At 63.0% G+C, this 55,592-nt stretch carries 57 protein-coding genes and 1 pseudogene (1 of these 58 running past the window's edge); 40 read left to right on the top strand and 18 right to left on the bottom strand.

What is annotated here, in order from left to right:
- A protein-coding gene (locus HWW83_RS12460) for an AraC family transcriptional regulator (RefSeq protein WP_176589334.1) crosses the window boundary here: on the bottom strand, window positions 1-191 show its start. 631 nt of this gene lie to the left of the window's left edge; only the first 191 of its 822 coding nucleotides appear in the window; it begins with the start codon at window positions 189-191; the stop codon falls past the left edge of the window.
- A gap of 120 nt (window positions 192-311) precedes the next feature.
- Here HWW83_RS12460 and HWW83_RS12455 point away from each other — a divergent pair, with 120 nt between their 5' ends.
- From HWW83_RS12455 to idi, 5 genes and pseudogenes are all read left to right on the top strand, one after another.
- Entirely contained in the window at window positions 312-689 is a 378-nt protein-coding gene (locus tag HWW83_RS12455; RefSeq protein ID WP_069100371.1) for a hypothetical protein, read from the top strand.
- 10 nt (window positions 690-699) lie between these two features.
- Complete coding sequence (locus HWW83_RS12450) at window positions 700-1,575, top strand: helix-turn-helix domain-containing protein (RefSeq protein ID WP_047025153.1); 876 nt, start codon at window positions 700-702, stop codon at window positions 1,573-1,575.
- A gap of 233 nt (window positions 1,576-1,808) precedes the next feature.
- A pseudogene (locus HWW83_RS12445) lies at window positions 1,809-2,726 on the top strand (L,D-transpeptidase family protein); the annotation flags it as partial.
- Window positions 2,727-2,868: 142 nt separating this feature from the next.
- Window positions 2,869-3,096: a non-oxidative hydroxyarylic acid decarboxylases subunit D gene (locus tag HWW83_RS12440; protein WP_096242776.1), complete on the top strand. Its 228-nt coding sequence runs from the start codon at window positions 2,869-2,871 to the stop codon at window positions 3,094-3,096.
- A 41-nt stretch (window positions 3,097-3,137) separates the two neighbouring features.
- Window positions 3,138-3,713: an isopentenyl-diphosphate Delta-isomerase gene (idi, locus tag HWW83_RS12435; RefSeq protein WP_069100389.1), complete on the top strand. Its 576-nt coding sequence runs from the start codon at window positions 3,138-3,140 to the stop codon at window positions 3,711-3,713.
- 55 nt (window positions 3,714-3,768) lie between these two features.
- On the opposite strand, the gene HWW83_RS12430 is transcribed toward idi, so the two are convergent.
- Window positions 3,769-4,071 carry a DUF5862 family protein gene (locus tag HWW83_RS12430; protein ID WP_004933246.1) on the bottom strand — a complete coding sequence of 101 codons (303 nt, stop codon included), beginning with the start codon at window positions 4,069-4,071 and terminating at the stop codon, window positions 3,769-3,771.
- Between the two features lie 542 nt (window positions 4,072-4,613).
- On the opposite strand from HWW83_RS12430, the gene HWW83_RS12425 reads away from it, so the two are divergent.
- Genes HWW83_RS12425 through HWW83_RS12405 form a run of 5 tightly spaced genes read left to right on the top strand, consistent with a single transcriptional unit; the run spans window position 4,614 to window position 9,992 of the window.
- A complete protein-coding gene (locus HWW83_RS12425; protein ID WP_021504179.1) occupies window positions 4,614-5,021 on the top strand; it encodes an ExbD/TolR family protein in 408 nt (135 codons plus the stop codon).
- Between the two features lies 1 nt (window position 5,022).
- Window positions 5,023-5,769: an energy transducer TonB gene (locus HWW83_RS12420; RefSeq protein ID WP_046688175.1), complete on the top strand. Its 747-nt coding sequence runs from the start codon at window positions 5,023-5,025 to the stop codon at window positions 5,767-5,769.
- A gap of 39 nt (window positions 5,770-5,808) precedes the next feature.
- Window positions 5,809-8,052 carry a TonB-dependent receptor family protein gene (locus HWW83_RS12415; protein ID WP_047572799.1) on the top strand — a complete coding sequence of 748 codons (2,244 nt, stop codon included), beginning with the start codon at window positions 5,809-5,811 and terminating at the stop codon, window positions 8,050-8,052.
- Between the two features lie 46 nt (window positions 8,053-8,098).
- Window positions 8,099-8,749 carry a MotA/TolQ/ExbB proton channel family protein gene (locus tag HWW83_RS12410; RefSeq protein ID WP_060659997.1) on the top strand — a complete coding sequence of 217 codons (651 nt, stop codon included), beginning with the start codon at window positions 8,099-8,101 and terminating at the stop codon, window positions 8,747-8,749.
- Window positions 8,742-9,992, top strand: a complete 1,251-nt coding sequence (locus tag HWW83_RS12405) for a phospholipase D-like domain-containing protein (RefSeq protein WP_160203942.1) — start codon at window positions 8,742-8,744, stop codon at window positions 9,990-9,992. The genes HWW83_RS12410 and HWW83_RS12405 overlap by 8 nt, the downstream gene beginning before the upstream one ends.
- A 34-nt stretch (window positions 9,993-10,026) precedes the next feature.
- Here the strand turns inward: HWW83_RS12405 and HWW83_RS12400 are convergent, their stop codons facing one another.
- The 4 genes from HWW83_RS12400 to aptA all read right to left on the bottom strand — a co-directional run bounded on the left by HWW83_RS12400 (window position 10,027) and on the right by aptA (window position 15,500).
- Window positions 10,027-11,136: a DmpA family aminopeptidase gene (locus HWW83_RS12400; protein ID WP_176589333.1), complete on the bottom strand. Its 1,110-nt coding sequence runs from the start codon at window positions 11,134-11,136 to the stop codon at window positions 10,027-10,029.
- A gap of 2 nt (window positions 11,137-11,138) precedes the next feature.
- Complete coding sequence (locus tag HWW83_RS12395) at window positions 11,139-12,515, bottom strand: APC family permease (protein ID WP_033641746.1); 1,377 nt, start codon at window positions 12,513-12,515, stop codon at window positions 11,139-11,141.
- Window positions 12,516-12,640: 125 nt separating this feature from the next.
- Window positions 12,641-14,149, bottom strand: coding sequence for a CoA-acylating methylmalonate-semialdehyde dehydrogenase (locus HWW83_RS12390; protein ID WP_042783620.1), 1,509 nt, complete (start codon window positions 14,147-14,149; stop codon window positions 12,641-12,643).
- Window positions 14,150-14,159: 10 nt separating this feature from the next.
- Window positions 14,160-15,500, bottom strand: coding sequence for an omega-aminotransferase AptA (aptA, locus tag HWW83_RS12385; RefSeq protein ID WP_033641748.1), 1,341 nt, complete (start codon window positions 15,498-15,500; stop codon window positions 14,160-14,162).
- A gap of 135 nt (window positions 15,501-15,635) precedes the next feature.
- Between aptA and HWW83_RS12380 the strand changes: the two genes are divergently transcribed.
- Window positions 15,636-16,565, top strand: a complete 930-nt coding sequence (locus HWW83_RS12380) for a LysR family transcriptional regulator (protein WP_033651382.1) — start codon at window positions 15,636-15,638, stop codon at window positions 16,563-16,565.
- A 135-nt stretch (window positions 16,566-16,700) separates the two neighbouring features.
- On the opposite strand, the gene HWW83_RS12375 is transcribed toward HWW83_RS12380, so the two are convergent.
- Window positions 16,701-17,828 carry an iron-containing alcohol dehydrogenase gene (locus tag HWW83_RS12375; protein ID WP_176589332.1) on the bottom strand — a complete coding sequence of 376 codons (1,128 nt, stop codon included), beginning with the start codon at window positions 17,826-17,828 and terminating at the stop codon, window positions 16,701-16,703.
- Window positions 17,829-18,057: 229 nt separating this feature from the next.
- On the opposite strand from HWW83_RS12375, the gene HWW83_RS12370 reads away from it, so the two are divergent.
- The 3 genes from HWW83_RS12370 (at window position 18,058) to HWW83_RS12360 (ending at window position 20,603) form a co-directional block, all read left to right on the top strand.
- Window positions 18,058-18,816, top strand: coding sequence for a helix-turn-helix transcriptional regulator (locus HWW83_RS12370; protein ID WP_046898053.1), 759 nt, complete (start codon window positions 18,058-18,060; stop codon window positions 18,814-18,816).
- Window positions 18,817-18,917: 101 nt separating this feature from the next.
- Window positions 18,918-20,219, top strand: a complete 1,302-nt coding sequence (locus HWW83_RS12365) for an NAD(P)/FAD-dependent oxidoreductase (protein WP_033636959.1) — start codon at window positions 18,918-18,920, stop codon at window positions 20,217-20,219.
- An 18-nt stretch (window positions 20,220-20,237) separates the two neighbouring features.
- Window positions 20,238-20,603 carry a cupin domain-containing protein gene (locus HWW83_RS12360; protein ID WP_015376517.1) on the top strand — a complete coding sequence of 122 codons (366 nt, stop codon included), beginning with the start codon at window positions 20,238-20,240 and terminating at the stop codon, window positions 20,601-20,603.
- 39 nt (window positions 20,604-20,642) lie between these two features.
- Here HWW83_RS12360 and HWW83_RS12355 read toward each other — a convergent pair whose 3' ends face one another.
- The 5 genes from HWW83_RS12355 to HWW83_RS12335 all read right to left on the bottom strand — a co-directional run bounded on the left by HWW83_RS12355 (window position 20,643) and on the right by HWW83_RS12335 (window position 25,146).
- Window positions 20,643-21,449, bottom strand: coding sequence for an alpha/beta hydrolase (locus HWW83_RS12355; RefSeq protein ID WP_176589331.1), 807 nt, complete (start codon window positions 21,447-21,449; stop codon window positions 20,643-20,645).
- A 96-nt stretch (window positions 21,450-21,545) separates the two neighbouring features.
- Window positions 21,546-22,658: a class II histone deacetylase gene (locus HWW83_RS12350; RefSeq protein WP_167324818.1), complete on the bottom strand. Its 1,113-nt coding sequence runs from the start codon at window positions 22,656-22,658 to the stop codon at window positions 21,546-21,548.
- Entirely contained in the window at window positions 22,655-23,842 is a 1,188-nt protein-coding gene (locus HWW83_RS12345) for an MFS transporter (protein WP_176589330.1), read from the bottom strand. Before HWW83_RS12345 ends, HWW83_RS12350 begins: the two co-directional genes overlap by 4 nt.
- Before the next feature lie 139 nt (window positions 23,843-23,981).
- Entirely contained in the window at window positions 23,982-24,629 is a 648-nt protein-coding gene (locus tag HWW83_RS12340) for a helix-turn-helix transcriptional regulator (protein ID WP_049294794.1), read from the bottom strand.
- Window positions 24,630-24,948: 319 nt separating this feature from the next.
- Complete coding sequence (locus tag HWW83_RS12335) at window positions 24,949-25,146, bottom strand: hypothetical protein (RefSeq protein ID WP_094142318.1); 198 nt, start codon at window positions 25,144-25,146, stop codon at window positions 24,949-24,951.
- A gap of 96 nt (window positions 25,147-25,242) precedes the next feature.
- On the opposite strand from HWW83_RS12335, the gene HWW83_RS12330 reads away from it, so the two are divergent.
- Genes HWW83_RS12330 through HWW83_RS12310 form a run of 5 tightly spaced genes read left to right on the top strand, consistent with a single transcriptional unit; the run spans window position 25,243 to window position 29,680 of the window.
- The gene (locus tag HWW83_RS12330; protein WP_176589329.1) at window positions 25,243-26,736 is read left to right on the top strand and encodes an APC family permease; all 1,494 of its coding nucleotides are present in this window, start codon (window positions 25,243-25,245) and stop codon (window positions 26,734-26,736) included.
- A complete protein-coding gene (locus HWW83_RS12325) occupies window positions 26,711-27,301 on the top strand; it encodes a DUF3156 family protein (RefSeq protein WP_099785655.1) in 591 nt (196 codons plus the stop codon). The genes HWW83_RS12330 and HWW83_RS12325 overlap by 26 nt, the downstream gene beginning before the upstream one ends.
- On the top strand, window positions 27,294-28,076 hold the full coding sequence (locus HWW83_RS12320; RefSeq protein WP_176589328.1) for an SDR family NAD(P)-dependent oxidoreductase: 783 nt from the start codon (window positions 27,294-27,296) through the stop codon (window positions 28,074-28,076). The genes HWW83_RS12325 and HWW83_RS12320 overlap by 8 nt, the downstream gene beginning before the upstream one ends.
- Before the next feature lie 10 nt (window positions 28,077-28,086).
- Window positions 28,087-28,884 carry a molybdenum cofactor biosynthesis F family protein gene (locus tag HWW83_RS12315; protein ID WP_089186820.1) on the top strand — a complete coding sequence of 266 codons (798 nt, stop codon included), beginning with the start codon at window positions 28,087-28,089 and terminating at the stop codon, window positions 28,882-28,884.
- A 4-nt stretch (window positions 28,885-28,888) separates the two neighbouring features.
- Window positions 28,889-29,680 (top strand): SDR family oxidoreductase, encoded by a 792-nt coding sequence (locus HWW83_RS12310; RefSeq protein WP_176589327.1) that lies wholly within the window; start codon window positions 28,889-28,891, stop codon window positions 29,678-29,680.
- 56 nt (window positions 29,681-29,736) lie between these two features.
- Here the strand turns inward: HWW83_RS12310 and hpaR are convergent, their stop codons facing one another.
- Window positions 29,737-30,189 (bottom strand): homoprotocatechuate degradation operon regulator HpaR, encoded by a 453-nt coding sequence (hpaR, locus tag HWW83_RS12305; protein WP_004933183.1) that lies wholly within the window; start codon window positions 30,187-30,189, stop codon window positions 29,737-29,739.
- Between the two features lie 328 nt (window positions 30,190-30,517).
- On the opposite strand from hpaR, the gene HWW83_RS12300 reads away from it, so the two are divergent.
- The 11 genes from HWW83_RS12300 (at window position 30,518) to hpaC (ending at window position 41,177) form a co-directional block, all read left to right on the top strand.
- Complete coding sequence (locus HWW83_RS12300) at window positions 30,518-31,150, top strand: fumarylacetoacetate hydrolase family protein (RefSeq protein ID WP_047572761.1); 633 nt, start codon at window positions 30,518-30,520, stop codon at window positions 31,148-31,150.
- A complete protein-coding gene (locus tag HWW83_RS12295; RefSeq protein ID WP_033641766.1) occupies window positions 31,147-31,911 on the top strand; it encodes a fumarylacetoacetate hydrolase family protein in 765 nt (254 codons plus the stop codon). Before HWW83_RS12300 ends, HWW83_RS12295 begins: the two co-directional genes overlap by 4 nt.
- A complete protein-coding gene (gene hpaE / locus HWW83_RS12290) occupies window positions 31,908-33,362 on the top strand; it encodes a 5-carboxymethyl-2-hydroxymuconate semialdehyde dehydrogenase (RefSeq protein ID WP_033636981.1) in 1,455 nt (484 codons plus the stop codon). Before HWW83_RS12295 ends, hpaE begins: the two co-directional genes overlap by 4 nt.
- Before the next feature lie 37 nt (window positions 33,363-33,399).
- Window positions 33,400-34,473 (top strand): 3,4-dihydroxyphenylacetate 2,3-dioxygenase, encoded by a 1,074-nt coding sequence (gene hpaD / locus HWW83_RS12285; RefSeq protein ID WP_087762955.1) that lies wholly within the window; start codon window positions 33,400-33,402, stop codon window positions 34,471-34,473.
- Window positions 34,474-34,523: 50 nt separating this feature from the next.
- Entirely contained in the window at window positions 34,524-34,910 is a 387-nt protein-coding gene (locus tag HWW83_RS12280; protein ID WP_004933172.1) for a 5-carboxymethyl-2-hydroxymuconate Delta-isomerase, read from the top strand.
- A gap of 14 nt (window positions 34,911-34,924) precedes the next feature.
- On the top strand, window positions 34,925-35,728 hold the full coding sequence (gene hpaH / locus HWW83_RS12275; protein WP_033641768.1) for a 2-oxo-hept-4-ene-1,7-dioate hydratase: 804 nt from the start codon (window positions 34,925-34,927) through the stop codon (window positions 35,726-35,728).
- Between the two features lie 76 nt (window positions 35,729-35,804).
- Window positions 35,805-36,599 (top strand): 4-hydroxy-2-oxoheptanedioate aldolase, encoded by a 795-nt coding sequence (hpaI, locus tag HWW83_RS12270; RefSeq protein WP_033641769.1) that lies wholly within the window; start codon window positions 35,805-35,807, stop codon window positions 36,597-36,599.
- Between the two features lie 3 nt (window positions 36,600-36,602).
- A complete protein-coding gene (gene hpaX, locus HWW83_RS12265) occupies window positions 36,603-37,973 on the top strand; it encodes a 4-hydroxyphenylacetate permease (RefSeq protein WP_021505400.1) in 1,371 nt (456 codons plus the stop codon).
- Between the two features lie 34 nt (window positions 37,974-38,007).
- Complete coding sequence (gene hpaA, locus HWW83_RS12260; protein WP_004933161.1) at window positions 38,008-38,904, top strand: 4-hydroxyphenylacetate catabolism regulatory protein HpaA; 897 nt, start codon at window positions 38,008-38,010, stop codon at window positions 38,902-38,904.
- A 178-nt stretch (window positions 38,905-39,082) separates the two neighbouring features.
- Entirely contained in the window at window positions 39,083-40,645 is a 1,563-nt protein-coding gene (hpaB, locus tag HWW83_RS12255) for a 4-hydroxyphenylacetate 3-monooxygenase, oxygenase component (RefSeq protein WP_019454961.1), read from the top strand.
- 16 nt (window positions 40,646-40,661) lie between these two features.
- Window positions 40,662-41,177 (top strand): 4-hydroxyphenylacetate 3-monooxygenase, reductase component, encoded by a 516-nt coding sequence (gene hpaC / locus HWW83_RS12250; protein ID WP_004933156.1) that lies wholly within the window; start codon window positions 40,662-40,664, stop codon window positions 41,175-41,177.
- Between the two features lie 34 nt (window positions 41,178-41,211).
- On the opposite strand, the gene ampH is transcribed toward hpaC, so the two are convergent.
- Entirely contained in the window at window positions 41,212-42,354 is a 1,143-nt protein-coding gene (gene ampH, locus HWW83_RS12245) for a D-alanyl-D-alanine-carboxypeptidase/endopeptidase AmpH (protein ID WP_025305189.1), read from the bottom strand.
- Between the two features lie 125 nt (window positions 42,355-42,479).
- Window positions 42,480-43,238 (bottom strand): FadR/GntR family transcriptional regulator, encoded by a 759-nt coding sequence (locus tag HWW83_RS12240; protein WP_033641770.1) that lies wholly within the window; start codon window positions 43,236-43,238, stop codon window positions 42,480-42,482.
- A gap of 236 nt (window positions 43,239-43,474) precedes the next feature.
- Between HWW83_RS12240 and HWW83_RS12235 the strand changes: the two genes are divergently transcribed.
- The 7 genes from HWW83_RS12235 to fucP are packed head-to-tail and all read left to right on the top strand — an operon-like array spanning window position 43,475 to window position 49,636.
- Window positions 43,475-44,215, top strand: a complete 741-nt coding sequence (locus tag HWW83_RS12235; protein WP_101453553.1) for an SDR family oxidoreductase — start codon at window positions 43,475-43,477, stop codon at window positions 44,213-44,215.
- Between the two features lie 25 nt (window positions 44,216-44,240).
- Entirely contained in the window at window positions 44,241-45,086 is an 846-nt protein-coding gene (locus tag HWW83_RS12230) for a fumarylacetoacetate hydrolase family protein (RefSeq protein ID WP_101453552.1), read from the top strand.
- Between the two features lie 14 nt (window positions 45,087-45,100).
- Window positions 45,101-46,378: an L-fuconate dehydratase gene (locus HWW83_RS12225; protein WP_160203951.1), complete on the top strand. Its 1,278-nt coding sequence runs from the start codon at window positions 45,101-45,103 to the stop codon at window positions 46,376-46,378.
- A gap of 14 nt (window positions 46,379-46,392) precedes the next feature.
- Window positions 46,393-47,256 (top strand): amidohydrolase family protein, encoded by an 864-nt coding sequence (locus tag HWW83_RS12220; protein WP_176589326.1) that lies wholly within the window; start codon window positions 46,393-46,395, stop codon window positions 47,254-47,256.
- The gene (locus tag HWW83_RS12215; RefSeq protein ID WP_116286732.1) at window positions 47,234-48,010 is read left to right on the top strand and encodes an L-fucose dehydrogenase; all 777 of its coding nucleotides are present in this window, start codon (window positions 47,234-47,236) and stop codon (window positions 48,008-48,010) included. The genes HWW83_RS12220 and HWW83_RS12215 overlap by 23 nt, the downstream gene beginning before the upstream one ends.
- Entirely contained in the window at window positions 48,007-48,366 is a 360-nt protein-coding gene (locus HWW83_RS12210) for an L-rhamnose mutarotase (protein WP_096242793.1), read from the top strand. Before HWW83_RS12215 ends, HWW83_RS12210 begins: the two co-directional genes overlap by 4 nt.
- Window positions 48,367-48,406: 40 nt before the next feature.
- Window positions 48,407-49,636 carry an L-fucose:H+ symporter permease gene (gene fucP, locus HWW83_RS12205; RefSeq protein WP_033637000.1) on the top strand — a complete coding sequence of 410 codons (1,230 nt, stop codon included), beginning with the start codon at window positions 48,407-48,409 and terminating at the stop codon, window positions 49,634-49,636.
- A gap of 1 nt (window position 49,637) precedes the next feature.
- Here the strand turns inward: fucP and HWW83_RS12200 are convergent, their stop codons facing one another.
- Window positions 49,638-50,840, bottom strand: a complete 1,203-nt coding sequence (locus HWW83_RS12200; RefSeq protein WP_046688202.1) for an MFS transporter — start codon at window positions 50,838-50,840, stop codon at window positions 49,638-49,640.
- Between the two features lie 108 nt (window positions 50,841-50,948).
- Here HWW83_RS12200 and HWW83_RS12195 point away from each other — a divergent pair, with 108 nt between their 5' ends.
- A complete protein-coding gene (locus HWW83_RS12195; RefSeq protein ID WP_176589366.1) occupies window positions 50,949-51,854 on the top strand; it encodes a LysR family transcriptional regulator in 906 nt (301 codons plus the stop codon).
- 10 nt (window positions 51,855-51,864) lie between these two features.
- Here the strand turns inward: HWW83_RS12195 and HWW83_RS12190 are convergent, their stop codons facing one another.
- The gene (locus HWW83_RS12190; RefSeq protein WP_069101051.1) at window positions 51,865-53,061 is read right to left on the bottom strand and encodes an MFS transporter; all 1,197 of its coding nucleotides are present in this window, start codon (window positions 53,059-53,061) and stop codon (window positions 51,865-51,867) included.
- A gap of 136 nt (window positions 53,062-53,197) precedes the next feature.
- Here HWW83_RS12190 and HWW83_RS12185 point away from each other — a divergent pair, with 136 nt between their 5' ends.
- Window positions 53,198-53,794, top strand: a complete 597-nt coding sequence (locus tag HWW83_RS12185; RefSeq protein WP_069101052.1) for a TetR/AcrR family transcriptional regulator — start codon at window positions 53,198-53,200, stop codon at window positions 53,792-53,794.
- Between the two features lie 45 nt (window positions 53,795-53,839).
- Here the strand turns inward: HWW83_RS12185 and HWW83_RS12180 are convergent, their stop codons facing one another.
- Window positions 53,840-54,919, bottom strand: coding sequence for a GGDEF domain-containing protein (locus tag HWW83_RS12180; protein ID WP_033641782.1), 1,080 nt, complete (start codon window positions 54,917-54,919; stop codon window positions 53,840-53,842).
- Window positions 54,920-55,179: 260 nt separating this feature from the next.
- On the opposite strand from HWW83_RS12180, the gene HWW83_RS12175 reads away from it, so the two are divergent.
- Window positions 55,180-55,464, top strand: a complete 285-nt coding sequence (locus tag HWW83_RS12175; RefSeq protein ID WP_033641783.1) for a DUF1435 domain-containing protein — start codon at window positions 55,180-55,182, stop codon at window positions 55,462-55,464.
- The last annotated feature ends 128 nt before the right edge of the window (window positions 55,465-55,592 follow it).

Raw genomic sequence — 55,592 nt, 5'->3', positions numbered from 1 at the left:
GGCGGCACCAGCCACAGGCCGTTTTCCACTTCGCAGCGGATCATGCCGCGCACGGTATAGATCAGCTGCGCCTTTTGATGACGATGCGGCTCGACTTCCCAGTCCTGCTCGATGGTGGAACTCTGCACGGCGAACAGCGGGCGCGTCACCTGATCGATATCGATATTGCGGCGTGGGATCTGGACTTTCATGAGAACAATTCTCAATTTGGCGGAATTGAAAAGTATTATGTCCTGATTGCGCAATGTGGTCTAGCGCCGGTGCCGATAAAGTAAGCGCCAGTCCTAAACCCTTTCGCGAGGAAACTGATTATGTCACTCGATACCGCCGATTTTCCGCTGGTGTGGATGCGCCGAAACGGGCGCGATACCCAGGCCGAGCTGGCTGAATTCAGCGCGCTGCTGGCGCGCGCCGAGCCTTTCGTCCTGATGACCGATCGCAGCGTCGGCGATGAAGGTGAAGAGCACGATCGCGACGCCCGCACTCAGGTGGCGCTGTGGAAGCGCGATAACCGCGCGGCGCTGAAGCGGTGGGCGAAAGGCATGATCATGCTGGAACCGGACGACGCCAAACGCGCGGCGGCGGAAGCATTCGCCGAATACGGCGCCAAATTCTGGGGCTATCCGATACTGGTGGCCGCCGATGAAGCCGCAGGCCGGATGTTGGCGCTGACATTACTGAGCAAATAAGGGGAACACCATGCACCAGCAACAGGTGATTGAGCAGCTGCTGGCCTGGATCGAGCAGAGCCTGGATCAGCCGCTGACGCTGGACGACATCGCCGCCAAATCCGGCTATTCCAAGTGGCATTTGCAGCGGATGTTCAAGCAGCACACCGGCCATATCCTCGGCACGTACGCCCGCCGCAGAAGGTTGACCGCCGCCGCGCGCGAACTGCGCCTGACCGGCACCAGCGTGGCCTGTATCGCCGATACGTACCAGTTCGATTCGCAGCAGACCTTCACCCGCTGCTTCCGCAAGCAGTTTGGTCTGCCGCCGGCCAGCTATCGTCGCAGCCAGGATTGGTCGAGCTACGGTCTGCAGCCGCCGCTGCGGCTGACCGAAGCGCCGCTGCCGCAGGCCGACATCGTGACGCTGCCCGCCATGCAGCTGGTGGGCAACACGCAACGCCGCAGCTTTACGCTGGGGCAGTTGGCGGCTTCCAAATGCGAGCTGCGTCGCCATGCCTGGCGGCAACTGCTGCGGCCGCAGACGCTGCCCGAGGTGATGTATGGCCTTACCAGCCTGGAGATCGACCGGCAGCGTCGGGGCTGCCCGCGCATGGCGTATACCGCCGCTTTGCCGGACGAAGGGGCGGTGGGGGAACGGGTGACCATCGAACAGGGGGAATACGCCCGTTTCACCTATCAGGGGCAGGCGGAAGGGTTACAAAACTTTATTGTCCGGCTGTATGACACCGCCATGCCGCAGATGAACGCCATCCGCCGGCCAGGGCAGGATATCGAGCGGTTCTACCCGGCGCAGGAGGGCAGTTGCCCGCTTGGCGGCGCGGCGATCCGCTGTGAATATCTGATCCCCATTCGGCGGGCGGAGGCGCTGGCCGCCGCCAGTTAGGCGGCGGTTCTCGCAGAAAATCGCCTTCGTGGCGCGTCAGGTTACAAAAAATTGCGATATTACATCGGTAATGGTTCACACTTTGATTGATGTGCACATATAATGCGCATCCGGTCAAATCCCCCCTGGTTTTTCAGGCCGCAGCGCCGTTGGCTGCCGGCTGAAATTCAACGGGGCAAAGTGGCCGTAGAAACCAATACCCATAATCGCCAGTGGCCTTGACCAACACGAAGATGAAAATGAGCATTCGCGCGTTATTAACCCTGTTTACGGCACTGGTTGCATTCAGCCAGGCTGCCTTCGCCGTCGTCTACCCGCTGCCGCCAAAAGACAGCCGTTTGGTGGGCGAAAATATCCAAATCACCGTACCGGAAGACAGCAAACTGCCGCTGGAGAGCTTCGCCGCCCAGTATCAGATGGGGCTGAGCAACATGCTGGAGGCCAACCCGGGCGTGGATCCGTTCCTGCCGAAGGCCGGCAGCACCCTGACCATCCCGCAACAGCTGATCCTGCCGGACGCGCCGCGTGAAGGCATCATCATCAACAGCGCCGAAATGCGTCTGTACTACTACCCGAAAGGTTCCAACACCGTCGTGGTGTTGCCGATCGGTATCGGCCAGCTGGGTAAAGACACCCCGCTGAACTGGACCACCACCGTGCAGCGCAAGAAAGACGGCCCAACCTGGACGCCGACCGCCAAAATGCGCGCCGAATACGCGGCTGACGGCGAGATCCTGCCTGCGGTGTTCCCGGCCGGCCCGGATAACCCGATGGGGCTGTATGCGCTGTATGTTGGCCGCCTGTATGCCATTCACGGCACCAACGCCAACTTCGGCATCGGCCTGCGCGTGAGCCACGGCTGCGTGCGTCTGCGCGCCGACGACATCAAGTACCTGTTCCAGAACGTGCCGGTCGGCACCCGCGTGCAGTTCATCAACGAACCGATGAAGGCCACCGTCGAACCGGACGGCTCGCGCTACGTGGAAGTGCACAACCCGCTGTCGGCCAACGAAGAGCAGCTGCAATCCAAGGATCCGGTGCCGCTGACCATTTCCGCGCCGGTCGGCAAAGTGCTGATGGACGCCGGCGTCAACCAGAGCGAAGTGGATGCGGCGATCAAGGCCCGTTCCGGTATGCCGGTGAAAGTGAACTGATCGCCTCGGGCTTCAGTGACAATACCAAGAAGACGCCTGCGGGCGTCTTTTTTTATGATTTTTGTACCCTCTGATGAGGCCGGCCTGGGGGGAGAGACAATTAACCGCCATGCCGGCTAACCGTCCTTAAGGCGATCCTATGATTTGCCCTTGTCGGGCCGATAAACAGACAGACATCATGATACATTCACCGGTGAAGGGCGTAGGGACGGTATATCAATGCCAGCACTGTCTTTATAGCTGGCGGAATACCGAGCCTGCTGGCAGAACGGAACGGGAGCATTATCCGCCTGAGTTTCGCATGACTCAGCAGGATATCGATAATGCGCCGGACGTGCCGGCCATTCCTCCTCTTTTGACGAAATGAGACTGAAGGCGGGCAAGCGTCCGTCTTTTATGGAAATCGCGATGATGAATAACGAAGACGTCGTTTTGCTCGATGCCGCCTGGCAGCCTTGCGGGACGATGCCGAAAAATCAGGTGCACACGCACCATACGCCGCTGCATTTGGCCTTTTCATGTTACCTCTTTACCCCAGAGGGCAACGTGCTGGCCACAAGACGTGCGTTGAGTAAAACCGCCTGGCCGGGGGTTTGGACCAATTCCTTTTGCGGCCATCCCTTGCCGCAAGAGGCGCTGGCACAGGCGGTGAGGCGCCGCGCTCAGGTTGAACTGGGCACGGAGGTGGAGCAGATAATGCTGTTGAGCGAGGCATTCAGCTACCAGGCTACCGACGCGTCCGGCGTGATGGAGAATGAAGTTTGCCCGGTATTTGCCGCGCAAATTAAAGGCACGCTCCATGGCAATCCGGATGAGGTTGCGGATTATGCCTGGGTCGAGCTCAATCATTTAATGGCGGCGGTAAAATTAACGCCTTTCGCTTTCAGCCCGTGGATGGTTTCGCAATTGAATACCGAGGCGATAACCTCAGGCTTGAAAGAATATCGGGATGCGATAATGATAACGCGTTCAGCGGGCGCGTAGGGTGAGGTTGGCAATAAAATAAATAGCCACCGCGAGGGTGACTATCTATTCGTGCTTATAGGCTGCCGCCGACCGAGGTCGAGGTGGAGCCGATAGTTTCGCGGAAATGTTTTGCGTAGTCCGCCACTTCCTGCTGCGTATGCGTCAGGCCATACAGCCCCAGCCCCACGCCGCCTGCGACGCCGCCGATAATGGTACCGACCAGTTGGCCGACGGCGCCGGCAATAAAGCCGCCGGCCCCTGCGGATTTGCCTGCAATCAGCGCGCCGGTCATAGCGCCGTCCAGCAACCCATCCCAGGCCGCGTTCAGATCGCCACCGCTAACGTACTGCTCTTCATATTGACTAAGTACTTTCATATACAATCCTTATAAATAAAAGGGTGACTTAGTGAGTTTAATTAATACCGAAAATAACGCTGACGCGCTATTTCAATTTAAAAATATAACAGCTGATAAGCCGTTGGCAATAATATATCCAACGTGGAATATTGTTTGGTTATATATGCGAGTATTTATTTTCTGTCGATATTTTTATGACGGGAATTGAGAATCTTCTTGGCTAAAAAAGGCGATATCACTGGAGGCAGCGGTGGAAAGCATCATAATGCCCTTATTGCGGACGGGCTGAGGCGATTTCTTCTCGTCGTTGCCCTGGGCCCGGTGCGGCTGTCACTATTTTCACATTTCAGGCTCTGCTACCCGTTAGGCGAGTGCGTCCGTCCTGTGATTATTCCATTAAAAACTATAGCTAATTAATAAGTTATATCTTCTTCGTTATCGCCTGCCATTGAAAAAATTCTCGCAAAAAATCCGCACTGTGAAAATAAGATCACACAAGCGTAACAAAAGGTAAACAAACCCCTCCTATATTGGCTGCTTCGCTTTTGTGAGGGAGTGTCATGCGTAACTGGAACGAACCGAAAAAGAACAAAGCGCACATCGAACTGATCCCGATGATCGACGTGATGATGTTTTTATTGGTGTTTTTCGTCTTGATCAGCCTGAACGTCATTCCGGCGCTCGGGTTGAAAACGCAGCTGCCGTCCGCCGGCAGCGCGCAACAGCTGAAACCGCAGAAGAAAGCGATTATCACGCTGGGGGCCGACGAACAGCTGCAGCTGGATGGCCAGCCGATCGCGCTTGACGCGTTGGTCACGACGCTCAAGCAACAGCAGCAGGCCAACCAGACCACCACCATCATCGTCAACAGCGACAAAGGCGTGGCGGTCGAGCGGCTGGTGGCGGTCATGGATAACCTGCGCCAGGGCGGTTTCTTCTCCGTCTCCATCGCGACACGGAAGCTGTGACATGTATCTGCTCTATCGCTCACGTCATCTTTTCAGCTGGTTGCCGGCGCTGATTGTCGCCGGCTGCCTGTTGTTCGCCAGCCAGCAGGCGGCGCTGAAGATCCAGCCGCGCTACGACGAAACCGCCATCGAACTGGCGCTGGTGGAGCCTGAACCGGCGCCTGAACCTCAACCGCAAACGCCGCCGGACCCCCAGCCCGAACCGCCGCCGCCCGAGCCGGAGCCGATCCCCGAACCGGTGGTGCCGGCGCCGGAACCGATCGTGGAAGCCAAGCCGGTGCCGAAACCGCAACCGAAGCCCAAACCCAAGCCGGTGAAAGAGAAAGCCAAACCGGTGGAAAAGCCTAAACCGACGCCGGCGCCCGCCGCGCCGCGCGCGCCGGTCAGTAAACCGGCGGCGCAACCCGCACCGGCCGCCCCGGCGGCGCCGAAGGTGAATGCGCAGGCGATTGAAAACGGCTATCTGCTGGCCTTGCGCCGCGAACTGGAACAGCGCAAGCGCTACCCGACCGGCCGTCAGGCCTCCCTCGAGCGCCCGCAGGGCAACGTCGAGGTGTGGCTGGAGGTCGATCGCAGCGGGCGGGTGGTCTCTTCCGGCATCGCCAACAAAGCCGCCAGCATGCTGCTGAATCGCGCGGCGATGAGCAGCCTGCAAAGCATCAGTTCAGTGAAGCCATTCCCGAGCGACGCGTTCGCCGGGCAAACAACCAAAAGATTTACCGCGACGTTCAATTATCAGGCGCCTTAGCGCAAGGGTTAATCGTTTGATTTTTAAGGGATGCACACCATGAAATCGTTCAATCGTTCTGGGATCTATCTGGCGGTGATGTCGGCGATGCTGCCGGGCGCCGCGCTGGCGGCCGACGGCACCGACGTCGGCACCATCAGCGTCAAGGGGCAGTCGCTCGGCGGCGGCATGATGGTGCAGGACGACAGCGCCAAAGCGCGCTCCACCGTCACCAAAGAGGCGATGGATAAAATGCCGTCGGCGGCCAACGCCATCGACAAGCTGAAGTTCACGCCGGGCCTCAACGTCAACAGCAATGACGCCAGCGGCCTGAGCGGCGTGGACTACACCATGCGCGGCATGAACTCGGATCAGATCGGCCTGTCGATGGACGGCATCCCGATCAACGACTCCGGCAACTACGCGGTATACCCGAACCTGCTGGGCGATGCGGAGAACCTGGAAGAGGTGTTCGTCACCCAGGGCTCTTCCGAAGCGGACGGCCCGCATATCGGCTCCAGCGGCGGCAACATCGGCCTGGTAACGCGCCGCCCGGCGAAAGACTTCGGCGGTTTCGTCAAGCAAACGCTGGGCAGCAACAGCCTGAGCAAAACCTTCGCCCGCCTGGACACCGGCGAGTACAACGGCTTCAGCAACTGGCTCTCCTATTCGCACACCGAGGCGAAGAAGTGGCGCGGCGAGGGGCGGCTGTACTCCGACAAGTTCGAGATGAACTCGCTGTACGAAGACGGCAACGGCAACAGCAGCAATCTGGTGATGAAGTACAACCGCCAGAACAACACCAACTACAACACCCTGAGCAAGGCGCAGTTCCAAAACGACGGCCGCGACACCGACTATGCCACCACGCCGGAGTACAACAGCCGCGGACAGTTGAACAAGTATTACAAGCTCGAGCGCAACCCGTTCGAGAACTTCACGCTGTCGTTCACCCAGAAGCTGCAGCTGCGCGACAACCTGGCGCTGACCCTGCAACCGTATTACTACTGGGGCAACGGCGGCAGCTTCAACGGCCAAACCGCGTCGGTATTGTCCAGCACGTCGGACAGGGCAGGGCAGTACGATCTCAGCAACCTGAAATCCAACACCTACTACCGCCCGTCGTGGACGCAGACCTGGCGGCCGGGCATCACCACCAAGCTGAAGTGGGACATCAACGATCAGCACAGTCTGGATATCGGTTACTGGTATGAGCGCGCGCGCCAGCTGCAGACCCAGCCGTTCATCAGCATCAAGGGCGACGGCAACCCGTCGCAGATTTGGGGGCCGCCGGGCGGTTCCGATCAGGTGAAGGATGCCAACGGCAACACCGTTCAGGGGCGCAACCAGTACACCATCACCCCGGCGCAGAAGGTGTGGCTGCAGGATACCTGGTTCGCCACGCCGGACTGGACTTTCGTCGGCGGCCTGGCCTATCAGTACGTGGAACGTAAAGGGGACAATCGCGGCAGCCTGTACAACGCGCCGGAGAAACGCAAAGCCACCTATCATGAATTCCTGCCGAACTTCAGCGCCAGCTATAAGGTGAACCAGGAAAACCAGGTGTTCTACAACCTGACGCGCAACATGCGCACGCCGCCGAACTATGTGCTGTACAACGTCGGCGATTCGCTCAGCACCAAGCCGGAGCTGAGCTGGAACCACGAGCTGGGCTGGCGCTTCCAACAGGAAGACATGCTGCTGAGCGCCACGCTGTTCTACATGCGCTACAGCGATCGCCAGATCTCCACCACCAACGCGGCCGGCGACTACGAGATGATGAACATCGGCAACGTGGAGAACAAAGGGCTGGAGCTGGAGTGGAGCGGCCAACTGCCGCATAACTTCAACTACTACACCTCCTATACCTATACCCAATCGAAGCAGAAGAGCGACATCGTCAGCAACGGCGGGTTGCCGCTGCCGACCTCCGGCAAAGAGGTGCCGAACGTGCCGAAAAACCTGCTGAACATGACGCTGGGTTATGACGACGGCCTGTACTACGGCAGCGTCAGCGGCAAGTACGTCAGCGCGTTCTATGGCGATCTGACCAACGACGAGAAGATCGGCGGGCGCACGGTGTTCGATCTGGCGGCGGGGGTGCATCTGCCGGTGGACAAGAAAATCGTCAAAAGCGCCGCGCTGCGTTTTGGCATCAGCAACCTGTTTGACAAGGAATACCTGACCTCGGTGCGCACCACCACCTTCAACGCGGCGCCCTACGGCGGCGTGAAGGCCAGCACCCCGTATTACAACGTCGGCGAAGAACGCACCTTCAGCGTCTCGCTGGAAGCCACCTTTTAACTGAATGCCCCGCCGTCTGCCCGGCTGCGGGGAAGAGGAGCCCTGTATGGACGCCAATCTGTTGCACGACATTATTTTCTACGTGATGTACGCCGCGCTGGCGATCGCGCTGGTGATCATCATCGAACGCACGCTGTACTTCGCCTACACCCAACGCCAGGCGCGCCGGCTGGAGCAGGCGCTGACGCCGGAGGTGCGCCGCGCCGCCGATCTGCCGGACGTGCTGACCCAGCGTAACAGCCTGCCGATGGCCGTGATCGCGCCGGTGCTGGCGCAGAAACACCGCGCCGGCGACCGTGAGGCGATCGGCGATCTGATCGACGCCCAGTATCTGCTGAGCAAGCCGCCGATGGCGCGCGGCCTGTGGCTGCTGGAAACCGTGGTCACCGCCGCGCCGTTGCTGGGGCTGCTGGGCACGGTGATGGGGATCATCGAAACCTTCAAGGCGCTGGCCGCCTCGGGGGTGTCCGAGCCGAGTCTGGTGTCGGCCGGCATGGGCACCGCGCTGTACGCCACCGGGCTGGGCATCGCCATCGCGCTGCTGTGCCTGGTGGCCAACAATTTCCTGCAGAGCCGTATGGAGCGCATCAACGAACTGCTGAAGGTGCTGCTGATCCGCGCCGGTCAACCGGCCAGCCGTCCGGAAAGCGGCAGCGGCGAACAATGGGTTGACAGCGGAGCGCCGCGCTATGCCTAATGGCCATCCAGTACGGCGGCCGAGATGCCGCCTTTATACGGCATTGTGGAGCGGTTGTTTGTTGATGTTGAGCCAGAGCGCTGCGGCGCGTTTTGCTATTCCCGGTTACGAGCTGGTGTACACCGCGCCGGTGGAAACCGCGCTGCAGGCCGACGACCTGCGCAACACCGCCGAGGTATGGCGCGAGATGTTCGACGCGGCGAAAACCCGCATCGATCTGGGGCAGTTCTACGTGGCGAATCAGGACGGTTCGCTGCTGGACGGCGTGCTGCAGCACCTGAAGGCGGCCGGCGAACGCGGGGTGAAAATCCGCTTTTTGCTGGAAGAGAAGGGCATTCGCCTCTCCACCGCCGAAACGCTGGAACAGCTGAAGGCGATCCCCAATCTGGAGCTGCGCATCATCCCATACCAGAAGCTGAGCGGCGGCATTCTGCATGCCAAGTATCTGCTGGTGGACGGCGAGCAGGCGTTCGTCGGCAGCCAGAACTTCGACTGGCGCGCGCTGGAACACATTCACGAAACCGGGCTGCGCATCAGCGACGCCAGGGTGGTGGGGCAGATCCAGGCGATCTTCGAACAGGATTGGCGGGCGCAGGCGCTGCTGGCGCAGGATAAGCCGGTGCCGGCGCTGCCCGATTCGCCGCCGACGGCGCAGCCGCAGGGCAACTATCTGGTGGCCAGCCCGCGCGCCTACAACCCGGCGGGCGTGCTCGATTCGCAGGCCGAGCTGCCGCGTCTGCTGGCCGACGCCAAACGGCGGGTGCGGGTGCAGGTGATGGACTACGCGCCGCTGTCGTTTGGCCCGGAGCGCAGCCGCCCCTTCTACGCGGTGATCGACAACGCGCTGCGCAGCGCGGCGGCGCGCGGGGTGCAGATCGAGCTGATGGTGGCCAACTGGAACACCAAAAAGCCGGATATCGCCTGGCTGAAGAGCCTGGCGCTGGTGCCGAACGTGCAGATCAAGGTGGTGACCATTCCGCCGGCCAGCAGCGGCTTCATCCCGTTTGCCCGCGTGATTCACAGCAAGCTGATGACCATCGACGATGAGATTGCCTGGGTGGGCACCAGCAACTGGACCGGCGGCTATCTGGACAACTCGCGCAATCTGGAGCTGGTGCTGCACAGCACGGCGATGAGCGGGCGGTTGGACAGGCTGTACCAACAGCTGTGGGACAGCGTCTACGCCGAGCCGTTGAAGCTGGATTACGATTACCCGACGCCCAAACCGGGCGGCGAATCCTGACGGTCAGGGCGCGTTAACCCGCGCCCCGCGTTGTTTACCGCCGCCAGCCGGCCTTCTCCAGCGCCGTCACCAGCTGTTCGGCGCTCAACCCTTCCGCCCGATGGCCGTTGCCGCTGACGGTATTGGCCGCCAGCAACGCATTGACGATCGCCTCTTCCACCGCTTCCGCCGCCGCGGCGAACAGCGCCGAAATGTAGTCGTTGTTCACCATGCGCAGCGGCGTGGTGAAATCGCCTTTATTGGCGTAGTCAGCGGGCGGCAGGCCGTCGTTGCCGGTGGCGAAGGCGATAAAGATATCGCCGCTCGAATCCTCGGTGCCGCCGCCGGTGCGGGCGATGCCGATGCTGGCGCGCTGCGCCAGCCGTGCGCACTGGTGCGGCAGCAGCGGCGCGTCGGTCGCCAGCGCCACCACGATGGAGCCCATGCCGGGATGCGGCAACTGCGGCGTGAACGGCGAGGGGATATGCCCCAGGTGGCGGCCCACCGGGTAACCGCCGACCAGCAGCGACTCGCGCTTGCCGTGGTTGGCCTGCACGATGGCGCCCACCGTCCAGCCGCCTTGATCGGCGGGCAAGCGGCGCGATGCGGTGCCGCTGCCGCCCTTGAATTCATGACAGATCATGCCGCTGCCGCCGCCGACCGCGCCTTCCTGCGGCAAGCCGCCTCTGGCCGCCTGCTGCGCCTGGCGCACGTGCTCGGCCTTGACGTGAAAGCCGTTGATGTCGTTGAGCAGGCCATCGAAGGTTTCCATCACCACCGGCATATTCCAGTACACCGCGTTGTCGCTCGCGGGCAGCGTTTCACGCTCCAGCGCGATCAGCGCATCGCGCACTACCCCCACGCTGTGGGTGTTGGTGAAGGCGATCGGGCTGGTCAACAGGCCCGCTTCTCGCACCCATTCCAGGCCGGTGGCGTCGCCGTTGCCGTTCAGCACGTGCACGCCGGCGAAGCAGGGCGCGTGGCGAGCGGAGCCGGGGCGCGGTTCGATTACCGTCACGCCGGTGCGCACGCTGCGCCCGTCCGCCAAATCGGCATGAAGGCTGGCATAGCCGACGCGCACGCCGGGCACGTCGGTGATGGCGTTCAGCGGGCCGGGCGTGCCCTGACCGATGGTGATGCCCAGATCCTGAGCGCGCTGCGTCATGGTTATTCTCCTTCTATTGAGGGGGTGGCGAGGGGCGCCGTCTGGCGGCCGCGCAAGTGGTTCAGCGCCAGCCCGAAGCCGATGATGCCGGCAATGATAATAAAGTCTTTCAGGCTGCTGGCGATCAAAATCGTCCACAGCACGTACAGGCAGCACAGCAGCGCCGCCGCCACCGGCAGCGGCCACAGCGGCATCAGGTACGGGTGATGGAAGTGGCGGCGACGGCGGCTGATCAGCGCCGCCACCGCCATGATGATGTACACCAGCAGCAGCAGGATCACGGTGAATGAGGTCAGCGATTCGAGGTCGGAGCAAAACGCCAGCAGCGCCGAGGGGACGCCGAACAGCAGGGTGGCGATCCAGGGGGTGCCGAAGCGCGGGTGGATGATTTTCAGCGCGCGGTTGAACGTCGGCAGCCAGAAGCCGTCGCGCCCGCTGGCGAACATCATGCGGCTGAACTGCGCCACGATGGCGATGATGGCGTTGAATACCGACAGATAGATCGCGCCGCTTACCACCCGCGCCAGCGTCGGGCCGCCGAGCTGGGTGACCACATACCCGACCGGATCGGCCTGTTTGGCCATCTCTGCCAGCGACGGCGAGCCGATCAGCAGGGCGGTGAACGGCACCAGTTCCACCAGCACCACGATGACCAGCGTCAGCATGATCGCGACCGCCATCGGTTTGCCCTGCTCGCGCATATCTTCCGCCATGTACACCGCCGCGCCGTAGCCGTTGTAGGAGAACAGCGCGACCCCGACCATGGCGACGATCAGCGGCAGCGAAACCGGCGCCAGGCTGCCCTGCGCGTCCAGCATCACCGGCGCGGTGAGGATCTCCGCGCTTTGATGCGGATGGCTGAAACCGAGCCAGGCGATCAGCGCCAGTACCGCCACTTCCACCACCAGAAAGGCGCCGGTCAGCAGGGCGTTGGCCTTGATGTTGAAAATGGCGCAGGCGCCGCCGATCAGCACGGTGATCATGCCGGCGGTGGAGGCGTCGAATGAGGTGCCCAACGCGGTATTCAGATAGGGCACGGCGCCGGTGGCCAGCACCGCCGGCACGAACAGCGCGGCGCTGAGAATAAACAGATAGGTCTGCAACCCGCACAGGGTGCCGAACAGGCGTTTGATGATGCTGTATTCGCCGCCGGCGCTGGGGTGCGCGGCGCCGAGCTCGGCATAGCACAGCGCGATGGTGGCGGCGACGCAGGCGGCGATCAGAAACGACAGAAAGGCGCCGCTGCCGGCGCTGGCGATCGCCAGCGGCGCGATGACGAAGATCGAGCTGGCCGGCGTCACGCCGGAAGCGGTAATCATCACCACGTCGAGGACGCTGAGATTGCCTTTGAAAGTGTGTTCAGGGGCGGACTCTTTCATGGTTAACGACTCCATTAACGTGTGAGTGAGTAATTGTTTTGCTGCACAGGCTGTACGCAGAAATCAAATGGAGCGCGCTAAATGCCGGGGAGCGTTGCTCCCCGGAAGTTTATTGTTCTTATGTGTTACCCCTGCCCCGACGGGAAGCTGAAGCTGGCGCGGCGGGCATCGCCGGAGGCCGGCCAGCGCTGGGTAATGGTCTTGCGTTTGGTGTAGAACCTGACCGCGTCCGGGCCGTAGGCGTGCAGATCGCCGAACAGCGAGCGCTTCCAGCCGCCGAACGAGTGGTAGGCCACCGGCACCGGCAGCGCCACGTTGATCCCCACCATGCCGACCTGAATGCGGCTGGAGAAGTGGCGCGCCGCTTCGCCGTCGCGGGTGAACAGGCAGGTGCCGTTGCCGTATTCATGGGCGTCGATCAAGGCCATCGCCTCCTGCAGCGACGCCGCGCGCACCACGCCGAGCACCGGGCCGAAGATCTCCTCCTGATAGATGCGCATGCCGGGCGTCACGCGGTCGAACAGCGTCGGGCCGAGGAAATACCCCTGGCTGGGGCGGCCGTCGGCGTCCGTCACGCGCAGTTCGCGGCCGTCCACCAGCAGCTCGGCGCCTTCGGCCACGCCCTGATCGATATAGCCTTTCACCTTCTGATAATGCTGTTGAGTCACCAGCGGCCCCATGTCGTTGCGGTTGTCGCTGCCGGGGCCGACGCGCATGGCGGCCATCTGTTGCCGCAGCCCGGCGATCAGCGCGTCGGCGGTGCCGTCGCCCACCGCGACCACCAGCGGGATGGCCATGCAGCGCTGGCCGCAGGAGCCGAACGCCGCGCCCATCAGCGCGCCGACCGCGCCGGGGATATCGGCGTCCGGCAGCACCACCGCGTGGTTTTTGGCGCCGCCCAGCGCCTGCACCCGTTTGTTCTGGCCGCAACCGGTGTGATAGATGTGTTCTGCGACCGGCGTCGAACCGACGAAGCTTATCGCCTTCACGCGTCCGTCATGCAGCAGCGTCTCCACCGCTTCGCGATCGCCGTTGACCACGTTGAGCACCCCCGGCGGCAGCCCGGCCTCCGCCGCCAGCCGCGCGATATACAGCGCGGCGGAAGGGACGCGCTCGGAAGGCTTCAGCACGAAGGTATTGCCGCAGGCGACCGCCATCGGCCACATCCACAGCGGCACCATCGCCGGGAAGTTGAACGGGGTGATGCCCGCTACCACCCCGAGCGGTTGAAACTCGCTCCAGCTGTCGATGCCCGGGCCCGCCTCTTTGCTGTGTTCGCCTTTCAGCAGTTCCGGCACATAGCCGGCGTATTCGATATTCTCGATGCCGCGTTGCAGTTCGCCCAGGGCGTCGCTGAGCACTTTGCCGTGCTCGGCGGTGATCAATTGGCAGATGGCGTCGGCGTGCTGCTCCAGCAGATCCTTGAGCTTCATCATGATGCGCGCGCGCTTCAGCGGCGGCGTGTCGCGCCAGGCGGGATAAGCCTGCTCGGCGGCGGCGATGGCGCGCTCCACCGTGGCGCGATCGGCCAGCAGCACCTCCTGCGCCGATTGGCCGGTGGCCGGGTCGTAAACCGGCTGGCTGCGTTCGCCGCCGGCGGCGGGTTCGCCGTTGATCCAATGGGTAATGGTCATGGTTCGCTCCTTATTCGGTGGCGTTGAGGGCATCGCCGACGGCGTTGATCAGCGCATCGATCTGCGCTTCGCTGCTGATGAACGGCGGCGCCAGTTGCAGGGTGTCGCCGCCGTAGCGCACGTAAAACCCGCTTTCCCAGCAGCGCATCGCCGCTTCGAAGGGCCGCCGCGCCGGTTCGCCGGGCCGCGCCGCCAGCGTGATGCCGGCCGCCAGGCCGATGTTGCGAATGTCGGCGACGTGTTTGGCTCCTTGCAGGCTGTGCACCGCGCGCTCGAAATAGGGCGCCAGCGCCTGCACGCGCTCCACCATCTGTTCGCGCTGCAGGATGTCCAGCGTCGCCAGCGCCACCGCGCAGCTGACCGGATGGGCGGAGTAGGTGTAACCGTGCGGGAATTCGAGCTGGTAGTCCGGCTCGCCGCCGTTCATGAAGGTTTGGTAGATCTCCGGCCGCACCACCACCGCGCCCATCGGTTGCGCGCCGTTGGTCACCTGTTTGGCGATGTTCATGATGTCCGGCGTAACGCCGAACGCCTCGGCGCCGGTCATCGCGCCGCAGCGGCCGAAGGCGGTGATCACTTCGTCGAAGATCAGCAGAATGTCATGCTGGGTACAGATCTCGCGCAGGCGCTGCAGATAGCCGACCGGCGGCACGATCACCCCGGCGGAGCCGGAGAACGGTTCGACGATCACCGCGGCGATCGTCGAGGCGTCGCGCAGCGCGATGATGCGGTTGAGCTCTTCCGCCAGCTCCGCCCCCTGTTGCGGCATGCCGCGCGAAAAGGCGTTGCCGGCCAGCAGGGTGTGCGGCAGATGGTCCGCCTCGGCGCCGGCGCCGAACGCCTTGCGGTTGCCGGCGATGCCGCCGACCGAGATGCCGCCGAAGTTAACGCCGTGGTAGCCCTTTTCCCGGCCGATAAAGCAGGTTTTGCCCGCCTGGCCTTTGGCGCGCCAGTAAGCGCGCGCCATTTTCAGCGAGGTGTCCGCCGCTTCCGAGCCGGAGCCGGTGAAGAACACGTAATCCAGCCCCGCCGGCGTCAGCGCCTTGATTTTGTTGGCCAACTCGAACGACAGCGGGTGGCCGAACTGAAATGCCGGCGAGTAATCCAGCGTCGCCAACTGGCGCTGGGCGGCGTCGGTGATTTCCTGCCGGCCGTGCCCCAATCCGCAGCACCACAATCCGGACAGGCCGTCGAAAATCTTTCTGCCGTCGTGGCTGGTGTAATACGCCCCTGCGGCCTGAGTAATGATGCGCGGCTGCGCTTTAAAATTGCGGTTGCCGGTAAAAGGCATCCAATGGGCTTCTAACCCTTCGGCATCGAGACGATTAAGCGAATAATTTTCAGCGGCCATGTTTTCCTCCGGGCAGGAAAATAAGTGCGATTAATTAAATAAAATGAGTTGTTAACGAATTGTTGTACGAAATTGACTATGTACCGCTTGTTCTCTACTGTGAATAATCATATGTCGAAACTTACTTAAGGTTTTATGCAAGTAAAAAAGCGCGCGTTGCTGGGACAATTGTCGGATATGGATCTGCGTTTGCTGCGGGTATTCAAGGCCGTGGTCGACTGCGGCGGCATGAGCGCCGCCGAACTGGAGCTGAATATCAGCCTGTCGACCATCAGCAAGCACATCAAGGATCTGGAGCAGCGGCTGGGCCTGACGCTGTGCCAGCGCGGGCGCGAGGGCTTTGCGGTCACCGACGAGGGGCTGATTATCTACCAGGAAACCGTCAACCTGCTGGCGGCCACCGAGGCGTTCCGGCGCGGGGTGGACGAGGTGCACCAGCGCATGGGCGGGCAGCTGCACGTGGCGATATTCGACCATACGGTCAGCAATCCGCAGGCGCAGATCGGCCGGGCCATCGCGTTATTCAGCGAGCGCGCGCCGGAGGTTTCTTTGCAAATGTACGTGGAGCCGATTAATACCATTGAACGTGGCGTTATTGACGGGCAATTTCAGGTTGGCGTTATTCCCATGCACCGCAGCGCGGAAAGTTTATCTTATCATTCGTTATTCAGTGAGAGGATGTTCTTATATTGCGGCGCGCAGCATGAATTATTTTCCGCCCGCCATGAAACATTAAATTGGGATCTGCTGCACAATTATGCTTTCGCCGGATTGGGCTACCATTCGCCGAATATGGAACTGAGCCTGCAGCAACATTTGCATCGCAAGGCGACGGGGTTCGCGCAAGAGTCGATCGCCACGCTGATCCTGTCCGGCAAATACGTCGGCTTTTTGCCGGATCACTACGCGGCGTTTTTTGTGGCGCAGAACCTGATGCGGGCGATCAAACCGGCGCTGTTCCGCTATCACTGCGAGTACTCCAGCGTGCTGCGCCGCTCGCCGGTGCCGCAACGGGTGGTGAAGCTGTTCCATGAGTGCCTGCTGGCGGCCCACGGAACAGCGTGACGCTTACTGCTCTTTCTTCTTGCCGAAGATTCTGATCAGCGCGCCGACCAGGATGCCGACCGCGATGCCGGCGAAGATCCAGCCGATGATGCCCATTTCCTTAACTCCTGCTAGTGCGTTGATCTGATTATATAATCATTCGACGCGAAACGCCTCTTCGATCATCCGTTGCCGCTGCGCCGGCGCATAGTCGATCCAGGAATTCTTGCTGTTGGATTTCTCCAGCGCCACCGCCAGCTCCTGGCCGGAAATCGGCAAATCGTCCTGCCAGAACGGCGCGATGGCGTGGCGGGTGATGAAATCGCTCAGGTAGCTCTCCGGGCTGCCCTGCCAGTGCGGGTACAGTCTGGCGGCCAGCTCGGCCATCAGCGCGCGCTGCTGCGGCTGTTCGCTGGTTTCCAACAGGGCGAGGAACGGCAACAGCAGGCGACCGCAGACCTGCCCGTGGTGGTAGTCGCGCAACGCGCCGATCTCGCCGGCGATGCCGTGAATGACCCCCAGCCCGGCGGCGCTCAGCGTCAGCCCGCCGAGGTAGGAAGCCTGCATAATGGCTTCGCGCGCCGCGTCGCTGCGGTTGAGCGCCGGCCAGGCGGCGAGGAAGTGGCGGATGCCGCTCAGCGACATGTCGCGCGTCATGGCGCCGGCGGTTTTCGACAGATAGGCCTCGAACAGGTGGGTGAAGGCGTCGATAGCGCAGTAGGCCAGCACCTTGTCCGGGGCGCCCGCCAGCAGCTGCGGATCGAGAATGGCGGTGTGCGGCACGAAGTTGTTATGGCGCAGCGAGGCTTTCACCTTGCTGACCTGGGTATCGGTGATCACCGCGTTCTGGGTCACCTCGCTGCCGGTGCCGGCGGTGGTGGGAATGGCTATCAGCGGCAGGGTGGCGCCGCTGATTTTGCTGTCGCCCACCTTTTCCATATAGCGCAGCGTTGGCAGCGGGTGCTCAACCAGCGCGGAGAACGCTTTGGCGGCGTCCAGCACGCTGCCGCCGCCGATGGCCACCACGCGCCGCGCCTGGCCGCGCCAGCGCGCCACCCAGGCGTCGATTTCCTGCGGCGACGCCTCGTGGCTGACGATTTCGGTGCCGATGAGCAGCGGCGCCAGCGCTTCGCGCAGGCCGGCGTACACCGGGCCGTTGAGAAAAGAGCGGCAGCTGAACAGCAGCGTCGGCTGCGGGTCGGCAAGCAGCAGCGGCGGCAGCTGCTGGATGCTGCCGTGGCCGAACCAAGTCTGGCGGTTGGCGATGATGTGGCTGACGGACATGAGGTCTCCTTGACGGCGTTGCAGGTCGCGATGCCACAGCATAAGCCAGCGGGCGCGGAGCGGCCACCGCTTTCCCCGCCGCGGCAACCTGTGAGTTGTTTAACATGTAAACGATCGCGCTCTTGCATTTCGGCGCTGCGGATGCTTTTTTTAACAGTACCGGCCGTCGTGCGGCCAACCCCATCCGAAATCGGTAGATTGTTAATGTGTTAATAATGGCGAGGCGGGTATGGAAATTCAGGTTGAACGCTTGTCTGCGGTGATCGATGCGGTGGCCAGCCCACGCTTTTATCCCAGCCTGTTGAACTGGCTGGAAGGGTTTTTCGCCTTCGACAACGCCATCGTCTATGCCTTCGAACGCGGCCGGCCGCCGCGCTGCCTGATTAAAACCGAGCGCGAAAACAGCGACGCGGTCAATCAGCTCTACCAGCAGGGCGCCTACCTGCAGGATCCGTTTTACCGCGCGCTGAACGACGGCGGCGAAGGCGAGGTGCTCACGCTGCGCCAGCTGGCGCCCTGCGGGTTTTATCACAGCGACTATTACCGTAATTTTTATCGCAAGACCGGCTGGCACGACGAGGCCGGCGTGCTGCTGCAGCTGACGCCGGAGCGCGGGCTGGGCGTCTTTTTCGGTTCGGCGCGCCGCACGGTGGCGGTGCGCTACCCGCAGCGGGCGGATCTGCGCAGCGCGTTGACGCTGGTGAAAAGCGTGGCGCGGTTGCACGGCGAAGTGGTGGCGGCGCCGGCCGAGGCTGCGACGGTGAACGATGACGGCGCCCAGGCGCGCTATCTGCTGACGCCGCGCGAGCGCGAGATTGTCGATCTGATCCTCGCCGGCTGCGGTTCGCAGCAGATTGCCGACCGGCTGTTCATCAGCCTCGGCACGGTAAAAAACCACCGCAAGAACATCTACGGCAAGCTGAACATCGGTTCGCAGGCCGAACTGTTCAGCCTGCTGCTGGCCGCCCCGCAGCGGCGCAGCGCGTGAATGTTAATTTTTTGTAGCGAATGTCCCTAAGGGGACATAGCGGACGATCCCACCGCTCCCGATAATCCGATGTCATGGCATAGGCAATCGGGAGTGCGGCAGTGAACAACGAAATCGAGTCCTTAACCTACTACGCGGCGACCAAAAAATACGATCTGCGCTTCCCGACGCTGGAAGAGGATCTGGACGTTGACGTGGTGATCATCGGCGGCGGCTTCTCCGGCATCAACACCGCGCTGGAGCTGGCGGAGAAGGGCATCACCAACATCGCCATTCTCGAAGGCCGCTATCTGGGCTACGGCGGCACCGGGCGCAACGGCGGCCAGGTGATGGCCGGCATCGGCCACGATCTGGAGAAGATCAAGCGCCACGTCGGCCCGGCCGGGCTGGAAACCATCTTCAAAATCAGCAACCTCGGCGCCGGCATTATCCGCGAGCGCATCAAGAAATATGACATCGACGCCGACTTCTGCTTCGGCTACGGCTATCTCGGCAGCAACGCGCGCCAGGAGAAGACCCTGCGCGGCTGGCTGAAGGAGTTCAAGGCGGTAGCGCCGCAGGAGGAGATTGAACTCTACACCGGGGCGGAGGTGAAGCAGGTGGTGGGCTCCGATGCCTACACCTGCGCGCTGAAACACATGGGTGGCGGCCACGTGCATTCGCTCAACCTGTTGCTGGGCGAGGCCAAGGCGCTGAGCGGCTACGGGGTGAAAATTTTCGAGAACAGCAGCGTGCTCAACGTGGAGTATGGCCCGCGCATCACGGTGCGCACCGCCATGGGCTCGGTGCGCGCTAACAAGATGCTGTGGGCCTGCAACGGCTTCCTCAACGGCATGGAGCCGCAGATCTACCGCAAGACCATCAATACCTACGCCTTCCAGCTGGCCACCGAGCCGCTGTCTGACGATCTGATCCGTCAGATCAGCCCGATCCGCGGCGCCTACAGCGACATCCGCCCGGTGATCGACTATTACCGGGTGACCAACGAGAACCGGCTGCTGTTCGGCAGCGCCACCCGCCTGATCGAATACTTCCCGTCGGATCTCAAGGCCTGGAACCGTAACCTGATGCTGAAGGTGTTCCCGTACCTGAAAGACGTGAAGATCGATCTGGCCTGGGGTGGCCCGCTGTGCTGCAGCGCCAACCTGTTCCCGCAGATCGGCACGCTGCCGGATCGCGACAACGTGTTTTACGTGCAGGGCTACTCCGGCTTCGGTGTGACGCCGAGCCACATCGTGTGCAAGGTGCTGGCAGAGGGCATGAGCGAAGGATCCGATCGCTACGATCTGATGAGCTCGATCCCGCACGTCAACATCTTCGGCAAGGACAAGCTGCGGCGGGTGATGACCACCGCCGGTAAGGTTTGGCACCAGACATCCGGCTACTGGAAAGGCCGCCGTTAACCCTCAGAGGAGAATCACATGAAACCGTTACTGCTTAAACAACCGCTGCCGGAACTGCTGGAGATCGGCAGCGTCAGCAACCTGGGCGCCACGGTGATCGCCGGCACGCCAAACGTCGGCGTGGCCAGCATCTTCGGCGAACCGACCGACAACCTGAACTGCGGCGTGTTCAGCTGCACCCGCGGCAGCTTCGTGATGGAGTATCCGTTCGCCGAGCACGCCACAGTGTGGGAAGGCAGCGCGACCCTGACCAACGAACGCACCGGCGAATCGGTGCAGTATCAGGCCGGCGATTCCTGGTTCGTCGAGAAGGGCACCCCGGTGCGCTGGGACATCACCTCGGATCGCTTCGTCAAACACTACCTCGCCATCGTCGAAGGCTGACGCCGTCATGCCCCCCTCAGCCTGCTGAGGGGGAGCGCTTTAGCCTAACGCCCGCGCAATAAAATCGGTCACCCGCTTGAGGATCTGATCCTTATTGGTTTCGTTAAAGCTCTCGTGCCGCCCGCCCGCATTGATCATCCTCTCGAAATCGTCGCCCTGCAGACGATCGAGCGCGGTTTGCGTTTCGCTCATCAGCACCAGCCGATCGTCGTCGCCGTGGATCCATAGCGTGGGCAGCGCGCCGAAGCCCGGCCCGGCGTTGATGGCGGCGAGGATCCGCTGCATGGCGCGCAGGGTGGGACGCTTGAACGGCCCGTGCCACACCAGCGGATCTTCCTGATAGGCCGCGCCAACCGCAGGATCGCGCGCCAGGGTGGCGGTATCCAGCGGCGCGTCGGGGATCGTCGGCAGTTCAGCCAGATCGGAAATCGCCGTTCTGTCGCCGAGCAGCGGGCCGGACAGCACTAATGCGCGTACCTCCTCGCCATAGCGCTGCACGTAGCGGGTGGCGATCATGCCGCCCATCGAGTGGCCGATCACCACCAGCGGCAAGGTGGGATATTGCTGCCGGAAATGGCTGACCACGCGCTGCACGTCGTCGACCACGGCGTCATAATCCTCGATCAGCACGCGCTCGCCCTGCGACAGGCCGTGGCCGAGGTGGTCGGGGCCGAACACCCGCGCCCCCTGCGCCTGCAGCGTACGCGCCACGTATTGATAGCGGCCGAGGTGCTCGCCGTAGCCGTGCACCAGCAGCGCCAGATAGCGCGGCTTGTCGTTGCCCCAGTCGTGCACGGCGATGTCGCCGTGACGGCCTTTGATAAAGCTGACGGTTTGTTCGGACATGTTATTGTTCTCATGGTGGGTAGGGTTGCCCTTCAGCGTAGCGGCTGGCGGCGAGGTTGTCAGGGGCGCCGGGTGCGGCGCCCACAAAGGGGGGGATTACAGGCCGAACTGGCGCGCCAACGCGTCGAGCGCTTCGCGCTGGAAGCGGTTGAAGGCGTCGCGCGGCTGCTGTTGCTGGATGAACGCCAGCAGCGGATCCTGCACTTCAGTGCGCACGCCGCTTAGCTGTTCCATCACCGCCAACCCGCAGAACGGCACGTAGGATTCGGCGTAGCCGCCTTCATGCACCATCACCAGTTTGCCGCCGCACAGCCGGTCGGCGGCGTCCTGCACCAGCGCGGTCATGGCACGGAAGCTGTCGCTGTGCAGCTGCATGCGCGCCAACGGATCGAGCGCGTTGGCGTCGTAACCGCAGGCGACGATGATCAGCTCCGGCTCGAATTTTTCCAGCGCCGGGATGATGATGCGCCGCATGGCGTGCAGGTAGCCGTCGTCGCCGGCGCCGGCCAGCATCGGCACGTTAACGTTGCAGCCCGCCCCGGCGCCCTCGCCGCGATCCTGCTCGCCGGAATAGCCCGCCGGGAAGCAACCGTCCTGATGCAGCGACAGCGTCAGCACGTCGCCGCGCTGCCAATAGATGTGCTGGGTGCCGTTGCCGTGGTGCACGTCCCAGTCGAGCACCGCTACTTTGCCGAGGCCGTAGCGGGCCTTGGCGCGCTCGATGGCAATGGGAATATTGGCCAGGAAGCAGAAGCCCATCGATTGATCCGGCAGGCAGTGGTGGCCCGGCGGGCGCGACAGCGCATAGGCATTATCCAGTTCGCCCTGCAGCACCGCCTCTACCGCCGCACAGGCCAGCCCGGCGGAGAGTTTGGCGATTTCATAGCTGCCCGGCCCCAGCGGCGCTTCCTCTCCCAGCAGGCCGCCGCCGCTGTCGCTCACCTGTTTGAAGCGCTGCAGGTAGTGGGCGGGGTGGATGCGCAGCAGGTCTTCTTCCGTCGCCGGTTCGGCGCTCAGCAGGGTGAGCTGGCGCGACAGGCCGGATACGTCCATCAGGTTCTTCATACGCCGTTTGGTTTCCGGCGATTCGGCGTGGCCGGCGCCCGAGGGCGGTTGTACCCAGCCGCCGACCGGCAGGGTGGTGGCGTGCAGGCCGGTGCTGTGCCAGAAACAGCGTTCATCAAACAAGAAACCGGTTGTTCTTTTCACCTTTCTCCTCCTGTTATACGGCGCGGTGCGCGCGGTGAAGCCAGCGAAATCAACAGCAGCGACAGCAGCGCGCAGCCCAGCGCGCCGAACAGCAAGGCGTTGAAACCGCCGGAAGATTCGATCAGAGAGCCGGCCAGCGTCGGGCCGATGGCCATGCCGCCGCCGATCACCAGGTTGATGCCGTTCATCAGCTTGCCGTCGTTATCCAGTCCGGCGACACGCGCCAGAATGAATGGCAGCACGAAGGTCCAGGTGAATTTGAACAGCAGGGCGGCCAGGGCGAAGCGCAGCAGCAAGGGTTGGCCTGCCAACAGCGCCACGCTGGCCAGCAGCAGGGCGTACCCCAGTACGATCAGGCGTCCGCCGCCGAAGCGCGCGCCGATCAGCGCCGCGGCGCCCGCGCCGACGATGCCGAGCAAGGTGGCGACGGCCAACACCTGGCCGCTGTGGGCCGGCGACAGCCCGGCGCCTGCGGCGATGCCGCCGATAAAGGTCCAGACCGCGCTCAGGCTGATGTAAAAGGTCAGCACCGCCAGCACGGCGCACAGCTTGCGCGCCAGCGAGGCGGCGGGGCCGCTGCGGGCGGTGCGGGCGGCGGTGAAACCGTTGGGAAACGCCGGGATGAGTGGCAGGCAGCACAGCATGATGGCGGCCAAAATCAGGTAGACCGCCATCAGGCCAAAGTGCGCGAACAGCGGTGGCAGCACCAGCAGCCCGACCGCGCCCAGCACCAGTTGGCCGAGCACCCAGAAGGCATAGACGCGGCTGGGATTGGCGGTGCCGGCAGCGCAGGTGATGCACAGGATCATCAGGGTGCCGCCCGCCAGCGAGGCGATGAAGCGCAGCGGTAGCAGCAAGGTAAAATCTTGCACCAGCGCCGAAGCCAGGTTGCCGGCGATAAACACCAGCGCCGACAGCGTAGCGACCCGCCGCCAGTTGATGCGCCCGATCCACCACCACGCCGGCAGCGTGGCCAGGCTCATGGCGCCGAGTTCGGTGGAGAACAGGTGGCCAATTTGCGCCGGGCCGAGCTGCCACTGAGTAGCGAGCTGGGCGGCCACGGCGGGGGCGGTCATCAGAATGCCCGGCGCGATGGCGGCGAAGACGATAATGGCGGTCAACAGCCGCGGCGGGCAGGGGAGCGCCGTGCCGACGGCGGGCGCGGAAACCGAATCACTGGACATAAACCTTTTCCCCGAGCGTTGAATGACGATGAAATATCCCGCCCGGCCCGATTGCGGGCAGGGGGAGGCCGCGCCATAAATGGCGAATACGTTTTGGCGTTATTTTCCGGCCGTCGGCAGCGGCGGCCGTTATCGGGCGTTAACCGTGGGCGAGAAAGCCGCCGGCGACCAGCTCGGTGCGGTTCACCACGTCGGTTTTGGCGAAAATATTGCGCATATGGGTTTTCACCGTGGACAGCGAAATGCCCAGCTTTAGAGCGATGCGCTTATTGCTGGCGCCTTCGCGCACCAGGTTGACGATCTCTTGCTCTTTGGCGGTCAACAGCTGCGCCTCGCTGTCGGGCAGCAGATCGCGCGTCGCCAGCTCGATCAGCGGCAGCACCGCGCGCAGGCGGCCGCGCTCCACTTCGGTAAACGGCGTATCGCGGATCAGCGACACCCCGGCGACGATGCGTTTGCGTTGGCGAATGAAAATCTCCGTCATGTCGCGCATGTCGTTCGGCAGCATAAAGTCGTGGTAATAGCGGCGGTTGCCGGCGATCGCCGCCGGGCTCATGCCGACCATGGTGATGTCCTGGCGATGGAAATTGGCCGGCTGCAGCGGGTCTATCTGTTGGAAGTGGTTCAGGTACTGCTGATGCGTTTTATCGGGCATGCCGTGCAGGATGTAGTGATCTGGCCGCAGGTCGCGATCGACCAGATAAAACACCCCGGCAGACACCGGGATCAGGTGCGTAATAGTCGCCAAACAACTGTTGATAAAGGCATCGGATGCTGTGCTGTGCATGATTCGTGTTCCTCCCTTTATCGTTCAATCTGGAGAATGTTGGCGGTCAATATATGAACGATACAAGCATAGTTGTAGCAATTTGGCAACACAATAAAAACATATTAACAACGTGAGGCCGATTGCAATAAAACACAGAAATAACAAGATGACACTGCGTTAATCAGGGCTTTTTTGTTCGGATTTATCGCGATTTTCATTAATAGGTTAATGAAATAATTCACCGCTTTTCCCGCTGAATTTACAGCGCTTTTCAACGCCTGCCCGGGGGAGGGCCTCGCCGCTGCGCGCGTGCTACAGCCGCCGCTGCCCCTCGTTCTTAAGAACGATAGCCAGGCTTTTCCGCCGCTTCCTGTATTGCGCATTGAAGATAGCGCCAGTCGGCGCCAAACGTATAAGACGAAAAAATGATGACCTTGCTTGGGCTGAGCCGATCCGCTTCATGCTGAGCGAGCGCGCCGCCGTGAGCGCGGCCGCAGGTTGAAAGCGTCTCGTCCTTAAGGACGATAGTCAGCATTTTCCTTTCCTCTCTATAGTGAGATTACCGCCGCTGGCGGTGAAAAACCTGCAAGCACCTGCATGCATCAGGCCAAAACTATAAGAGGAAATAACCATGAACCTGTCGTCGCGGTTGCACGCCCACCTGGCTCGAGGCAAGGTCGGCTTTCCCACCACCCTGGCCAGTTCGGTAGGGGTGATCATGGCCAGCCCGGTGATCCTGACGGTCACCAGCGGCTTCGGCATCGGCGGCGACACCTTCGCGCTGGCGATGCTGATCGCCTTCATCATGATGCAGGCGCAGCTCACCACCTTCTCCGAAGCGGCGGCGCTGCTGCCAACCTCCGGTTCGGTTTACGACTACATCTCCTGCGGCATGGGGCGCTTTTTCGCCATCACCGGCGCGCTGTCGGCCTACCTGATCGTGCACATCTTCGCCGGCACCGCCGAGACCATTCTCTCCGGCATCATGGCGCTGGTGAACTTCGAGCACCTCAACACCCTGATGGAAAGCCACAACGCCTCCTGGATGGTCGGCGTCGGGCTGGTAATCGTGTTCGGCCTGCTCAACGCGTTCGGCATCGAGGCCTTCGGCAAGGCGGAGATCGTGCTGACCTTCGCCATGTGGAGCACGCTGGTGATTTTCGGCATCGTCGGGCTGCTGTCGCCGCATGCGGTGCCGCTCGAGGGCTGGTTCGGCAGCACGCTGAGCCTGAACGATCCCTTCGCGGTGTTCAGCCTGATCGGCATGGCGATGTTCATGTTCGTCGGCTGTGAGCTGGTGACGCCGATGGCGCCGGAGATCAAACGCTGCGATCGGGTGATCCCGCGCGCGATGGCGCTGGGGCTGTGCGGCGTGGCGGTGTGCATGGCGCTGTATGGCGCGGCGCTCAGCCACCAGGTGGAAAACGTGGTGATCGACGCCGCCAGCGGCACACGCCTGCTGGAAACGCCGATGGCCATCCCGGCGTTCGCCAGCCAGGTGATGGGCCAGTTCGGCAAATATTGGCTGGGCGTCGGCCTGCTGCTGGCGGGTGCCGCGACCATCAACACGCTGATGGCGGCGGTGCCGCGCATTCTGTACGGCATGGCGCTGGACGGCGCGCTGCCGCGTATGTTCGCCTATCTGCACCCGCGCTTTAAGACGCCGGTGGTCGGCATTCTGGTGGCGGTCCTGATCCCCTGCGTGCATGCCTTCGCCATTCAGGGCAACCTCGACAAGATCATTCCGCTGGTGCTGGCGGCGGTGTGCGCCTGGGGCGTGGCCTACCTGCTGGTGACCTGCTCGGTGGTGCTGCTGCGCCTGCGCCGCCCCGATCTGCCGCGCGCCTATAAATCGCCGTGGTTCCCGCTGCCGCAGGTCATCTCCAGCGTCGGCATCGTGCTGGCCATCGTTTACATCACGCCGCCGGGGATGAATCCGCGCGACGTCTACATTCCCTTCGGCTGGATGATCGGCCTGACCGCTGCCTATGCGCTGTTCTGGACGCTGTGCGTGCAGAAAGTGAATCCGTTTAAGCCGGTGCCGGTCGAGCAGGTGCTGGAGAACGCGTTCGCCAAGGGCGAAAACGAGGAGGCGCAGTTTGATCGGCTTACTTCCCTCACTTAATCGCGCCTGGCGGCGAGCGCCGTCGGGCTATCGGCCGGGCGCCGCGCTGGATCGTCTGGCGCGCAACCTGGAGCCCTATACATGCGAACGCCTGGCGCCGGGCCTGCTGCGGCTGACGCTGCCGCAGGGGCCGCAGATCGAGGTCAGCGAACAGGTGCAGGGGCTGTTTCTGGCGCATATCGTCAGCCACCGCTTTCGGTTGCAGGGCACGTGCACAGCGCAGCCTCCGCTGACGCTGGACGTGGTGACCGGCGGCTGGCTGCGGCGGCGCGGAGTGCGCTATCTGCTGCGCCAGCGCCATGCGGCCGCGCAGCGGCTGTTGGACGGCCTGCTGCGCTACCCGCAGATCGGCGAGACGCTGGCGCAGCTGGATTTTCGCCGCGTGCGGCTGACGGTGAACGACGGGCGCTGGCAGGCGGATATCGAGCATTTCGCCGCCTCGGAGGTGGTCAGCCGCGTGCCGGCCGGCCGCCGCTATCTGCGGCTGGATGCCGAACAGCGGCGGTTGCTGTTGAGCAGCCTGCTGATGATCGGCCAACTGATGGAGAAGCTGAATCATGAATAGAGTGGTTGTGATTACCGGCGGCGGCACCGGTGTTGGCGCCGCCTGCGCCCGTTTGCTGGCGGCGCAGGGCGATCGGGTGTTCATCATCGGCCGCCGCCCGGAACCGCTGGCGGCGCTGGCGCAAGAGATCGGCGCGCAGGCGCTGGTGGGCGACGCCGCCAGCGGCGAGAGCTGGGCCCACACGCTGCTGCCGGCCATTCTGCGCGACGCCGGGCGCATCGACTGCCTGATCGGCAGCGCCGGCGGCATGGGCTTCAAGCGCATTACCGAGATGAGCGACGCGCAGTGGCAAGGGGCGATGGACAGCAACCTCAACAGCGCTTTCGCCAGCGCGCGCGCCTGCCTGCCGGAGCTGATCAAGAGCGGCGGCAACCTGCTGTTCGTGGCCTCTATCGCCTCGCTGGCCGCCGGGTCGGAGGTCTGCGGCTACGTCACCGCCAAGCACGCGCTGATCGGCCTGATGCGCTCCATCGCCCGCGACTATGGCCCGCTGGGCGTGCGCGCCAACGCGGTGTGCCCGGGCTGGGTGACCACGCCGATGGCGGACGAAGAGATGCAGCTGTTGATGGACGCCCATCAGATTTCGCTGGAGCAGGCTTACCAGATGGTCTGCCGCGACGTGCCGCTGCGCCGGCCGGCCAGCGCCGAGGAGATCGCCCGCGTCTGCCGTTTCCTCTGCTCCAGCGAAGCTTCAATCATTACCGGCGCGGCGCTGGTGGCCGACGGCGGCTCCACCATTGTCGATGTGCCGACCCTGGCTTTCACTTCCCTATAAGGAGCATTCCATGAGTTCAGAAGCGGTATTCATTCAGGTTGGCGCGCTGGCGGAAGGCTTTGCGCCGCACAGCAATACGCTGGAACGCCAGCACGGCCTGGCGGGCACCACGCTGACGCTGCGTTTCAGCGACGGCGCGACGCAGCGCTGCCGGTTTACCGACGAGCAGACGCTGGAGTGGGGCGAACGGCGCGGCGTCTCCTATCGCGCCACCAGCATTCGCCCCGGCGTGCTGTTCATCGATTTTCTCGATCCTGCCCGCGCCAACGCCAGCATTACGCTGGTATGCGACCGCAATCAGGGCAACTTCACTGCGGTATACGGCCAGCTGCCGGACGAAGCGCAGGCGCGGCTCGACGCCTTCAGCCGGGTGGAGCAGGGGCTGCCGCTGACCGCGGTCGAGGCCGAATTCCGCTTCGGCACGCTGGATGACGCCGACGTGGCGCCACCGGGCTTTACCGATGAGCTGATCGGCATGCGCAACATGTACACCTACAGCCCGACCGAACGGTACGAGCACATCTACCTGAACGATAACTTCTACGCCTGGCAGTGTCTGGACGGGGTGGAGAAAGGGCTGGCGGACGTCGATCGCTGCCACTACGTGAAGGTGGCGGAGCAGCTTTATCTGTTCGTCTGGCGCGAGAAGATCATCCCGACGCTGGGCGTGGTGATGATCGATCTGCAGGGCATGCGCACCGACGGCAAGATCCTCGGTTATCAGGGCAGCGATTTCAGCGCGCTGAGCAACTTTGCGGTCGGCGCCCATGCGCAGGTGCTGAACACCACGCGCCACCCGCGAGGATAGGCCGATGAGCGCAACCTATGCGGCCGACGCCTTCGCGGGGCAGGTGGTGCTGGTGACCGGCGGCGCTCAGGGCATTGGGCTGGCGATCGTCAGCGCCTTTGCCCGGCTGGGCGCCGAGGTGACGATCGCGGACGTGCAGCTGCCGCAGGCGCAGGCGGCGGCGCAAACGCTGCGGGACGAAGGGCTGAGCGTACAGGCGCTGGCCTGCGATCTGGCCGAGCCGGGGCAGATCGCCGAGGGGGTGGTGGCGGTGGGCGAGCGCCGTCAACGGTTGGACGTGGTGATCCACAACGCCGCCTATTTTCCGCTGACGCCGTTTACCGCCATCGACGCGGCCCTGTTGCAACGCACGCTGAGCGTCAATCTGATGGCGCCGTTCTTTCTGGCGCAGGCGGCGCTGCCGTGGATGCGTCGCCAGGGCGGGGGCTGCATTCTGGTGACCTCGTCGGTGACCGGCCCACGGGTAGCCTACCCGGGGCTGGCGCACTACGCCGCCTCCAAGGCCGGGGTGAACGGATTCATTCGCGCGGCGGCGCTGGAGTTGGCGGCGGAGAACATTCGCGTCAACGGCGTGGAGCCGGGGATGATCCGCACGCCGGCGATGGCCAACCTGGGCGACGCGCAGGTGAATCAGGCGATCGCAGCCTCGGTGCCGCTCGGGCGGCTGGGGGAACCGGAAGACATCGCCGCGGCGATGGTGTTTCTCGCCTCGCCGGCGGCGGCCTACATCACCGGCCAGACGCTGGTGGTGGACGGCGGCGCGCTGTTGCCGGAAACGAATTCTCTGCTGACTTGACGCTGCAGCGTTGTTGGCTGCAACGCCAATTAATTTGAGAATTCCGGTGGGTTAAATCACTGCTTGGCGGGATGCGCGGTGACGTTGGCGGGCAGGCTGTCGCCCAAGGTGATCAGCTCGTCCAGCAGCGTCATCAGCTGGTCCATTTTCTGCCGCGAGAAAGCGGCTTCAATCTCGGCGTAGCCCTGTTCCACCTGGTGGCGCGCCACTTCATACAGATCCTGGCCTTGCTGGGTCAGCGACACGTACAGCTTGCGCTGATCGTTAACCGGCTTGAGGCGGAAGATCAACTTATCACGCTCCATGCGCGACAGAATGCCGGTCAGGCTGGGGCGCAGGATGCAGGTTTCCGCCGCCAGTTCGTGGAATTCGATCGAGCGGCTGTTGGCCAGCACGCGGATGATGCGCCACTGCTGCTCGGTCAGGTTGTGGCTTTTCAGGATCGGGCGAAAGAACCCCATGGCGGTTTCACGCGCCTGCAGCAGGGCGATGGTTAACGATTCATGCATAAGTTTGGCCTTAGCTATCAAGGTGTTCGTTGTCACGGTGCTTACCGCAGGGCTGTTACCCCGCCAGGCCCGGTTTTGTTAATAACTTAATAGTAGCCAAAGTTACCTGTAGGGATAAAGCAAAAATGCGCGGCGCAGCGAAAAAATGGCGAGAAAAATGATTAATACGCTGAATAATCACGCTAATGTTCGTTGTTTGTGAATATTTTGTTATCACGATCACAAATCACTCCAAGCGCGTTGCGTAAAAGCTGCACAGCGTATAAAAGTAATCATTAATATATTAATGAATGCCGGTTGTCATGTTTTTGCCATTGGAGGAGTTCGCATGAAAGGCACCGTATTTTCCGTTGCGCTGAACCACCGCAGCCAACTGGACGCCTGGGATCAGGCGTTTCACCAGCCGCCGTATCAAACCCCACCCAAAACCCCGGTGTGGTTTATCAAACCGCGCAATACCCACCTCGCCAACGGCGGGGCGATCCCGTTTCCGGCCGGTGAAACCGTGCAGAGCGGCGGCACGCTGGCGGTGATCATCGGCGACACCGCGCGCAAGGTGCCGGCGGCGCAGGTGAGCCGTTATCTGGCCGGTTACGCGCTGGCCAACGACGTCAGCCTGCCGGAGAGCAGCTTCTATCGCCCGGCGATCAAGGCCAAATGCCGCGACGGCTTCTGCCCGCTGGGGGAGATGGGGCAGTTGGAGAACGCCGATCGGCTGGAGATCGTCACCGAGATCAACGGCGTGGAGCAGGATCGTTGGTCCACCGCCGATCTGGTGCGCTCGGTGCCGGAGCTGATCGCCGCCATCAGCGATTTCATCACCCTGCAGCCGGGCGATGCGGTGCTGATCGGCACCCCGCACCAGCGGGTGGAGATCAAACCGGGGGATGAGGTGACGGTGCGCGCCGCCGGCCTGCCCACTCTGACCAACCGCGTCACCCAGGCAGGAGCCGCATCATGAAACATGCTCGTATTCGCCATCATGGCCAGGTCTTCAACGTGCAGGTGGATGACCAGTTGCGCGTCACGCTGCCGAACGGCGAGGTGCTGCAGGAGCGCGAAGTGGAATGGCTGCCGCCGGCGCAGGGCACGGTGTTCGCCTTGGGGCTGAACTATGCCGACCACGCCAGCGAGCTGGAATTCAAGGCGCCGGAAGAACCGCTGGTGTTCCTCAAGGCGCCGAACACCCTGACCGGGCACCGTCAGGTGTCGGTACGCCCGGCCGGCGTGGAGTACATGCATTACGAAGCCGAGCTGGTGGCGGTGATCGGCAAGACCGCGCGCAACGTCAGCCGTGAGCACGCCATGGAGTACGTGGCGGGTTACACCCTGTGTAACGACTACGCCATCCGCGATTACCTGGAGAACTACTACCGGCCAAATCTGCGGGTGAAGAGCCGCGACACCCTGACGCCGATCGGGCCGTATATCGTCGATCGCGACGACGTCGCCGATCCGCACCGGCTGGCGCTCGGCACCTATGTCAACGGCGAGCTGCGCCAGCGCGGCAGCACCGCCGACATGATTTTCGACATTCCGTTCCTGATCGCCTACCTGAGCGAATTCATGACGCTGCAGCCGGGCGACATGATCGCCACCGGCACGCCGAAAGGGCTGGCCGACGTGCAGCCGGGCGACGAAGTGGTGGTGGAGATCGAGGGCATCGGCCGTCTGGTTAACCACATTATCAGTGAAAAAGATTACGAGGAGAGCCTGCGATGAAAACCATCAACCACTGGATCAACGGCAAGAACGTCGCCAGCAAAGAGTACTTCACCACCACCAACCCGGCGAACGGCGAGGTGCTGGCGGAGGTGGCTTCCGGCGGTCAGTTGGAGATCGACCAGGCGGTGGCGGCAGCGAAAGAGGCGTTCCCCAAATGGGCCAACACGCCGATGAAAGAGCGCGCGCGCCTGATGCGTCGTCTGGGGGAGCTGATTGACCAGAACGTGCCGCAGATCGCCGAACTGGAAACCGCCGACACCGGCCTGCCGATCCACCAGACCAAAAACGTGCTGATCCCGCGCGCTTCGCACAACTTCGAGTTCTTCGCCGAGGTGTGCCAGCAGATGAACGGCAAGACCTACCCGGTGGACGACAAGATGCTCAACTACACGCTGGTGCAGCCGGTGGGGGTATGCGCGCTGGTGTCGCCGTGGAACGTGCCGTTCATGACCGCCACCTGGAAAACCGCGCCTTGCCTGGCGCTGGGCAACACGGCGGTGCTGAAAATGTCCGAACTGTCGCCGCTGACCGCCGATCGCCTGGGCGAGCTGGCGCTGGAAGCCGGCATTCCGGCCGGGGTGCTGAACGTGGTGCAGGGCTACGGCGCCACCGCCGGCGACGCATTGGTGCGCCATAAAGATGTGCGCGCGGTCTCCTTCACCGGCGGCACCGCCACCGGCCGACGCATCATCGAAAGCGCCGGGCTGAAGAAATTCTCCATGGAGCTCGGCGGCAAGTCGCCGGTGCTGATCTTTGAAGACGCCGACATCGAGCGGGCGCTCGACGCCGCGCTGTTCACCATCTTCTCGATCAACGGCGAACGCTGCACCGCCGGTTCACGCATCTTCATTCAGGAGAGCATCTACCCGGAATTCGTCAAACGCTTCGCCGAGCGCGCCAACCGTCTGCGCGTGGGCGATCCGCAAGATCCCAACACCCAGGTGGGGGCGCTGATCAGTCCGCAGCACTGGGAAAAAGTCTCCGGCTATATCCGCCTCGGGGTGGAAGAAGGGGCAACCCTGCTGGCCGGCGGCCCGGACAAACCGGCCGGTTTGAGCCACGGCAACTTCCTGCGCCCGACGGTGCTGGCGGATGTCGACAACCGGATGCGCGTGGCGCAGGAGGAGATTTTCGGGCCGGTGGCCTGCCTGCTGCCGTTCAAGTCGGAAGAAGACGGCCTGCGCATGGCCAACGACGTGGAGTACGGCCTGGCGTCGTACATCTGGACGCAGGATGTGAGCAAGGTTCTGCGCCTGGCCCGCGGTATCGAAGCCGGCATGGTTTTCGTCAACACCCAAAACGTACGCGATCTGCGCCAGCCGTTCGGCGGCGTGAAAGCCTCCGGCACCGGCCGCGAAGGCGGCGAATACAGCTTCGAAGTGTTCGCCGAGATGAAGAACGTGTGCATTTCCATGGGCGACCACCCGATCCCGAAATGGGGCGTTTGAGCCTCAGGCCACAATAATAACGAAAGAGATGAGAACAATGACGACAAAACTGACCACTGATGCTGTCCCTGCTCCCGACGTCGTGCGCTGTGCCTACATGGAAATTCAGGTCACGAACCTTAAAGCCGCACGCGAATTTTACGTCGATATCCTCGGCCTGGTCGTGACCGCCGAAGATGACAAAACCCTCTACCTGCGTTCGATGGAGGAGTTCATTCACCATAACCTGGTGCTGCGCGAAGGCCCGGTCGCCGCCGTGGCGGCGTTTGCTTTCCGCGTGCGCACGCCGGAAGACGTCGATCGCGCCGAAGCGTATTTCAAGGCGCTTGGCTGCCGTACCGAGCGTCGGGTGAACGGGTTCGCCAAAGGCATCGGCGATGCGGTGCGGGTAGAAGATCCGCTCGGTTTCCCGTATGAGTTTTTCTACGACGTGCAGCACGTCGAGCGCCTGGCCTGGCGCTACGATCTGTATACGCCGGGCGCGCTGGTGCGCCTCGACCACTTTAACCAAATCACCCCTGACGTGCCGCGCGCCGTGGAATACATCCAGGGGCTGGGCTTCCGCGTGACGGAAGACATCCGCGATGAAGACGGCGTGGTTTACGCCGCCTGGATGCGCCGCAAGGCCACGGTACACGATACCGCGATGACCGGCGGCGCCGGGCCGCGCATGCACCACATCGCCTTCGCCACCCATGAAAAGCACAACATTTTGGCCATCTGCGACAAGCTCGGCGCGCTGCGCAAATCCGATTTGATCGAACGCGGCCCCGGCCGCCACGGCGTCTCCAACGCGTTCTATCTCTACCTGCGCGATCCCGATGGCCACCGCGTGGAAATCTACACGCAGGATTACTACACCGGCGATCCGGACAACCCGACCGTGACCTGGGACGTGCATGACAACCAGCGCCGCGACTGGTGGGGCAATCCGGTGGTGCCGAGCTGGTATACCGAAGGATCGCTGGTGCTGGATCTCGATGGGCAGCCGCAGCCGGTCATCGAGCGCAGTGCGCCCAGCGAAATGGCCGTCACCATCGGCGCAGACGGTTTTTCCTATACCCGCGAGGGCGATACGGAAAAAGGTTTCAAACTTGGCAATACGCTGTAAATGCCGCTGCGCGGGCCGTGCCCGCGCCTATGCGCCGTCTGGAGAACGCTATGCCCCATTTTTACGCTGAATGTACCGACAACATCCGCCGCGAGGCGGATTTGCCCACCCTGTTCGCCAAGGTCAACGAGGCGCTGGCGGCGACCGGCATCTTCCCGCTGGCCGGCGTGCGCAGCCGGGCCATCTGGCTCGATACCTGGCAGATGGCCGACGGCAAGCAGGATTACGCCTTCGTGCACATGACGTTGAAAATCGGCCACGGCCGCAGTCTGGAAAGCCGGCAGCAGGTGGGCGAGATGCTGTTTGCGCTGATCAAGGAACACTTTGCCGCGCTGATGGCGCAGCGTTACCTGGCGCTCTCTTTCACCATGGAAGAGCTGGATCCGGTGCTGAATTACAAACAGAACAATGTCCACGCGCTGTTCAATAAAGCGTGAATAAGGGGTCGTAAATGCTGGATAAAGAGCAGGTTAACCGCGCCGTGCAGCGCCTGCATCAGGCGGAAAAGAGTCGTGAGCAGATCCGCGCGCTGTCGCTCGATCATCCCGAGATCACCATCGAAGACGCCTACGCCATTCAGCGGCAGTGGGTGGCGCTGAAGATCGCCGAGGGGCGTGCGCTCAAAGGCCACAAGATCGGCCTGACGTCGCGCGCCATGCAGGTCAGCTCGCAGATCACCGAACCGGACTACGGCGCACTGCTGGACGACATGTTCTTCAACGACGGCAGCGATATTCCGATCGATCGCTTCATCGTGCCGCGGGTGGAGGTGGAGCTGGCGTTCGTGCTGGCCAAGCCGCTGCGCGGGCCGAACTGCACGCTGTTCGACGTTTACAACGCCACCGACTACGTCATTCCGGCGCTGGAGATCATCGACGCGCGCAGCCACAACGTCGATCCCGAGACGCAGCGGCCGCGCAAGGTGTTCGACACCATCTCCGACAACGCCGCCAACGCCGGGGTGGTGATGGGTGGGCGGCCGATCAAGCCGGATGCGCTGGATCTGCGTTGGATCTCTGCGCTGCTGTACCGCAACGGCGTGATTGAAGAGTCCGGCGTGGCGGCGGCGGTGCTCAATCATCCGGCCAACGGCGTGGCCTGGCTGGCCAACAAGCTGGCGCCGTATGAGGTGGAGCTGGAAGCGGGGCAGGTGATCCTCGGCGGTTCTTTCACCCGGCCGGTGCCGGCGCGGCGCGGCGATACTTTCCACGTCGATTACGGCCCGATGGGCTGTATCAGTTGCCGCTTCGTCTAATAAGCAGGCTCGGCGAACCGAGCCGCAATAACCGGGCGGGGGCCACGCGCCGCGCCCGCTTGTCAGGGAGAATGCGATGTTAACCAACCACTTCAAGCGAGCGCTGCAGGAAAAACGCCCGCAGATCGGGCTGTGGCTCGGGCTGTGCAGCAGCTACAGCGCCGAACTGTTGGCCGGCGCCGGTTTCGACTGGCTGCTGATCGACGGCGAACATGCGCCCAACAACGTGCAGACGGTGCTGGGGCAGCTGCAGGCGGTCGCCCCTTACCCGAGCCAGCCGGTGGTGCGGCCGCCGTGGAACGACGCGGTGATCATCAAGCAACTGCTGGACGTCGGCGCGCAAACCTTGTTGATCCCGATGATTCAAAACGCCGAACAGGCGCGCGACGCGGTGCGCGCCACGCGCTATCCGCCGCATGGCGTGCGCGGCGTCGGCAGCGCCCTGGCGCGCGCCTCGCGCTGGAACCGAGTGCCCGATTACCTGCAGCAGGCCGACGAGCAGATGTGCGTGCTGGTGCAGATTGAAACCCGCGAGGCGGTGAAAAACCTGGAGGCGATCCTGCAGGTGGAAGGGGTGGACGGCGTGTTTATCGGCCCGGCGGATCTCAGCGCCGACATGGGCTTCGCCGGTAATCCGCAGCATCCGGAGGTGCAGCGCACCATCGATGACGCCATTGCGCGCATCCGCGCTGCCGGCAAGGCGCCGGGCATTTTGATGGCCAACAAGGCGCTGGCGCAGCGCTATCTGGAAGCCGGCGCGCTGTTCGTCGCGGTAGGGGTGGATACCACCCTGCTGGCGCGGGCGGCGGAAGCCCTGGCGAACGAGTTCAAACAGGGCGGGGCGCAAGCGCCTTCATCGGGAGTCTACTGAACCATGAACCACGTCGATTCGCTGCCGCCGGCCAACCCGGCGCAGCAACATAAAGCGTTAACCGCCGCCGAGCAATCGGTGATTAAAAAGTTGTTTCGGCGCCTGATTATTTTCCTGTTCGTGTTGTTTGTTTTCTCTTTCCTCGACCGCATCAACATCGGCTTCGCCGGGCTGACGATGGGCAAGGATCTCGGCCTCAGCTCGACCATGTTCGGGCTGGCGGCGACGCTGTTCTACGCCACCTACGTGATCTTCGGCATTCCGAGCAACATGATGCTGAGCCGGGTCGGCGCGCGGCGCTGGATCGCCACCATCATGGTGCTGTGGGGCATCGCTTCCACCTGCACGATGTTCGCCACCGGGCCGACCAGCCTGTATGTGCTGCGCATGATCGTCGGCATCACCGAGGCCGGCTTCCTGCCGGGCATTCTGGTGTACCTCACCTACTGGTTCCCGGCGTTTTACCGCGCCCGGGCCAACGCCTTGTTCATGATCGCCATGCCGGTGACCATGGCGATCGGTTCGCTGGTCTCCGGCTATATTCTGGCGCTGGACGGGGTGATGAACCTGAAGGGCTGGCAGTGGCTGTTCCTGCTGGAAGGGATCCCGTCGGTGCTGCTGGGCGTGGTGGTGTGGTTCTACCTCGACGACACCCCGGCCAAGGCCAAGTGGCTGACCGACGAGGAAAAAGCCAGCCTGAAGGCGATGATGGAGGCCGACAAGCTACAGCTGGTGCAACCCAACGGGCCGAGCAGCCACCGCGCGCTGCAGCAGCGCAGCCTGTGGCGCGAGATCTTCACGCCGATCGTGCTGATGTACACGCTGGCCTATTTCTGTCTGACCAACACCCTGAGCGCGATCAACATCTGGACGCCGCAGATCCTGCAGAGCTTCAACCAGGGCAGCAGCAACGTGACGATCGGCATTCTGGCGGCGATCCCGCAGATCTGCACCATCGCCGGCATGGTGTGGTGGAGCAAACGATCCGACAGGCTGCAGGAGCGTAAGCATCACACCGCGCTGCCGTATCTGTTCGCCGCCGCCGGCTGGCTATTGGCTTCCGCCACCGATCACAGCCTGATCCAACTGCTGGGGATCGTGATGGCGTCGGTCGGTTCCTTTACCGCCATGGCGATCTTCTGGACCACGCCGGATCAGTCGATCAGCCTGGAAGCGCGGGCGGTGGGGATCGCCGTGATCAACGCCACCGGCAATATCGGATCGGCGCTCAGCCCGCTGTTGATCGGCTGGTTCAAGGACATGACCGGCAGCTTCAACTCCGGGCTGTATTTCGTCTCGGCGCTGTTGATCGTCGGCGCCGTGCTGGTGTGGCGCATCCCGATGAAGGATTCGCGCCCGAGAGCGACGCCTTGATACGCAGATAGGCAGGATTGCAGGAGGTAATGAGGTGCGGAAAAGTACCGGTTTTATCGCCAACATCGATATTTGCAAAGAGTATGACGCGCGCTACGCCGCCGACGAGGTGCACTACGAAACCTTCGCCGGGCTGGCGGCGTTCTTCGGCCGCGACATGCAGGTGCACTGGCACGACTGCTTCTTCCAGGTGCATTTTCTGGAGACCGGCAAGATAGAGCTGCAGCTCGACGATCAGCACTATTCGGTGCAGGCGCCGCTGTTCATCCTCACGCCGCCGTCGGTGCCGCATGCGTTCTTCACCGAACCGGACAGCGACGGCCATGTGCTGACGGTGCGTCAGGAGCTGATTTGGCCGCTGCTGGAGCGCCTGTATCCCGGCAGCAATCTGGCGCTGGACATGCCGGGCATCTGCCTGTCGCTGGCCGATGCGCCGCAGGAGCTGACGGCGCTCAGCCATTATTGGGCGCTGATCCGCCGCGAGTTCGCGCAGAACCTGGCCGGGCGCGAACAGACGCTGGCGCTGTTGGCGCAGGCGGTGTTCACGTTGCTGCTGCGCAACACCGCGCTGGAAGACAGCGCCAACAGCGGCGTGCGCGGCGAACTGCAGCTGTTTCAACGCTTCAACAAGATGGTGGACGAGCGTTTCCGCGAGCATCTGCCGGTGCCGGAGTATGCGCAGGCGTTGGGCGTGACCGAATCGCGGCTCAACGACCTGTGTCGGCGCTTCGCCAACCGGCCGCCCAAGCGGCTGATCTTCGATCGATTGCTGCGCGAGGCCAAGCGCATGCTGCTGTTCAGCGCCTGCACGGTGCATGAAACCGCCTACAGCCTCGGCTTCAAGGATCCGGCCTATTTCGCCCGTTTTTTCAATCGGCTGGAAGGCTGTTCCCCTTCAACCTACCGCGCGGCGCAACACGCCCTTTCGTAACCGCGATCACAGTTTGCCGCGAAAGCGGCAAACTGACCTGAAAAGTACCGGCGATTGCCGCAAAAGTCTCTTCTCGAAACCGGCTTTGGCAGCTTCAATTAAGCAACCAAAAGAAAACATTATTTTAACAAATGGCCGGCTCCACGGCCTGAAAAATGCCGATGACGAGGAAGACCCGATGAAACCAGAAGACTTTCGTGCCGACAGCAAGCGTCCGTTCACCGGCGCCGAGTACCTGAAAAGTTTGCAGGACAGCCGCGAAATCTACATTTACGGCGAACGCGTAAAAGACGTCACCACCCACCCGGCGTTCCGCAATGCGGCGGCCTCGGTCGGCCAGCTGTACGACGCGCTGCACGATCCGGCCAGCCAGGATCGCCTGTGCTGGAATACCGACACCGGCAACGGCGGTTACACCCACAAGTTCTTCCGCTATGCCCGCAGCCCGGAAGAGATGCGCCAGCAGCGTGACGCCATCGCCGACTGGTCGCGCCAAAGTTACGGCTGGATGGGGCGCACGCCGGATTATAAGGCGGCCTTCGGCTGCGCGCTGGGCGCTTATCCGGAGTTCTACGGCCAGTTCGCCGACAACGCGCGCCACTGGTACAAACGCATTCAGGAAACCGGGCTCTATTTCAACCACGCCATCGTCAACCCGCCGATCGACCGCCACAAGCCGGTCAACGAGGTGAAGGACGTCTACATTCAGGTGGAGAAAGAGACCGACGCCGGCATCATCGTCAGCGGCGCCAAAGTGGTGGCCACCAACTCGGCGTTGACCCACTACAACTTCATCGGCTTCGGTTCGGCGCAGGTGATGGGCGATAACCCGGACTTCGCGCTGATGTTCGTGGCGCCGATGGACGCCGAAGGGGTGAAGCTGATTTCGCGCGCCTCCTACGAGCTGGTGGCCGGCGCCACCGGATCGCCGTTCGACTACCCGCTCACCAGCCGCTTCGATGAGAACGACGCGATCTTGATCATGGATCATGTGCTGATCCCGTGGGAAAACGTGCTGATCTACCGCGATTTCGATCGCTGCCGCCGCTGGAGCACCCAGGGCGGTTTCGCCCGGCTGTTCCCGCTGCAGGCCTGCGTGCGCCTGGCGGTGAAGATGGACTTTATCACCGCGCTGCTGCAAAAGAGCCTCTCGTGTACCGGCGTGCTGGAGTTCCGCGGCGTGCAGGCCGATCTGGGCGAAGTGGTGGCCTGGCGCAACCTGTTCTGGTCGCTGAGCGACGCGATGTGTGCCGAAGCCACAAAATGGGAAAACGGCGCCTACCTGCCGGATTCCGCCGCGCTGCAGACCTACCGCGTGATGGCGCCGATGGCCTACACCAAGGTGAAACACATCATCGAGAAGAACGTCACCAGCGGCCTGATCTACCTGCCGTCCAGCGTGCGCGACATGAACAACCCGGAGATCGACAAGTACCTGGCGCGCTACGTGCGTGGATCGGACGGCATGGATCACGTCGAACGCATCAAGATCCTCAAGCTGATGTGGGATGCGATCGGCAGCGAGTTCGGCGGGCGCCACGAGCTGTATGAGATCAACTACGCCGGCAGCCAGGATGAGATCCGCCTGCAGTGCCTGCGCCACGCGCAGGGATCCGGCAACATGGATCGCATGATGCAGATGGTCGACAAGTGCCTGGCCGATTACGATCAGCACGGCTGGAAGGTGCCGCACCTGCGGAACAATGACGATATTAATCAGTTGGATAATCTGCTGAAGTAATTCAGGAGGAGGTTGTATGTCTCAGGAAAATGAACAGCGGCTGCGCTTTCGCGACGCCATGGCCAGCCTGTCGGCGGCGGTGAATATCGTCACCACCGACGGCCCGGCGGGGCGCTGCGGCATCACCGCCACGGCGGTGTGTTCGGTGACCGATACGCCGCCGACGCTGCTGGTGTGCATCAACCGCAACAGCGCGATGAACCCGGTGTTTCAGGAAAACCGCAGGCTGTGCGTCAACGTGCTCAACCACGAGCAGGAACTGATGGCGCGCCACTTCGCCGGCATGACCGGCGTCAGCATGGAAGATCGTTTCCGGCTGGAAGAGTGGCAGCTCGGCGCGCTGGGGCAGCCGGTGCTGCGCAATACCCTGGCCAGCCTGGAAGGGGAGATCGAGCAGATCCAGAGCATCGGCACCCACCAGATGTACCTGGTGCAGATCAAGCAGATCGCGCTGAGCGAAGCCGGCAACGGCCTGATCTACTTCAAGCGCAACTTCCATTCGGTGATCCATCAGATGGCGGTGCCGGCCTGACGCCTGGGGGCGCAGCCAGCTGCGCCCCCCCATCTCAACTCTTGTTGGCCGCCAGATCGCTCACCAGGCGGTTGACCGGATCGCTCATGTTGGTGAACTTGCTCAGCTCCGAACGGGTCACCACCACGAACACCCCGACGTTTTTCGCCGGGATCATCGCCATGTAGGTGATGAATCCGCCGCCGCCGCCGGTCTTCTGAATGATGCCCGGCAGCCCGTCCTTCGGCGCCATATACACCCAGCCCAATCCCAATGCATCCGCTTGCCCCGGCACGTCCATGCCCTTCAGCGACACCAGATCGTGGCGCTGGAAGTACATGGTTTGCTCGCTGGCGGCGGTGGCTTTGCGCGGGCCGCTGGCGCTGGAGGAGAGGAACTGCTGCATCCAGCGCTGCATGTCGCGCGGGGTGGAGTAGACGCCGCCGCTGCCGGCCGCGGCGGTGGTGTCGCGACAGGCGCTTGGGCCGGCCGCCGCCACCATCAGGCGCGAGCATTGTTCAGGGCTCGGCGTCAGCGTGGTGTCGACCATGCCGAGCGGCGCGGTGATTTTCTCTTTCAGCAGCGCGTTGTATGGCTTGCCCGCGGCGCGCGACAGCGCATCGGCCAGCAGATCGTACGCCAGGTTGGAATACGCGGCGTGCACGCCCGGCGGCGTCGTGATGTTGGCATGCGCCAGCCACTGCCAGCGCTGGGCCTTGGTCGGCCAGGTGAACACCGGCGTTTTCGGCGGCTTCTTGCCCGGCTGCTCGCGCGGCAGCGCGCTGGTGTGGGTCGCCAGGTTCAATAAGGTGATCGGCTGGCCGGCGTTGTAAGCCGGCACATAGGCGCCCTTGGGGGCATATTTGCGCAGCGGGTCGGTCAGCTTGACCTGGCCTGCCGCCGCCATTTTCACCATCACTTCGCTGGTCATCAGCTTGGTGATCGAGGCGATGCGGATCAGCGAATCCGGGCGCGGGCGCAGGTTGTTGCCGGGCTTGGTGTCGCCAAAGCTGCGGTTAACCACTTGATTGCCGTCGATCACCACCAGCGCCATGCCGGTGGCGCCGCTGTTGTAGAAAATATGTTCGGCATACTGGTCGACGATTTGCGAAGCCAGCTGCGGGGGCGCGGCCTGCACGGCCAGCGGCGCGGCGCACAGGCCCAGCGCCAGCAATAAAGCGGAGACAGAGTTCTTCAACGGTCGTTATCCATTTAACAATGCAGCGGGAAAGGGCGTTATTCGTCGCCCAGTGTAATGCCCCCAGGCCCCTGCTGCATGTAGAAAAAAGAGCGGTGGCGATAAAAATTTTTAACCGCCGCGGCCTATTGCGCGCGGGCGAAAATGGCGATCACTTCGTCCAGGTGCGCCTTCATCGCCTTGCGGGCGCCGCGCACGTCGCGCGCTTCAATTGCCGCCAGGATCGCCCGGTGTTCCAGCTCGGAACGGTGCGGCATGTCGTCCGGCGTATAGTGGCGCTGCAGCACGCGGAACATGCTGCCGTAACGGTGGCCGAGCAGGTGCCCGATGATGAACGCATAGGCCGGGTTGCCGCTGGCCTGGGCGATGCGGATGTGGAACAGCCTATCGCCGGGGTGGGTGGCGGAGCCGGCCCGGTTATCGCGGCAGTTCTGCTCATAGGCGGCGCGGATGCCCGCCAGCTCTTCGTCGGTGGCGTGGCGCGCGGCCAGCGCGGCGGTCTCCGGTTCGATCAACAGGCGGGTTTGCAGCAGTGAAAACGGCGGCAGCTCGGCGTTGAAATCCAGCTCGATATTCAGTTCGTCGTCGATTTCCGCCCACTGGTTGCGGCCGGCCTGGGCCATGACCGGTTCTTGCGACGCCGGCGGCGGCGTTTGCGAACGCACGATCACCCCGTTGCCCACCTTGACGTCCACCAGGCCAATCACTTCCAACGCGATCAGCGCCTCGCGCACCGACGCGCGGCTGACCTGCAACTGCTGGGCAAGATCGCGCTCCGAGGGCAGGCGGCTGCCCGGCGGAAATTCGTTGTTCTCGATAAGACGTTTGAGCTGGTCAGCTATCTGTCTGTAAATCCTTGGGTTTTCCAGTCGGGTAATCGGCATTTTTGACCTTTGACGATTCGGCGTTCAGTGATTTGGCGCACAATTATGCGACAAGGCGCTTGAGTAATCGTTATTCAAGTGTAAAAAAATGGTTAATTGAAATGCAGTTTCAAGGCTGTTTTTATTAACTTCTTCCCCCAACGATAACGCGTAAAGCGTCTTTTGTCATGTTAGAGGCCTGACCTTTAACCGCCTTTAGTGGCCTGACCATTAGACCTTTAGGCCGAGGAGTCAAGATGGATTTAACCGGGAAACGCGTACTGATCACTGCCGCCGGGCAAGGGATCGGATTCACCACCGCCAGGCTGTTCGCCGCCGCCGGCGCCGACGTGATCGCCAGCGACATCAACCTCGAGCGCCTGCAGGACTGCGCCGGGATCCGCGCGCTGGCGCTGAACGTCACCGATCCGGCCGCCATTGCGGCGGCGGCGGAAGCGATCGGCCCGATCGACGTGTTGTTCAACTGCGCCGGTGTGGTGCACAGCGGATCGATCCTCGATTGCAGCGAGGAGCAGTGGGCGTTCGCGCTCGATCTCAACGTGACCGCGATGTTCCGCATGATCCGCGCCTTCCTGCCGGGCATGCTGGCGCGCGGCAAAGGCTCGATCATCAACATGTCCTCGGTGGCCTCGAGCGTGAAAGGGGTGCCGAACCGCTTCGCCTACGGCGCCAGCAAGGCGGCGGTGATCGGCCTGACGCGCTCGGTGGCGGCGGATTACGTCACCCAGGGCATCCGCTGCAACGCCATTTGCCCCGGCACGGTGGAATCGCCGTCGCTGCGTCAGCGCATCGCCGAGCAGGCGCGCGAGCAGGGGCGTAGCGAGCAAGAGGTGTATCAGGCGTTCGTTGCCCGCCAGCCGATCGGGCGCATCGGCACCACCGAGGAAATTGCCCAGTTGGCGCTGTATCTGGCCTCCGACGCCAGTTCGTACACCACCGGCACGGTGCAGATCATCGACGGCGGCTGGAGCAACTGAGCCGCCATTTTTGAGAGAGGAACGCATGAAACTTTTACGTTATGGGGAACCCGGGCAAGAGCGCCCCGGCATGTTGGATGCGCAGGGCCGCCTGCGCGATCTGTCGCAGCATATCGCCGACGTGGGCGGCGCCGCGTTATCGCCGGCGTCGCTCGCCAAACTGCGCGCGCTGGACAGCGCCGCGTTGCCGCTGGTCGAGGGGCAGCCGCGCCTCGGCGCCTGCGTCGGCGGCATCGGCAAGTTCATCTGCATCGGCCTGAACTACGCCGATCACGCGGCGGAAACCGGCGCGGCCATTCCTGAAGAACCGGTGGTGTTCAACAAATGGACCAGCGCGGTGGTCGGCCCCTACGACCGGGTGGAGATCCCGCGCGGCTCGCAGAAAACAGATTGGGAAGTGGAGTTGGGCGTGGTGATCGGCCTGGGCGGGCGCTACATCAGCGAAGCGGAGGCGATGCGCCACGTCGCCGGTTATTGCGTGATCAACGACGTCTCCGAACGCGAATATCAAATTGAGCGCGGCGGCACCTGGGACAAGGGCAAAGGCTGCGACACCTTCGGGCCGATCGGCCCCTGGCTGGTGACCGCCGACGAAATCGCCGATCCGCACAGCCTGAACCTGTGGCTGGAGGTGGACGGCAAGCGCTATCAGGACGGCAACACCAGCACCATGATCTTCCGCATTCCGCAAATCGTCAGCTACCTCAGCCGCTTTATGAGCCTGCAGCCGGGCGATGTGATCTCCACCGGTACGCCGCCGGGCGTCGGCATGGGGCAGAAACCGCAGCCCGTCTATCTGCGGGCGGGCCAGACGATGCGTCTGGGCATCGAAGGGCTGGGCGAACAGCGCCAGCAAACCGTACAGGCTTAACCGGGAGCGCCGCCATGACCACCATTACCGCACTGCGGGTTGAAGACATTCGTTTCCCCACCTCGTTGGGGCTGGACGGATCCGACGCCATGAATCCGGATCCCGACTATTCCGCCGCCTACGTGATCCTGGAGACCGATCGCGCGGATCTCAGCGGCCACGGGCTGACGTTCACCATCGGCCGCGGCAACGAGATCTGTTGTGCGGCGATCCGCGCGCTGGAACATCAGATCGTTGGTGAGCGGCTGGAGGATATCGCCGCCGACATGGGCGCCTTCTGGCGGCGTTTCACCAGCGACAGCCAGTTGCGCTGGATCGGGCCGGACAAGGGGGCCATTCACCTGGCGACCGGCGCGGTGGTCAACGCGGTGTGGGATCTGTGGGCCAAATCGGTCGGCAAGCCGGTGTGGCGGCTGGTGGCGGAGATGACGCCGGAGGAGCTGGTGCGCTGCATCGACTTCCGTTACATCACCGACTGCATCACGCCGCAGGAAGCGCTGGCGCTGCTGAAACAGCGGGCCGAGGGCAAAGAGCAGCGTCTGGAGCGGCTGCTGCAGGAGGGGTATCCCTGCTACACCACCTCCGCCGGCTGGCTGGGCTACCCGGACGACAAGCTGCGCCGCCTGTGCCAGGAAGCGGTCGACGCCGGTTTCTCCTACCTGAAGCTGAAGGTCGGGCGCGATCTGGAAGACGACATTCGCCGGGTGCGCATCGCCCGTGAGGTGATCGGCCCGGATCGCCGGCTGATGATCGACGCCAACCAGGTGTGGGAGGTGGATGAAGCCATTCCGTGGGTGAAACATCTGGCGTTCGCCAAACCCTGGTTTATCGAAGAGCCGACCAGCCCGGACGACGTCGAAGGGCATCGCCGCATCCGCGAAGGGGTGGCGCCGGTCAAGGTGGCCACCGGTGAGATGTGCCAGAACCGCATCATGTTCAAGCAGTTCATCATGCGTGGCGCGGTGGACGTGGTGCAGATCGACGCCTGCCGCCTCGGCGGCGTCAACGAAGTGCTGGCGGTGATGCTGATGGCGGCCAAATACCAGCTGCCGGTCTGCCCGCACGCCGGCGGCGTCGGGCTGTGCGAGTACGTGCAGCACCTGTCGATGATCGACTACCTGTGCATTGCCGGCACCCACGAAGGCCGGGTGATCGAGTACGTCGATCATTTGCATGAGCACTTTGTCGATCCCTGCGTGATCAACGGTGCGGCCTACATGCCGCCGAGCCGTCCCGGCTATTCGATCGAGATGCATCCGTCTTCGATCGAGCAGTATCGGTTCCGCGGGTGAGCCGGGAGGATCGCATGCCGCGCATCGACGCTCACCAGCACTACTGGCGCTATCACCCACGGCACTACCCGTGGATCGACGAGCGGATGCGCGTGCTGCGGCAGGATTTCGATCCGCCCCGGCTGCGGCCGCTGTTGCGGGAACACGGTTTCGACGGCGCGCTGGCGGTGCAGGCGCGCCCCAGCGAGGACGAGACGCTGGCCCTGCTGGCGCTGGCTGAGCAGAGCGAAGGCATATGCGGCGTGGTGGGCTGGCTGGACATCGCCACGCCGCAGCTGGCGCAGCGTCTGGAGGCCTTACGGCCGCGTGCCGCGCTGCGCGGGGTGCGCCATCAGGTGCAGGACGAAGCGGATCCGGCGGCCTGGCTGGCGCGGCCGGAGGTGGAACGCGGCATGCAAACGCTGCAGCGTGCCGGGTATGTGTACGAGATCCTGGTGACGCACCGGGAGCTGGCGGCTGCGGCGGCGTTTGCCGGCCGCCACGACCAACACTGGCTGGTGCTGGATCACTTCGGCAAGCCGGACATCGCGCGCGGCGCGCGGCACTGGGCGCAGCAAATCCGGCCGTTGGCGGCGCTGCCGCACGTGGCCTGCAAGCTCTCGGGGCTGATCACCGAGGCGCCGGGTGGCCGGTGGCGGGCGGAGGAACTGCTGCCGTTCTTCGACGCCGCGCTGGAGGCGTTCGGTCCGCAGCGGCTGATGTTCGGCTCCGACTGGCCGGTGTGCCTGCTGGCCGGCGACTACCGCCAGGTGGTGCAACTGTGCGAACGGGCGCTGTCGACGCTGGGGGCTGCCGAGCAGGCGGCGATTTGGGGCGATACCGCCCGGCGAATTTACGGGTTAACGGAGTCTGGTTATGGATCTGTATCTGCAAGATAAGGTGGTGCTGGTCACCGGCGGCGGTGCCGGCATCGGCGCGGCGATTGCTCATGTGCTGGCTGAAGAGGGGGCGATCCCGGTGCTGGTCACCAACGCCGCGCCGGAGGCGGCGCTGCTGGCCGATTTGCAGCGGCTGCAGCCGCGCACCGGGGTGATCCTCACCGAATTGTGCGACGAGGCGGCCTGCCGCCGGGCGGTCAGCCAGACGCTGGCGACCTTCGGCCGCATTGACGGGCTGGTGAACAACGCCGGGGTCAACGACGGCGTCGGGCTGGAGGCGGGGCGTGAAGCGTTCGTCGGCTCGCTGGAAAAGAACCTGGTGCACTACTACCTGATGGCGCACCTGTGCCAGGCAGCGCTGCGGGAGAGCCGGGGCGCCATCGTAAACATCGCCTCCAAGACCGCGCTCAGCGGCCAGGGCGGCACCAGCGGCTACACCGCCGCCAAGGGCGCGGTGCTGGCGCTGACGCGCGAATGGGCGGTGTCGCTGCGCCATGACGGGGTGCGGGTGAACGCGGTGGTGCCGGCGGAGGTGATCACCCCGCAGTACCAGCGCTGGCTCAACACCTTCGCCGACCCGCAGCGGCAGATGGAGAAGATCACCGCGCGCATTCCGCTCGGGCAGCGCATGACGACGCCGCAGGAGATCGCCGATACCGTGGCGTTTCTGCTGTCGTCGCGGTCATCACACACCACCGGACAGTGGCTGTCGGTGGACGGCGGCTACCTGCATCTCGATCGGGCGCTGACGTGAGCGGCGCGGCGGCAGGGCGGCGCCGTTTCTGCCAGGCGCTCGATCTGATTGACTCACCGGCGCTGATTGCGGAGTACCAGCAGCATCATCAGCGCATTTGGCCGGGCATCGCCGTGCATTTGCGCGAGCACGGCATTCTGGACATGGAGATTTACCGGTTGGGCACCCGGCTGTTCATGATCGTGGAGGTCAGCGCCGATTTCGACGCCGCGCGTTTTGACGCCGCCAGCCTGAACAACCCCGAAGTACAGCGATGGGAAGCGCTGATGTGGCACTACCAGGCCGCCACCCCCTGGACGCCGCAGGGCGAAAAATGGGTGGAAATGGCGCGGATTTTCTCTCTGCAACAGCAATAACGCCAACATCATCATCGCCAGACGATACGAGGGTATCACCATGCTTGCTGAAAAAAGTGCGGCCTCCGCGCAGCCGGGCGTCCCCGTGACCGCCAATCTGCGCTGGGCCTTTATCCTGGTCACCAGCCTGTTCTTCATGTGGGGGCTGTCCTATGGCCTGCTGGACGTATTAAACAAACATTTTCAGGAGACGTTGCACGTTACCAAGGCGCAGTCGGGGCTGTTGCAGGCGGCCTATTTCGGCGCCTATTTCCTGGTGGCGCTGCCCGCCGGATACTTTATGGACCGCAAGGGCTATAAGGCGGGCATTCTGGTCGGGCTGTGTCTGTATGCGCTGGGGGCGCTGCTGTTCGTGCCGGCGGCGTCGGCCAACAGCTTCGGCGTGTTCCTGTTCGCGCTGTTCGTTATCGCCAGCGGTTTGGGCTGCCTGGAAACGGCCGCCAACCCGTACGCCACGGTGCTGGGCGACGCGCAGGGCGCCGAACGGCGGCTCAACCTGGCCCAGTCGTTCAACGGCCTCGGGCAGTTTATCGGCCCGTTGATCGGCGGCACGCTGTTCTTCTCCGCCAGCCAGTCCGCCGGCGGCGGCGATCAGAGCGCGGTGAAGATGACCTATGTGGCGATCGCCGTGCTGGTGCTGCTGATCGCGCTGTTGTTCAGCCGCACCCGGCTGCCGGCGATCCGCGAAGAGGAAAAACCGGTACACGGCGTGATAGCGCAGGGATTGTGGCAGCATCCGCATTTCGTCGGCGGGGTTATCACGCAGTTCTTTTACGTGGCGGCGCAGGTGGGCGTAGGGGCGTTCTTCATCAACTATGCCACCGAACACTGGCGCGAGGTGTCTAACCAGAGCGCCTCTTACCTGCTGTCGATCGCCATGATCTGCTTTATGGTCGGGCGCTTCTTCAGCACCTGGTTGATGGGGCGAGTCAAGCCGGCGACGCTGTTGGCGGCCTATGCGCTGATCAACATCGCGCTGTGCGGCGTGGTGATGCTGAGCGTTGACGGCGTGTCGGTGGTGGCGCTGATCGCGGTATTCTTCTTTATGTCGATCATGTTCCCGACCATTTTCGCCCTGGGGGTGAAAAACCTGGGTAAACACACCAAGCGCGCCAGCTCCTTTATGATCATGGCGATCGTCGGCGGCGCCATCATGCCGTACTTTATGGGGGCGCTGGCTGACCGTTACAGCACCGCGCTCTCTTATCTGCTGCCGCTGTTGTGCTTCGCGGTGGTGCTGGTTTACGGCCTGCGGCAGCGCCGCGCCTGATTCAACCCGGCGGCGAATCGGCCTTCGCCGCCGTTTTCGGCATCTGCCGCCGGGTCCCCATCAGGATGGCCAACGCCAGCAGCAGCACCAGGCCGGACAGCGCGCCGTTTATCGTCAGGCCGCCGGCATCCACCACCAGCCCGCCCACCAGCGAACCGCAGGAAATCGCCAGGTTAAACAGCGCGATATACAGTGAAGAGGCGACCTCGGCCGCATCGGGAGCCGCCTTGAGCATCCACGCCATCAGCGCAACGGAAACGCCGCCGTAGGCGATGCCCCACAGCAGCAGGAAGGCGCCGCCGCTCAGCGGCGTGTGGCCCAGCAGCGGCAGCAGCAGGACGGCGAGCGCCAGCCCGAGGGCGATCAGCGCCAGGGTGCGGCACAGTCGTTTGGCGGCGGCCTGGCCGGCGATAAAATTCCCGACGAGGCCGGCGATGCCGTAGGCGAACAGCAGCGGCCCCACCCAGCGGCTCTCGGTGCCGGAGACCGTCTGCAGCAGCGGACGGACAAAGGTGTAAGCCATAAAGTGACCGGCGACCAGCAGAAACGTCAGCAGCAGCCCGGTCAGCAGCCGGCGATTCGCGCGTTGCGCGGTGAACGACCGCCAGCCGATCGCCTGCGTGACCGGCAGCGGCGGCAGCACGCACACCAGCAGGAGCAGGGTCAGCGCCGCCAGAACGGCGACCGCCAGAAACGCCATGCGCCAGCCCAGCGCTTCGCCGAGGAATACCCCGAGCGGCACGCCGAACACCGAGGCCGCCGCTACGCCGCCGAAGATGATGGACAGCGCCAATCCGACGGAGGCCGGCGGCACCAGGCGTTCCGCCAGCCCGCCGGCGATGGCCCAGATACCGCCGATGCAAAAGCCCAGCAGAATGCGCGCAGCGAACAGCAGCGCCAGGGAGGTGGCGGCGGCGGCCAGCAGGTTAGCGGCGATCAGCAGCAGCAGAAAGCCCGCCAGCAGGTTGCGGCGGTCCGTGCGCCGGGCGCCCAGCACCACCAGCGGGGCGAACAGCGCGGCGAACAGGGCCGGCAGGGAAATCAGCAGCCCGGCGCGGCCGATCGATGCGTTCAGGGTGCTGACGATCGGGGTCAGCAGCCCGACGGGCAGCATTTCTGCGGTGACGACGGTAAAGGTGGACAGGCCGACCGCGAAGGTCGCCAGCCACGCTTTTGCGCCGCCGTCGGCGTGTAAGGCACTCATAATGACTCTCCCAACAGATGACGAACCTCAGTGTATCCGCGCCAAAATGGCTGATAAACTGGCCTGAATGCGCAACATTGGGGACAAAGCGTGGCTAATTTACCGTCTATGCCGTTGGATAACCTGACCGACCTGCTGGTATTCATTCGCGTCGCCGACGCCTGCAGCTTCACGCTGGCGGCCGAGAGACTGGGCATCTCCCGATCGGCGGCGGGCAAATGCGTGAACCGATTGGAGGCGCGATTGGCGACCCGGCTGCTGCAACGCACCACGCGCAGCGTCAGCCTGACCGAAGACGGCGCGGTGTTTTACGAATATGCGCAGCGCATCCTGTCGCAGGCCGAAGAGGCGGAAACGGCGCTCAATACGCGGCGGCAAACCCCGCGCGGGCGGCTGCGGCTGGATGTGCCGGTCTCGTTGGGGCGGTTGCATATTTTGCCGATTCTGCGGGAATTTTTGGCGCAGTGGCCGGAGGTGGACGCCGACGTCAGCTTCTCCGACGATTACAGCGATTTGGTGCGCGACGGCATCGACATGGCGATCCGCGTCGGCGGCAGCGACGACAGTCGGCTGGTGCGGCGGGTGCTCGCGCCGCACCGCCTGATCACCTGCGCGGCGCCGGACTATCTGGCGCGCTACGGCACGCCTGCGACACCGGAGGCGCTGGGCGATCACGAGACGCTGGTCTTCAGCCACCAGGGATTGCCGGCGCCCTGGCGCTATCGGGTTAACGGCCAACTGCACGAACAGCCGGTGCGCGGCCGGATGCGTTTCAACAACGTCGAGGCATTGCGGGATGCAGCCGTCGCCGGGGCCGGTCTGTGTCAGGTAGGGGCGTTTCTGGTCGGTGAACAGATGGCGGCCGGCACGCTGGTGCCGGAACGCTATTGTCGCCCGGGGCCGCCGATCTGCGCCGTCTATCCCAGCCGACGCCATCTCTCCCCCAAAGTGAAACTGTTTCTGGCGGCGATCGAACGGCGCTGGCAGGGCAAGGCGATTTGGGAAACCGTTTAGCGCAGGCGGTTTACGCCGCTTTCAAGGCCAGCGTTCGCCGCATTAGGCGATAGCCGCCGGCCGCCACCAGCAGTACGACCAGGCCGGCCGTGAGCGTGACGCCAAAGCCGGCCGTTATCCCCGCAGCGTCGATCGCCAGGCCCGCCAGGGCTGCGCCGAACGCCACGCCTATCCCCAGACCGGTGACCATCCAGGTCAATCCCTCCGTCAGCCTGGCGGGGGGCACGATGTTTTCAACCAGCCCCATGGCAATGATCATGGTCGGCGCGAAAAACAGTCCGGCGACAAACATCGCCGCCGCCAGCGTCAAGACATTGTGCACCCACAGCAGCGGCAGGGTAGTGAATGCGGTGGCGAACGCCGCGTATAAGAACAGGCGGGGCAAGGGGACGGGGATCTTCATTGCGCCGAAAATCAGCCCGGCGAGGCAGGAGCCAAACGCGTAAACCGACAGCACGATGCTGGCGGCGGCCGGCTGGCCTTGCTGCTCGGCGAAGGCCACGCTGATGACGTCCACGGTGCCGACAATGGTGCCCAGGGCGATCAGCGCCAGCACCAGAATTTGCATTGACGGCATAGCCAGGATGGCGCGCTGCCGCTCGCTGTTGTGGGTGTAAACCGGGGGCTGTGTGCTTTTTTGCAAGGCGAATGCCGTGACGCCCGCCACCAGAAGCAGCGCGGCCACCAGAGGACCGGCTTCTGGGAAAAGTGAAACGCTGAGCCCCACGGCGATCGGCGGGCCGATGATAAAGGCGACTTCGTCCAACACCGACTCGAATGAAAATGCCGTGTGCAGCTGCGGCGTGCCGCGATAAATTTCGCTCCAGCGAGCTCTGACCATCGCGGAGATGCTGGGCATGCCGCCCGCGAGCGCGGCGAAGACGAACAGCGCCCAATCCGGTGCCTGGCAGCGAGTGCAAATCAGCAGCAGCAAGAGGGCGATCGCGCTGGTCCCGGTGGCATACGGCAGCACTCGGCGTTGGCCGAAGCGATCCGCTGCGCGCGCGATCTGCGGCGCGAGCAGCGCCATGGAAAAGGCGAACGTCGCCGCCACCGCGCCCGCTAACCAATAGGAGCCGCGTACCTGCGAGAGCATGGTAATGATGCCGATGCCGGTCATCGAGACCGGCAGGCGCGCGATTAGCCCGGCAGAGGAAAACGCCTTGCTGCCCGGGGCGGTGAACAGTTTGAAATAAGGATTTGCCATAAAATGGGCTCCGGAATGTTGCGGCTCGGTATTCGCTCAATGTCCATCATTGACATACGCCACGTATGTTACGTTAATTGACATACATAGCGTATGTCAATTATAACGTCATCAATAACGAGGCGGGAGTGAACCCATGGCACGTAAAGCGCGTACCGAAATGATTGAAGAAACCCGACAAAAGCTGGTGGCGGCGGCCCGCCTGCAATTCGGCAACGTGGGGTATGCCGAAACGGTGATGGATGATCTCACCGCCCAGGCCGGCCTGACGCGCGGCGCGCTCTATCACCATTTTGGCGATAAAAAGGGGCTGTTCCTGGCGGTGGTGCAGGCGATAGATGCGGAGATGGATGCGCATCTGGCTGAGATAACCGCGAGTACTGCGGATGACTGGGAGGCTTTTGCGGCGCGTTGCCGCAGTTATCTGATCATGATGACGGAGCCGCAAGCGCAACGCATTCTGTTGCGTGATTCACCTTCGGTGCTGGGAGCTGAATATCTGCGGGCCAGCAAGCTGGCGTGCATCAGCTGGATGACGGGCGCATTGGAGTTATTGATGGCGCAGCGGCGTATCGCCGTTGCCGATCCGGAAGCGCTGGCGCATTTAATCAACGGCGGCCTGATGGATGCCGCGCTGTGGGTCGCCCATCATCCGGAAAAAGACGTGGGGCTGGAACAAGCCTTGGCCAGTTTGAACCTGTTGCTGAACGGGCTGCGTTCCACCGCCGTATAGCCGTATAAGTGTTGATGTCAGCCGCCGCGCCGTTACCACGGCGGCTTAAGAGTGAACGGCAGCGGGCTCGACGTTTTGCGCCAGCTGAATATTGTTGCGGCCGCTGTGCTTCGCCAGATAGAGCGCGGCGTCGGCCGCGCCTATCGCCGATTCGATGTCCAGTTTTTCCAACGCGGAGATGCCGGCGCTGAGCGTCAGCGTGCCGCTGTGCTGCGGACTGGCGCCGTGCGGGATGTTCAGCTCCGCCACCCGCTGGCGCACCCGTTCGGCCAGCTGCGCCGCGTAGCCTTCGTGCACGTTGGTCAGCAGCACCAAAAATTCTTCCCCGCCGTAACGCACCACGATGTCGCGCGAACGCACCGCATCGCGGATGGCGACCGCCACCTGCACCAACGCCCGATCGCCCATGGCGTGGCCGTAGCTGTCGTTATAGACCTTGAAGTGGTCGATATCCAGCAACAGCACGTAATGATGGCCGGTTTGCGGTTCCAGCAGCATCGTGATCTTATTCTCCAGCCCGCGCCGGTTATAAAGGCCGGTCAGAGGATCGATCATGCTCAAATTATTGAATTTATCTCGCTCGTTATACAGGTTGGCCACCAGCGCGTGAGTAAAGATTTCACTGCGTTTCAACATCAGGTGGTGGATGGAGAAAGCGATAATAGGTAATAGCGTGGTGAATAATATCCGCAGGGTATTATGCATGCCGTCTAAAGCCAGGATCACCATTGCGGAAGGCACGGCGTGTAAACAAAAGGCGGTAAAGTTGTCCGTCAGGGAAATAGCGCTGATAAAAAAGATGCTAAACAAACTAATTAATAAAAAATCTTGGTTATTCGGTAGGCAATATTGACTTTTAACGTAAATATGTGCGGCCCAGAGCAGGCCGAGCACGCCGGCGAACAGGTTGAGTTTGCACAAGTATTTGCGTGGCGTTTGCAGGGACAATAGCGCCGCTACCAGACAAAATAGCGGTATACATAATAAAGGTAGGGTAAATGCGGGCGTATCCCTAAAAGGGAACAATAATGTAAATACGGAAGAGGCGGCATTCATTATCAGAAAAAGAAATAATGCCAGGCGCTGCTTGCTGTTCAGTAATTCCTGATAAGAACGGGCGTTCATACGGAGGTCACTCTTTGCAAAGTCGTTCTGTCGAATAATTAAGGTTGAGAAGCATTCCTTTGGCGCGAATATCCACTTGAATTGCATGGTTGAGGATTGTGATTATTATCATGCAAACAGGACTAGGAATTTTCTTATGTCAAATTATCATTTTTTCATGCTGGTGTCATCTGGGTTTGGTCAGCGCAGTGAAAATGATGCGGCGGCCAAAAAAGTGTTATATGATATTGGTTATCATTATCACTTGAAGGGGGGTTGTCATGCTCACCGCCATGATTGCCGCGTGCGGGCTGTGGGGCGTCAGTTGGTGCCTCGGGGATCGCCTGGCCAGCGCCTGGGGCGTTTTGCTGCCTTGTGCGCTGATGCCGCTGCTGGCCTTGATCGACCTGGATATGGTGCAGTTGCGCACCCTGATCGTGATAGCGATGTTGGCCACGCTGGTCATGTTGTTCAACAGCCGGCTGCGCCACTATCTGCTGCTGCCTTCCTGTATGGCGCTGGCGGGCGGCCTGGCGGCTGTCAGCCTGAACTTCAGCTTCGGGTGAAACGCCGGAAACGGCAAAATCACGCTTTAGCGTGTGATTCATCAATGCGTTGGGATTTTTTCGAGGATACTGCCGGGGAGATCATCAATTGGTGCGAAGAGAGGGACTTGAACCCTCACGTCCGTAAG

It is taken from the genome of Serratia ureilytica, from assembly GCF_013375155.1.
Lineage (GTDB): Bacteria > Pseudomonadota > Gammaproteobacteria > Enterobacterales > Enterobacteriaceae > Serratia > Serratia ureilytica.
The sequence above is the reverse complement of the archived record's forward strand: the minus strand, read 5'-3'. Positions and strand labels throughout refer to the sequence as shown.

Coding starts and splice junctions, on each gene's coding strand:
- HWW83_RS12175 (WP_033641783.1), top strand. CDS start 55,180: ATGCTCACCGCCATGATTGCCGCGTGCGGGCTGTGGGGCGTCAGTTGG.
- hpaH (WP_033641768.1), top strand. CDS start 34,925: ATGCTGGATAAAGAGCAGGTTAACCGCGCCGTGCAGCGCCTGCATCAG.
- HWW83_RS12200 (WP_046688202.1), bottom strand. CDS start 50,840: ATGAGTGCCTTACACGCCGACGGCGGCGCAAAAGCGTGGCTGGCGACC.
- HWW83_RS12235 (WP_101453553.1), top strand. CDS start 43,475: ATGGATTTAACCGGGAAACGCGTACTGATCACTGCCGCCGGGCAAGGG.
- HWW83_RS12300 (WP_047572761.1), top strand. CDS start 30,518: ATGAAAGGCACCGTATTTTCCGTTGCGCTGAACCACCGCAGCCAACTG.
- fucP (WP_033637000.1), top strand. CDS start 48,407: ATGCTTGCTGAAAAAAGTGCGGCCTCCGCGCAGCCGGGCGTCCCCGTG.
- hpaR (WP_004933183.1), bottom strand. CDS start 30,189: ATGCATGAATCGTTAACCATCGCCCTGCTGCAGGCGCGTGAAACCGCC.
- HWW83_RS12390 (WP_042783620.1), bottom strand. CDS start 14,149: ATGACCATTACCCATTGGATCAACGGCGAACCCGCCGCCGGCGGCGAA.
- HWW83_RS12430 (WP_004933246.1), bottom strand. CDS start 4,071: ATGAAAGTACTTAGTCAATATGAAGAGCAGTACGTTAGCGGTGGCGAT.
- hpaI (WP_033641769.1), top strand. CDS start 35,805: ATGTTAACCAACCACTTCAAGCGAGCGCTGCAGGAAAAACGCCCGCAG.
- idi (WP_069100389.1), top strand. CDS start 3,138: ATGATGAATAACGAAGACGTCGTTTTGCTCGATGCCGCCTGGCAGCCT.
- HWW83_RS12450 (WP_047025153.1), top strand. CDS start 700: ATGCACCAGCAACAGGTGATTGAGCAGCTGCTGGCCTGGATCGAGCAG.
- HWW83_RS12215 (WP_116286732.1), top strand. CDS start 47,234: ATGGATCTGTATCTGCAAGATAAGGTGGTGCTGGTCACCGGCGGCGGT.
- HWW83_RS12280 (WP_004933172.1), top strand. CDS start 34,524: ATGCCCCATTTTTACGCTGAATGTACCGACAACATCCGCCGCGAGGCG.
- hpaB (WP_019454961.1), top strand. CDS start 39,083: ATGAAACCAGAAGACTTTCGTGCCGACAGCAAGCGTCCGTTCACCGGC.
- HWW83_RS12310 (WP_176589327.1), top strand. CDS start 28,889: ATGAGCGCAACCTATGCGGCCGACGCCTTCGCGGGGCAGGTGGTGCTG.
- HWW83_RS12190 (WP_069101051.1), bottom strand. CDS start 53,061: ATGGCAAATCCTTATTTCAAACTGTTCACCGCCCCGGGCAGCAAGGCG.
- HWW83_RS12220 (WP_176589326.1), top strand. CDS start 46,393: ATGCCGCGCATCGACGCTCACCAGCACTACTGGCGCTATCACCCACGG.
- HWW83_RS12355 (WP_176589331.1), bottom strand. CDS start 21,449: ATGTCCGAACAAACCGTCAGCTTTATCAAAGGCCGTCACGGCGACATC.
- HWW83_RS12330 (WP_176589329.1), top strand. CDS start 25,243: ATGAACCTGTCGTCGCGGTTGCACGCCCACCTGGCTCGAGGCAAGGTC.
- HWW83_RS12410 (WP_060659997.1), top strand. CDS start 8,099: ATGGACGCCAATCTGTTGCACGACATTATTTTCTACGTGATGTACGCC.
- HWW83_RS12230 (WP_101453552.1), top strand. CDS start 44,241: ATGAAACTTTTACGTTATGGGGAACCCGGGCAAGAGCGCCCCGGCATG.
- HWW83_RS12395 (WP_033641746.1), bottom strand. CDS start 12,515: ATGAAAGAGTCCGCCCCTGAACACACTTTCAAAGGCAATCTCAGCGTC.
- HWW83_RS12315 (WP_089186820.1), top strand. CDS start 28,087: ATGAGTTCAGAAGCGGTATTCATTCAGGTTGGCGCGCTGGCGGAAGGC.
- aptA (WP_033641748.1), bottom strand. CDS start 15,500: ATGGCCGCTGAAAATTATTCGCTTAATCGTCTCGATGCCGAAGGGTTA.
- HWW83_RS12360 (WP_015376517.1), top strand. CDS start 20,238: ATGAAACCGTTACTGCTTAAACAACCGCTGCCGGAACTGCTGGAGATC.
- HWW83_RS12225 (WP_160203951.1), top strand. CDS start 45,101: ATGACCACCATTACCGCACTGCGGGTTGAAGACATTCGTTTCCCCACC.
- HWW83_RS12180 (WP_033641782.1), bottom strand. CDS start 54,919: ATGAACGCCCGTTCTTATCAGGAATTACTGAACAGCAAGCAGCGCCTG.
- HWW83_RS12370 (WP_046898053.1), top strand. CDS start 18,058: ATGGAAATTCAGGTTGAACGCTTGTCTGCGGTGATCGATGCGGTGGCC.
- hpaC (WP_004933156.1), top strand. CDS start 40,662: ATGTCTCAGGAAAATGAACAGCGGCTGCGCTTTCGCGACGCCATGGCC.
- HWW83_RS12335 (WP_094142318.1), bottom strand. CDS start 25,146: ATGCTGACTATCGTCCTTAAGGACGAGACGCTTTCAACCTGCGGCCGC.
- HWW83_RS12195 (WP_176589366.1), top strand. CDS start 50,949: ATGCCGTTGGATAACCTGACCGACCTGCTGGTATTCATTCGCGTCGCC.
- HWW83_RS12420 (WP_046688175.1), top strand. CDS start 5,023: ATGTATCTGCTCTATCGCTCACGTCATCTTTTCAGCTGGTTGCCGGCG.
- HWW83_RS12295 (WP_033641766.1), top strand. CDS start 31,147: ATGAAACATGCTCGTATTCGCCATCATGGCCAGGTCTTCAACGTGCAG.
- HWW83_RS12375 (WP_176589332.1), bottom strand. CDS start 17,828: ATGTCCGTCAGCCACATCATCGCCAACCGCCAGACTTGGTTCGGCCAC.
- HWW83_RS12380 (WP_033651382.1), top strand. CDS start 15,636: ATGCAAGTAAAAAAGCGCGCGTTGCTGGGACAATTGTCGGATATGGAT.
- HWW83_RS12240 (WP_033641770.1), bottom strand. CDS start 43,238: ATGCCGATTACCCGACTGGAAAACCCAAGGATTTACAGACAGATAGCT.
- HWW83_RS12340 (WP_049294794.1), bottom strand. CDS start 24,629: ATGCACAGCACAGCATCCGATGCCTTTATCAACAGTTGTTTGGCGACT.
- HWW83_RS12345 (WP_176589330.1), bottom strand. CDS start 23,842: ATGTCCAGTGATTCGGTTTCCGCGCCCGCCGTCGGCACGGCGCTCCCC.
- HWW83_RS12320 (WP_176589328.1), top strand. CDS start 27,294: ATGAATAGAGTGGTTGTGATTACCGGCGGCGGCACCGGTGTTGGCGCC.
- HWW83_RS12185 (WP_069101052.1), top strand. CDS start 53,198: ATGGCACGTAAAGCGCGTACCGAAATGATTGAAGAAACCCGACAAAAG.
- HWW83_RS12415 (WP_047572799.1), top strand. CDS start 5,809: ATGAAATCGTTCAATCGTTCTGGGATCTATCTGGCGGTGATGTCGGCG.
- HWW83_RS12400 (WP_176589333.1), bottom strand. CDS start 11,136: ATGACGCAGCGCGCTCAGGATCTGGGCATCACCATCGGTCAGGGCACG.
- hpaE (WP_033636981.1), top strand. CDS start 31,908: ATGAAAACCATCAACCACTGGATCAACGGCAAGAACGTCGCCAGCAAA.
- HWW83_RS12440 (WP_096242776.1), top strand. CDS start 2,869: ATGATTTGCCCTTGTCGGGCCGATAAACAGACAGACATCATGATACAT.
- hpaD (WP_087762955.1), top strand. CDS start 33,400: ATGACGACAAAACTGACCACTGATGCTGTCCCTGCTCCCGACGTCGTG.
- hpaX (WP_021505400.1), top strand. CDS start 36,603: ATGAACCACGTCGATTCGCTGCCGCCGGCCAACCCGGCGCAGCAACAT.
- HWW83_RS12425 (WP_021504179.1), top strand. CDS start 4,614: ATGCGTAACTGGAACGAACCGAAAAAGAACAAAGCGCACATCGAACTG.
- HWW83_RS12455 (WP_069100371.1), top strand. CDS start 312: ATGTCACTCGATACCGCCGATTTTCCGCTGGTGTGGATGCGCCGAAAC.
- HWW83_RS12405 (WP_160203942.1), top strand. CDS start 8,742: ATGCCTAATGGCCATCCAGTACGGCGGCCGAGATGCCGCCTTTATACG.